We start from the raw sequence: 54587 nt of genomic DNA, 5'->3' as shown, positions 1-54587 counted from the left end.
GTTTGAGCTTTTCCGTATCGCGCAGGATGTTCCAGCCGTGGTCGGAGGTGAGCTGGCCGGGTTCATCCGGCACCAGCGTGCATTGCTGCGGCCGTGCCGCCAGCACTACATCCAGAAATTGCCGATCCGGATAGCCTTCCACATTGAGTTCGGTGCCGGGCCGGGCATCGACGACGGCTTTCAGTGCGGCAACGTCCGCATAGCGCGCATGGCGCTGGTCCGGCCGGGGGTGAATCGTGATGCCATGCGCGCCAGCGTTCAGCGCCAGATGGGCGAAATGGACGACGCTGGGGAAATCCCGCCCGCGCGAATTGCGGATGAGAGCGATCTTGTTGAGGTTGACTGAGAGTTGGGTGGGCATGGACTGATAGCCGGCGGTGTTTACGCGAGCCGGTATTGTCTACCCCTTCGCGCAGGTGGGCTAGAGGGGATTTATCGCCAACTGCGCTGTTTGGGGCATGGGCTGATTGAGGGCGAACTTGCCTGCCATCAGCCCGCCCTGATCGGCGGTTGGATTGCGGTGATGTCGCTTAAGGGGCCGCAGGGGCAGTGCTATAAAACGAGGATGCCCATTACAGAATTTTCGGGGGTGAAAGACGTTCCAGCAGCAAGGAGTCAATCATGAGCCGCAAATCGATCGACTGCAGAGACATGCCGGGCAGCACCTGTTCGGTCGCCATCACTGCAGACAGCAAGGAAGAACTACTGGAGGCCGCGATCGCACACGCGGTGAAGTCGCACGGTTATAGCGATTCACCCGAGCTGCGAATCCAGCTGGCCAAGATGTTCAAGGATGAAACCAGCACACCGCTGCGCAAGGCTGCATGAGAAGCCTGCATTAGTGCGACGGACGAAAAAATGCCCCGCTCTGCGACGAGTGGGGCATTTTTTGTGGCAGCTAAGGCGTCAACGCAGCCAGATCAGGCCTTCAGCGCCCCGAAAATAGCGTCGCGGATCGCATCCATATCACCCACGCCGTTCACCTTCACGTACTTCGGTGCCTTGGCATCGCCCGATGCGGCGAGCTTGCCGTAGTAGCTCACCAGCACTTCGGTCTGCTCGTGATACACAGACAGGCGTTTCTTGACGGTTTCTTCCTTGTCGTCGTCGCGCTGGATCAGGTCTTCACCGGTTTCGTCATCCTTGCCTGCGACCTTCGGTGGGTTGTACTTCACGTGGTAAGTACGGCCCGAGGCCACGTGCACGCGGCGGCCGGCCATGCGGTCGACGATGGCTTCGTCCGGCACGTCGATTTCGACCACGTAGTCGATATCCACGCCGGCTTCGCGCATGGCGTCGGCTTGCACGGTGGTGCGGGGGAAACCGTCGAACAGGAAACCGTTGGCGGCATCCGGTTGCGCGATGCGTTCCTTGACCAGACCGATGATGATGTCGTCACGCACGAGGCCGCCGGCATCCATGATCGCTTTGGCTTCCACGCCGAGCGGGGTGCCAGCCTTGACGGCTGCACGCAGCATGTCGCCGGTGGAAATCTGCGGAATGCCAAATTTTTCTTTGATGTAGTTGGCTTGCGTGCCCTTGCCTGCGCCTGGCGCGCCAAGAAGAATCAATCTCATCGGTTTACTTCCCCTGGTTTTGTAAAAAATTTATTAGTGTTCGCGGGTGGCGAAAATCGCCCGTACGCGCGCCAGATCTTCTGGCGTATCGACTCCGGCGGCGGGTGGTTGCGCTGCAACATGTACGCCAATCGCATAACCATGCCACAGCACGCGCAGTTGCTCCAGCGCCTCGATCGTTTCAATCGGCGAGGTTGCTAGATTGCGGTAGGTGCGTAAAAAACCGGCGCGGTAAGCATAGATGCCGATATGGCGCAGTGCACCCAGTTGTTCCGGCAGATGGGTCTTGTTTTCTGCAAACGCATCGCGTGCGGCCTGATTGATGTTCGGGCGCGCAAACGCATCGCGCGCCCAGGGCATCGGCGCGCGGCTGAAATACAGCGCCCGATTGCGCGCATCCAGCACCACTTTGACCACGTTCGGGTTGAAGAACTCGGCGGCATCGTGAATCGGGTGGGCGGCGGTGGCCATCGGCAGGTTGGCATCGGCGGCCAGTTGCGCAGCGACGGCATCGATCAGTGCCGGGGCGATCAGCGGTTCATCGCCTTGTACGTTGACGATGATGGCGTCGTCATCCAGTCCAAGCAGGTCGACTGCTTCAGCCAGCCGATCAGTGCCAGATGGATGATCGGCGCGGGTCAGCAAGCAGGTGTGGCCAGCGGCAACGACGGCCTCATGGATGCGGGCATCATCACAGGCTACGACCACGCGTGTGGCGTGTGATTGCTGTGCCTGTTCGACCACGCGTACGACCATGGGCTTGCCACCGATATCGGCCAGTGGCTTGTCCGGCAACCGGGTCGATTTGAGCCGGGCCGGGATGATGGCGGTAAAGGATGTCGCCACAGCTGGCTCAGCCCTTTACTTCTTCGGTCGGATCAAGCTCGCGTGCTTCCGATTCGAGCATGACCGGGATACCGTCCTTGATGGCATAGGCGAGGCGGTCGCCACGGCAGATCAGTTCCTGGCGGGCCTTGTCGAGGACCAGCGGACCTTTGCAGACCGGGCAGACAAGGATTTCAAGCAATTTTGCATCCATTTTTCAGCTTCTCTACGAGCCACGCGGCGAGGTCCGGCTGCAGCGTGGCGGTGACGGGCAAGACCCAGATTCTAGCATCCGCAGCCGCCAAATCCGGCAGCGCCGCCAATTTGACGGCGTCTTTCTCGGTAACCAGCAGCGTGCCGGCTGGTAGGTCGGTGGCGCTGAATGCGTGATGGTCGGGGAAAGGGTGTGCTGCGAACGTCAAACCAAGTTCGCTTAGCGTATTGAAGAAGCGCTGTGGATTGCCGATGCCGCAGACGGCGCTGAGCGGCGCGTTGGCAAAATCAGCGGCGTTGCGGGTTTGTTCCGGCGCACCGAGCCGGTAGAAACGGCTGGGTGCAAGCGCCATGCGAAACACTGCGGGATGGTCAGGCAGATCGCCCGTGCCATTGACGATCACCGCATTGACCGACTGCAGGCGTGAGACTGGTTCGCGCAATGGCCCGGCTGGCAGCAGCTTGCAGTTCCCGAAACCGCGTGCGCCATCGACGACGCACAGTTCGATCTCACGCCCGAGCCGGTAATGCTGTAGCCCGTCGTCGCAGAGGATCACATTCACGTCGGGATGGGCTGCGAGCAAAGCGTGCCCCGCAGCCGCCCGGTCGCGGCAGATGAAGACGGGCACACCGGCCGTGCGGGCGAGCAGCAAGGGCTCGTCGCCCGTGATCGCCGGGTCGCCGTCCGGATGGACGGGGATGGGGGTGCCCGCTTGCCCGCCATAACCACGCGAAACGATGCCCGGTCGCCAGTCGTGTTGAGCCAACGCTTGCGCAATCCAGGCGGTGAGCGGGGTTTTGCCGGTGCCGCCGGCCGTGAGATTGCCGATGACGATGACCGGTACGGGCAGTGTTTCGGTACGGCTGATGCCATAGCGGAACAGCAGGCGCCGCAATGCCGCCAGCCAGCCGAATAACCATGCGAGCGGCGTCAGCAACAGGGTGAGGGCGGAGGAGGGGGCGTACCAGCTCTGTTCGATTCGGGACATGGCGCTAAAAATGAAAAACGGGGCCGTAGCCCCGTTTGTGTTGTGGCGGCCTAGCGCCATAAACAAAACCCTGCGTAGCGGTGCTGGCTAGGCGTGCGAAGCGCAGACAGTACCTAGTCGTAAGCGAGCACAACAACGCCAGCAGGGTTTGTTAGTGGTGCTTACTTGCCGCCGGTGGTTTGCGTGGCAAATGTCAGCTTGGCATAACCAGCAAGCCGTGCAGCCTCCATCACGTTGACTACGCTCTGGTGGCTGGCCTGACCGTCGGCATTGATGACAATCATCGGGTCCTGTTCGGTGCCAGCGGCACGGCGCAACTGTACGGCGAAATCATCCGGGCTGCCGAAGGTCACCAGTTGTTCGTTGATGCTGTACTGGCCGCTGGCCGAAATCGCGATCTGGATGGTTTTCGGCGTCGCGACGGTTTTCTCGGCTTCGGCGGTCGGCAGGTTGATCTTGAGTTCGGCGAACCGGGAATACGTGGTGGTCGCCATCAGGAAAATCAGGATCACCAGCAGCACGTCGATCAACGGCACAAAGTTGATCTCGGGTTCTTCGCGGGGGCGGCGTTGGCGGAAATTCATCGCTCTGCTCGCTTAGTGCCGGTCGCCGTGGACGACTTCCACCAGCTTCACCGCCTGCTGTTCCATCTCGACGATGAAACCATCCACCCTGGTGCGGAAGTAGCGGTAGAACAACAGTGCCGGTACGGCCACCATGATGCCGAAGGCGGTGTTATAGAGGGCCACCGAAATGCCATGCGCCAGCACGGCCGGGTTATTGCCACCGGTTGGCGATTGCGCGCCGAAGATTTCGATCATGCCGATCACGGTGCCCAACAGGCCCAACAGCGGCGTGATGGTGGAGATGGTGCCCAGCGCCGACAGATAACGCTCCAGCTCATGGGCGACCGCGCTGCCGGTTTCCTCGATCGATTCCTTCATGATCTCGCGCGAGCTTTTAACATTCTTCAGCCCGGCGGCGAGCACGCGGCCCAGCGGGCTGGTGGCGGCGAGCTTGGAGAGCATTTCCGGCGTGACGCCGTGGCCGCGGTATTCCTGCACCGCACGGGCCAGCAGGCCTTCCGGTAGCACCAAGCCTTTGCGCAGCGTGAGCAGCCGTTCGATGATGATCGTCACGGCGGTGACGGAAGCGACGATAATCAGCCAGATCGGCCAGCCTGCGGCTTCGATGATTCCAAGCATGGAGAAATCCTTGCGGTGGGTATGAATATGAAAACGGCGTAACTGTAGCCGGATTGCCGTGCCCGGAAAAGGTTTGTGATCCCGGTTTGCTCGCTCTTCCGACAGGTGTCAAGCCTTGACAAACGGTACTACAACATCAGTTTGGAGTCGGGTTACAGCCCTGTTTAGGCGTAAACCCGCGTCGGCACTGGGTTTTTTGCCATTACCCACACAATCTGTGGATAAGTTTGTGAACAAGCATGCTGATCACATGGTAAATCAATGCGTGATCAGGCATTGAGACAAGCTGCCTCGAATTTGATCTTTTTATTAAACATATAAAAATCATAGAGTTAAAAATATTTTGTGAACTACAAGATGTGAATTGCCCGGCAAGCCTAATGACAACGCCATTTTGTGGATTAAAACACTGAAACTTACGATGCCCGACCATTTGTCAACCCCTACAAACCGCTCCGTTACGGTGAGCGAACTCAACCGCCAGGTGCGTGATTTGCTGGAGGGTTCCTTCCCCATCCTCTGGGTCGCCGGCGAGATTTCCAACTTCAAGCGCTATGACTCCGGCCACTGCTATTTCAGTCTGAAAGACGCGAATGCACAGGTGCGGTGCGTGATGTTCCGGCACCGCGCTGCCTTACTCGACTTCCAGCCGCGTGAAGGTGCGCAGGTCGAAGTCCGTGCGGTCATATCGCTCTATGAAGCGCGTGGCGACTTCCAACTCACCATCGAAGCCATGCGCCCGGCCGGACTTGGCGCCTTGTTCGAGGCTTTCGAAAAGCTAAAGAAAAAACTCGCTACCGAAGGGCTATTCGATGCGGAACGGAAGCGGTCGATCCCCTCATTTCCGCGTGCAGTCGGCATCGTCACCTCACCCAAAGCAGCTGCTTTGCGCGATGTACTGACGACCTTGCGTCGGCGTATGCCAGGTTTGCCAGTGGTGTTGTATCCATGCGCCGTGCAAGGGGCCGCGGCAGCCGACGAAATCGCTACCGCCATCCGCACCGCAGGTGAGCGCAATGAAGTCGACGTGCTGCTGGTTTGCCGGGGCGGCGGCAGTATCGAAGACCTGTGGTCATTCAATGAAGAAGTCGTGGCGCGGGCGATTGCCGCCAGCCCGATCCCGGTGGTGAGCGGTGTTGGTCATGAAACCGATGTAACGATTGCGGACTTCGTGGCGGACGTGCGTGCCGCCACGCCAACCGCTGCGGCCGAGCTGGTCAGCCCGAATCGCGCCGAGTTATTGCAACGCCTGTCCTTGCTGCAAGCACGCATGGCCCGCGCCCTGCGGCGCGAGCTGGAAGGGCGAATGCTCAAGCTCGACGGCCTCGCCCGCCGCTTGCGCCATCCCGGCGAAGCGTTGGCGCGGCGGCGAGAGCTGCTGCAGCTGGCCGGATCGCGTTTGCAACGAGCGATGCACACGCAGCTGAACAGCCATCGCGAACAGTTGGCTCGCTTCAATCTGCGATTGGCGCATGCTGCGCCGGATTTGCGTTTGGAGCGGCAAAAGCTCACCCGGCAGGCAGAACGGCTTGAAGGCGCGATCCAGCGCACCACCTCGTTACGTGCCCAACAGCTGGCGTTGTTGTCGGCCCGACTGACCGCGCTAAACCCGGAGGCGGTGCTGGCGCGGGGTTACGCGTTGGTCGAACGCCCTGATGGCGAGCTGGTGCAAGCGGCGGCGCAGCTCAAGCGTGGCGATGCGATCCGCGTGCGCTTTGCCGACGATACCGTGGACGCACAAGTGACCGGCCGCGAGGTGCAACAAGCCTCGCTGTTCTGATCGGATGTCGGGACTGGTGTGGGTTTCGGGGGCGCGATCCGGGTGCAATACTGCGCAGAGTTCTTGAATTGCACGGAAGCCCCCCATGACCACTGCCCGCGCCTGGACGCAGCACGCCGTCCGCACCATCGAAGCCGACTTCAACCGCTCGGCCGATACGCATCTGATCCCGCTTGCACTGCCTGGCTTCCCCGGTATCGATATCTATCTAAAGGATGAATCGAGCCATCCGACCGGCAGCCTGAAACATCGCTTGGCGCGCTCGCTGTTTCTCTACTCGCTGGCCAACGGCTGGCTGCATGCCAAGAGCACCGTGATCGAAGCGTCCAGCGGCTCAACGGCGATTTCGGAAGCGTATTTCGCACGTTTGCTGGGTTTGCCGTTCATTGCGGTGATGCCGGCGACCACCAGCCCGGAGAAAATCGCTGCCATCGAATTCCAGGGCGGCCGTTGCCACTTGGTGGCCGATCCGACCACGATCTATAGCGAATCCGAACGCCTGGCGCGTGAGACGAACGGCCACTTCATGGATCAGTTCACCTATGCCGAGCGGGCGACCGATTGGCGGGCCAATAACAATATCGCGGAATCAATCTTTAACCAGATGGTGCTGGAAGCGCACCCCGAGCCGAGTTGGATCGTCACCTCTGCCGGCACGGGCGGCACCAGCGCCACCTTGGGTCGCTACGTGCGCTATCGTCGCCACGACACGCGGATTGCCTGCGTTGATCCGGAGAACTCGGTGTTCTTCGACTTCTATGCGCGGGGTGTCGCGACGACGCTGGATTGTGGTTCACGCATCGAAGGCATCGGCCGGCCACGGGTTGAAGCCTCCTTCCTGCCGAGCGTGATCGATACGATGTTCAAGGTGCCGGATGCCTTGTCGATCGCGGCCATGCGCTGGCTGGCGGACAAGCTGGGGCGCAAGGTCGGTGGCTCGACAGGCAGCAATTTCGTTGGCGTGTTGATGCTGGCATTGCGGATGAAAGCGGCGGGGGAGACGGGCAGTATCGTCACCTTGCTGTGCGATAGCGGCGAGCGTTACACGCATTCCTACTACAACGATGCCTGGCTGGCCGAGCGCGGGCTGGACGTGGCTGCTTGGCTGCCACAAGTGGCTGCTTGCGCTGCGCAAGGAGCCTCGCTCGGGACTGCTGTGGCCGTGGCGGAACGCTAAGAGCCTGGTTTTCTCCCCTCTCCCTCGCGTGCAAGGCTTTGGCCTTGCTCAGCTATTAGTGGGCGAGGGGAGAAAACCTACCAGCAAGAGATAGTGAGTAGCTACGGGTAATCCCGAATGGCATGACACCAGCGTACAAGCGCAAAGTCCATAACCATGAACTCCGCAAACGTCCCCTCCCTGCTGCGCCAACAGGCGTTTTGGTACCGCTCCTATACCTAGGGGCGGCACAGGGACGTATCAAACCCGACAATGCCGCCGATCTGGCGGCATTGTTGTTTGGGCGATTTGCCCAACTCTCCCGGATCGGTGGCCCAATAAAAAGGACCACGATCATGCAAGTCGCAATTCACCCGGCAGTTAACAGCCCCGCAGTTTTCAACGCCAATCTCCTGTGCGCCGAACGCGTCAGCGGCCCGCTCTCCTTGGGGCAGCTTGTCAGTGGCCTGCGTCAGCGACTGTTTTTCCAGGCCCGCCACACCCAATACCTGATGCTCGATTCGGCTGGCAACGATCGTGCCACGCTGGATGCGGTGGCGGATCACCTGGCATTCGGCATCGATCCGTCGCGCGTCGTGCTGTTCGAGCCGTCCCGCGTGGCTGAATTCGCGGCCTTGCGCGATACGCTGGCTGGCTTGTCGAAAGCGCCGACCCCAGCCATGGCGACGACCGTGGCGCTGGCGGCGTTGCGCCCGGCACTGATCTCATCACATGCCGCTACTGCGACCGATGTGGCTGCCGCAAACGCGGTCGTGCGCGAAGTCAACGCCAGAGCGGGGCAGGCGGTGCTGTCCGAGGCTCGCCCGCTGTTCAGCGAATCCGCACCGTTCGCCCCGCCGCGAGTCGCACTGGATGTGCCGTTTTCCACTGACCCAGCCACGCTAGCGGCAGTGATTGACGCTTTGCCTGCCAGCAGCATGCTTGGCCTGCCGGAGCGCACAGTGGAAGGCAACCCGCTGTTCCAGCTGCTCGACGTGTTCGAGCGCGACCTGCCTTTCCTCGACGATCTCAAATCGAAGTTCCGCCGTGGCGGCTTGTCAGAGCGCGTAATCAAGCTGCACCTTGCCGATTGCACTGAACGCGTTCTCGCGCCATTGCGTGAACGGCGCAACGAGCTTCTGGCGGATCAGATGGCTTTGCAGGCGGTATTGGAAGAAGGCATGGAGAAGGCGCGGCGGGCAGCGGCGCAGACGCTGGATCAGCTGCGCGGCGTGTTGGCTTGAGCCGTGGAAGGAAGGCCGGGTAGCACGCTTAAAGCATTGGCTGTCGTTTGCGTGGCGATTGTTGGTAAGTCGCAGCCACGCAACTCGGCCAAAACCTGCGCAATTCGCGCCAGTTCAAACGGCTCGTTCCGCCCGCGTGGCTGGCCGGGCTGATCCAGCCAGCTTGGCGCAATGTCTGGCGCATCGGTTTCCAGTACGATCGCTTCCAGCGGCAATTCTGTTGCCAGCTTGCGGATGCGTTGCGAGCCGGAGTAAGTCATCGCGCCACCGAATCCCAGCTTGAATCCCAATTTGATGAATTCGTCCGCCTGTTGCCGGCTGCCGTTGAAGGCATGGGCGATGCCGCCTTTCACCTGCCATTTGCGCAGGTATTTCAGCACCTGATCCTGGCTGCGGCGGATGTGCACGATCACCGGCAGGTCGAAATCGCGAGCCAGTTTCAGTTGGGCTTCAAATAGCGTGATCTGCCGGTCGGCATCCAGTTCCGGCACGAAGAAATCGAGGCCGATTTCGCCGACAGCGACGGGCTGTTCCCGCGCCAACCAGTCGCTCAGTACGCCGATATGTTCATCGCGATGCTCGGCGATATAAATCGGATGCAGACCGAATGCCAGCGCTGTGCCATAACGTTCACGCATGGCGCGTGTTTTCTCGAACGTCGCGACCGTGATCGCGGGCACGACCATCTGCGTGATGCCGGCCGAACGGGCTCGCGCGACAACGTCATCGCGATCAGTGTCGAATTCGGGGGCGTCGAGATGGCAGTGGCTATCGATGAACATGGCGACGAGAAAGGGGCGAGCAAAAGGGGGCGAAAGCCCACTCAGAATAGCTGAATCTGGCAAGCTGAACGGCTTGTGGCAACATCGCTATCGATCCTGCTGCGGGAACTCCACCGATCTTTTGGGCTCACTAGCCAGCTGCCGCGTCATGACGGCGCGGTGTTTCAATCGGAGTGCGATGTGACTGAATTGTGGACTTGGGGCATTTTCGCCGCTGTGGTGGTGGTCTTGCTGGTATTCGATCTGGGCGTGTTGCATCGTGATACCCGCGAGATCGGTATCAAGGAGAGCCTGAAGCTCTCGGCCTTCTACATCGGCGCGGGCTTGTTGTTCGGTGCCTATGTCTGGTGGATCAAGGGCCCGCAAGCCGGGCTCGATTACTACACCGGCTTCCTGGTGGAAAAATCGTTGTCGATGGATAACGTGTTCATCATTTCGCTGATCTTCACCAGTCTGGCGATTCCGCGCCAATACCAGCATCGGGTGCTGTTCTGGGGGATTCTGGGGGCGATCGTGATGCGGGCCCTAATGATTGGTCTTGGCGCGGTGCTGGTGCATCAATTTGCCTGGATCTTGCTGGTCTTCGGTGCGTTCCTGATCTTTACCGGCGTGAAGATGTTGCTGGCGAAGGATGAAGCGCCTGATCTGGAAGGCAACGCAATGTTTGCGTTCTTCAAGCGTCATTTGCGCCTGACTGACGATCTGCACGGGCAGAACTTCTTTGTGCGCGGTGAGGATGAAGGGCTCAAGCCTGGTCGTTGGGTGACGCCCTTGTTCCTGGCTTTGCTGATGGTCGAAGGTGCCGATCTGGTGTTCGCGGTGGATAGCATTCCGGCTATCTTTGCCATCACGCAAGATCCGTTCATTGTCTACACCTCGAACATCTTCGCCATTCTTGGCTTGCGTGCGCTGTACTTTGCGCTGGCGGCGATGGTGCATCGCTTCCATTACCTGAAATACGCGCTGGCGGTGGTGCTGGTGTTTATCGGTGCGAAGATTGGCTTGGTGTATGTGGGCATCAAAGTGCCGTCGTTGTTGTCGCTGACGGTTACGTTTGGCTTGCTGGCGGCGGGCGTGCTGTATTCGCTGCACAAGACCAAGGCGGATGCGCCGGCTTGATCGAATATCCAATGACGCAAGTAAAAACGGCCCGAAAGGGCCGTTTTTACTTGGCGGCGAGCTTGGTACGTGCCAGCGGCGGGTTCTTGGCGAAATAGCGCTTGATGCCTTGATGCAACGCGCTCGCCAGCTTGTTTTGGTACGCCTCGTCGATCAGTCGGCGTTCTTCGTCCGGGTTCGAGATAAAGGCCGTTTCCACCAGTACCGACGGGATATCCGGTGCCTTGAGCACCGCGAACGACGCCTGTTCGACACTCCCTTTGTGCAAGCGATTGATGCCGCCCAACTCACCCAGCATCGATTTGCCGAGCTTCAGGCTGTCGTTCAGCGTGGCGGTTTGAGTCAGATCCATCAGCACGCGGGCGAGGTGGACGTCCTTGGTATCGATCTTCACACCACCGATCAAATCCGCATCGTTCTGGGTTTTCGCCAGCCATTTGGCTGCGGTGCTGGTCGCGCCGTTTTCCGACAGCGTGAACACCGATGAGCCGCTGGCATCCGGGCGGATAAAGGCATCGGCATGGATCGACACGAACAGATCGCCCTGTACCGCACGCGCTTTTTTCACCCGCACGCCGAGTGGCACGAAGAAATCGGCATCACGGGTGAGCACTACCCGCATGTTCGGCTCGTTTTCCAGCAGCGCCTTCAGCTTCTTGGCGACGGCCAGCACCACCGTTTTCTCATAATTGCCGCCGGGGCCGACCGCACCAGGGTCTTCGCCACCGTGGCCGGGGTCGAGCACCACGGTGATCAGCCGGTCGACCTTGAGCTTGTCGCGGTCAATCTGCAGTTCTTGCGGTTGTTCTGGCTCGGCCGGTTTGGCTTCGGCTACGCGTGGTTCTTGCTTGATCGGCGCTGGCGGGCTTTGCGGGTCGTCGAGAAAGGCGAGCAGCGGGTCGTTCTGTACAGCGGGATAGAGGTCGATCACCAAGCGATGCTTGTACTCGGCGACCGGGGCCAGCGTGAACACCTGCGCTTTGATTTCGGTTTTCAGATCGAGCACCAGGCGCACCACGCCCGGTTTGTTGCGACCGGCGCGCAGCAGCTTGATGTACGGGTCGTCGTCGCCGACTTTCGTCGCCAGGCTTTGCAGCTCGGTATTGAGATCGACGCCATTCAGATCGACGACCAAGCGTTCCGGATTTTTCAGGGCAAACTGGTTGAAGCTCAGCGGCGCGGAGGATTCGATGGTGACGCGGGTATAGGCCGCGGCCGGCCAGACGCGCACGGCGACCACGGTGGGGCTGCCTTCGCCGGCTAGCGCACGCGGCACGACCGACAGCATCAAGGTGGCTGCCGCCGCGCCCAGTAGCGTGCGGCGATCCACATCGATGTTTGGCGCTAGGCGCGAGGGGTCAGGCTGGCGAGACATGCTGCTCCGTGTTCCGTTTGTGCAATCAGCGTAATGCGGCGGCCTTCCGCCTCGGGCGCCAGCCGGATCAACCAGTCCGATCGTGGCAACAGCCCCTCGGCTTTATCCGCCCATTCGATCAGGCAGATGGATTCGGGATTGAAGTAATCCCGAAAGCCGGCATCTTCCCATTCGGATGGATCGCTAAAACGATATAAATCAAAGTGATACAAGTATAAGTTCGAAACTGCATAAGGTTCAACCAGCGTGTAGGTCGGACTTTTCACCCGGCCGCTGAAGCCCAGCCCGCGCAGCAGGCCGCGGGTCAGCGTGGTTTTGCCCGCGCCCAGGTCGCCTTCGAGGAAAATCGTCATCCCCGGCCGGATTGCAAGCGCCAATTCACCGCCAAAGGCGATAGTGGCCGCTTCATCGGCGAGGAAGACGCTCAAAGGCTTATCATTCGGCTTATGCATCAGGAATTTGATCCAAAAATCGATCCAAAAGAACTGGATTCGGCCACGCTGAATCGGGCCGAGGTCGCGGCACGCATCAAGGCGTGGGCGCAGGAGTTGGGTTTTTCCAAGGCCGCCATCACCGGCACCGATCTCAGCCATGCTGAAGCCGGCCTGCAAAGCTGGCTGGACGCCGGTTTTCACGGCGAGATGGATTATATGGCAAGGCACGGCCTCAAACGCGCCCGGCCGGCCGAACTGGTGCCGGGCACGCGATCCATCGTCAGCGTGTTCATGCCCTACCGGCCGCCCGGCGTGGCGAACAGCGAGGCGCTGCTGGCCGATGGCGAAAAGGCGCACATTTCGCGCTACGCGCTCGGTCGCGATTATCACAAGGTGCTGCGCAATCGCCTGCAAACATTGGCCGACAGGGTTGCGGCGCTCATCGGGCCGTTCGGGCATCGGGTGTTTGTCGATTCCGCGCCGGTGCTGGAGGTCGAACTGGCCAAGCAAGCCGGGCTGGGCTGGCGCGGCAAACATACGCTGCTGATCAATCGGGACTACGGTTCGTACTTCTTTCTGGGCGAGCTGTTTACTGATCTTGATCTGCCGCTCGATCCGCCGGAAGAGAACGAACACTGCGGGCGCTGCACCAAATGCCTGGAAATCTGCCCGACGCAGGCCATCGTTGCGCCGTATAAGGTCGATGCGCGGCGCTGTATTTCCTACCTGACCATCGAATTGCATGGCGCGATCCCGATGGAATTCCGCGCCATGATCGGCAACCGCGTGTATGGCTGTGATGATTGCCAGCTCTGCTGCCCATGGAACCGTTTTGCCGTCGATACCGGCGAAGACGATTTCCACGTTCGCCACGGGCTGGATGACGTGACGCTGGCCGAGCTGTTCGCATGGACCGAAGCCGATTTCCGGAGCCGCATGGCGGGTAGCGCCATCTACCGTATCGGTTACAGTCGCTGGCTGCGCAATCTCGCTGTCGGCTTGGGCAACGCCCCATCGACACCAGCGGTACTGGCCGCGCTGGAATCCCGCCGTCACAGTGATGACGAATTAGTGCGCGAACATGTGGCGTGGGCGTTGGCCCAGCACGAGGAGCGAGCAAAGGCATGACCGAGACCACTGATCCGCATCCCAGTATCCAGCCACTTGGCGAGGCCGCGTTGGCCCTGAGCATCGATCCGAGCTTGCCGGCACAACGCCGGTTGTGGGCTGCATGGCATTGGCTGCAGAAGCGACATGGTGATCTGGAGTGGGTACTCGGCATGGGGAATCTCACTGGCCGCTTCGACCCGCTTGCTACGCCGGTTGGCCGGGTCGAAAAAATGCTCGAAACCGCGTGGCTCAAGAGCGAGGGCGCAGAGGCGGAGAAGCGCAAGCAGGTCGAGCTGCCAGTGACCTACGACGGTGAAGATTTGGCAGACGTGGCTACGCATACCGGCCTGGATATACCCGAAGTCATCGCCCGTCACAGCGCGCCCGAATACACCGTATTCTGCCTCGGCTTCTTGCCGGGCTTCGCTTATCTGGGCGGGCTGGATGAAACGCTGGCCTGCCCGCGCCGGGCTACGCCACGCCAGAAAGTGCCGGTCGGCTCCGTCGGCATCGGCGGCTCGCAGACCGGTATCTACCCCTTGGCATCGCCCGGCGGCTGGCAGCTGATCGGCCGCACCGAGATACAACTCTTCCTGCCCGGCGAAAGTCCGCCCGTGTTGCTGGCCCCGGGCGACACCGTGCGATTCGTGCCCCAATCCAAATAGCCCCCAAATGGCCGACATGACGCAACGCGCTTCGCTTTCCATCCTCAAGCCCGGCCCGCTGACCACGGTGCAAGACCTCGGCCGCCCGGGGTTTGCCGGCATCGGCGTTACGCCGGGCGGCGCGTGCGACGCGATCTCGCTGCGACTGGGCAATCTGCTAGTGGGGAATGAGGAAGGTGCTGCCGCGCTGGAAATCACGCTTGGCGGTTTGGTTGTCCGCTTCGAACGGGAGACGACGTTCGCATTGACCGGCGCTTATGCTGCGGCTTCGCTTGGCGAACGCCGGATCGACGGTTGGCGGCGTTATCGGGCCATTGCCGGCGATGTGCTGCGCATCAATTTCGCCGAATATGAGGCGCGGCTGTACTTATGCGTGACCGGCGGCATCGCGGCACCCGAAACGCTCGGCAGCCGCTCGACCTCACTGACGACCGGTATCGGTGGTTTTAAAGGACGTGCGCTACGCAAAGGCGATGCACTGATGATTGGCGAAGGGGATGCGCCAACCGGCGATGCCGCCATCCGCGCACCCGAACGTGGCGGTGTGCTGCGCGTACTCCCCGGCCCGGAATGGGCGCGTTTCGATCGCGAGATTCAGCAGGCGCTATTGACGCGGACATGGCGGATGGCTACTGCCAGCAACCGGATGGGCGCGCGGCTGGAAGGTCCATCTCTTGTCCACGACTTGCCCGAGTTGGCATCGCATGCCGTGCAACTTGGCGTGATCCAGTTGCCGCCCGCTGGCGAGCCGATCCTGCTGCTGGCGGATGCGCAGACTACTGGCGGCTACCCGAAACCGCTGGTCGTCATCCAAGCGGATTTATGGCGCGCCGGGCAATTCCGGCCCGGTGAAAGCGTACGGTTTCGCGAGGTTACGCGGGATGAGGCGTTGGCTGCACTACGGAAGCAGCGCGAGTGGTTGGAGAGTGTGGGTAGGCGTTTGCGCGCCGATTTTGGCGGCTAAATACCAACCGGCGCATTCCAGTGCGCATGGACTTCAATGACGCGGGCCACGCCTTCGTCCAGCGCGGGCGGTTCCAGTTTCGCGTGAACCAGACGAATCGTTTCCTCCGGCACTTGCTCATCGGCCGGTCGGGACTGGTTGCGTGCCAACGCGGTGTCCAATGGTGTATTCAGCCAGATGATGGTCACCGGAATGCCAAAGCGCCTGGCAATCGAAATCGCCCGTTCCCGATGGATTTTGGCTGGTAAGGCCGCATCGAAGAACACCGCCGGAGCGGGGAGCAACGAGCCTTCTTCGCGTATCCACGTCGATTTCCCCGCACCTTGAATGCCGCAGACAACGTAAAGGGTTGCCGGGCTGCCAATGCTTTGCAATTCGGCTTCCAGCGCGGCGTAGGCGCTTTCCCAAGCTGCTTTGCCGCGTTCGGCTGACCAGATGCGGCCAGTTGGCGTGAGCAGGTAATCATCCGGATTGATGTGGCGGGGCATGTTCGCTCAGGCGCCGTGTTGTTCGCCGCACACCGGGCAGCGCGGGTCTTTTTTGTAGCGCAATTCCTTCCAGCGCAACGTTTTCCCATCCAGCAACTGCAATCGTCCAACCAGCGTTTCGCCAAGCCCGATCAGCACCTTGAGCGCCTCGGCCGCCTGGGCGCAGCCGATGATGCCGGTGAGCGGGGCGAAGACGCCGAAGGTGGCGCAAGGGCCGTCGCTGGCATCGCCTTCGTCGGGGAACAGGCAGTGGTAGCAAGGGGTCGCGTTATCACGGCTGTCAAAGGTGGTGAGCTGGCCGTCAAAGCGTACGGCTGCGCCGGAAACCAGCGGCGCGCGCGCGGTCACGCAGGCGCGGTTGACGGCGTGGCGGGTGGGGAAGTTGTCGCTGCAGTCGAGGACGACATCCGCTTGCGGCACCCACTGTGCCAGGAGTGCGTCATCGGCGCGGGCAACGACCGGAATGACTTCAATCAGCGGATTGATGGCCGCCAGTGTGTCTCGGGCTGATTCAGCCTTGGGCACGCCAAGCCGGCTGGCATCGTGGACGATCTGGCGCTGCAGGTTGGAAAGCTCGACCGTGTCGTGATCGACGATGACGAGGCGCCCGACACCCGCTGCGGCCAAGTACAGCGTGGCCGGTGCGCCAAGCCCGCCTGCGCCAATGATCAGCGCGGTGCTGGCAGCGAGTTTCTGCTGGCCTTCGATGCCGATTTCGTCGAGCAGGATATGGCGGCTATAGCGCAGTAGTTCGGCGTCGTTCAATTCGCGGGGGGCGGTGGTCATCGGTAGCAGCAGACGGGGGATGGATCGGTCGATTATAAGGCGCTCTGGCTGCACCGGAAAAAACGAAACCCCGCATGGGCGGGGCTTCGTTTTTAGCTTGGAACGCAGCGCTTACTTGGTCGCCGTTTCCTTGGTCGGTGCCGGCGCTGCCTGCTTTTGCAGCAACAGCTGTTGCACCTTCAGTACGCTGAATGCCTGCTGGAGCTGGTAATCGCTCTTGGATACCAGTTCGCGTGGCGCATTCTCGGCATCCGGATCGCTGGCATTGGTCTTGACCGGCGGCTTCACGACGGGCTTCTCGACCTTCACTTCCGGCTTGCTGGCTTTGTCCTTGCCGGCATTCTTGTCGGTCGGATTGTTGAGGTGATGTTCGAGATCAGCCTCGCGCAGCATGAAGCTGTTGGCTTCGACGCCGTTCACGGTCGCTTCCTGCACTTCGATATCCGGCGTGATGCCCTTGGCCTGGATCGAGCGGCCGCCCGGCGTGAAGTAGCGCGCGGTGGTCAGCTTGAGCGCGGATTTTTCGTCGATCGGCAGGATGGTTTGCACAGAGCCCTTGCCGAAGGTTTGCGTACCGACGATCAGCGCCCGTTTTTGATCCTGCAGCGCACCGGCGACGATTTCGGATGCAGAGGCCGAACCCCCGTTGACCAGCACGACCAGCGGCACGGTCTTTACTTCCTTCGGCGTACTGGCGAAGTAGTCACCCTTGGAGCCCGGGCGCAGGTAGTTTTCCTTGGTGGCGCTGAGCTTGATCTTGGCATCGGCGGTGCGGCCTTCGGTGTAGACGACCAGCGAGTCCTTGGGCAGGAAGGCAGCGGCAACGCCGACAGCACCGTTCAACAGGCCGCCCGGATCGTTACGCAAATCGAGCACGATGCCTTTCAGCGGTGCCTTGTTGTCCTTGTAGAGCTTCTCGATCGCTTGCGCGACGTTCTCGGTGGTGTGTTCCTGGAACTGGGTGACGCGGATGTAGCCGTAGCCCGGTTCAGCCAGCTTGGATTTCACGCTCTGGGTCTTGATGACCGCACGCTTGAGCGGGAACACCAGCGGCTTGCCTTCACCCTTGCGCAGGATGGTGAGCGTGACGGTGGTGCCCGGCTTGCCGCGCATCTTCGACACTGCTTCGTTGAGGGCAATGCCCTGCACCGGCGTGTCATCGATCTTCATGATGAAGTCGCCCGCCTTGATGCCGGCCTTGTAGGCGGGCGTATCTTCGATCGGGGACACGATACGGACGAGGCCGTCTTCCATGTTCACTTCGAGTCCCAGGCCGCCGAACTCACCTTGCGTGCTTTCCTGCAAATCCTTGAAGGAATCGGCATCGAGGTAGGAGCTGTGCGGGTCGAGGCCGGACACCATGCCCTTGATGGCTTCGGTGATCAGTTTCTTGTCTTCGACCGGTTCGACGTAGTTCTGCTTGATGAGCCCGAATACCGTGGTGAAGGCGCGCAGCTCATCCACCGGCAGCGGATTACCACCCGTGTCTTTTTCAGCCACGGCGGTGAAGGAAAGCGAGATGACGACGCCCAAGGCGGCGCCGGCGCTGAGAAGACCGAATTTCTGCAGTTTGTGCTTCATCGTGTATGGGCTGGAGGGGGAGCAGGTTGGGGGAGGATCAGCCGGCCCAGGCGAGTGGGTCGAGCGGGCGGCCGTTTTGTCTAAGTTCAAAATATACACCTGAATCAGCCATACCACCGCTGTTGCCTGTGGTCGCAATCGTGTCGCCTGCTTTGACGGTATCGCCAACGCGCTTGAGCAGGCTCTCGGTCCCCGCGCACAGGCTCAGGTAACCGCCGCCGTGATCGACGATGATCAGGTTGCCGAAACCGCGCAGCCAGTCGGCAAAGACGATGCGGCCGTTGGCGATGGCACGCACCGGCTGGCCAGCGGTGCTCTTGATCATCACGCCTTTCCAGCTGCTGCCCTCGGCGCGTTGGGCGCCAAAGCGGCCAACGATTTCGCCACGTGCCGGTAGCTTGAGCCGGCCCTTGAGGGCAGCAAATGCCTGACCGGCCTGGCTGGCATCGGGTACGTCGTCGTTGATCTTGGGGACTGGCGTGACTGCAAGTGCTGGTGGTGGCTTCTTGCCGGCCGCCTTCGCCTTGGCGGCTGCGAGTTGAGCGTCGCGCGCTTGTTTGGCGGCGAGTTGCTTTTGTTTGGCTGCTTCACGGGCACGGGTGAGTTCTTGCTGCCGCTGTTGCTCGCGAATGATGGCGTTGAGCTTGTCGATCAGCTGGCCGAGGCGTTTCTCATCCGCCGCCAGTTTCTGGATCTGGTTGCGCTGGCCTTCGATCTGGCGGGATAGCTGGCTGACCAGCGTGGCATGCGCTTGTTGTTCACCTTCCAGTTTTGCCCGTTGCTCGGCCTTGGCGCGGGCGAGTGCTTTCAGTTCATCGCTGCGCTCGCGAATGGCGTCGGCGAGCCGGCTTAACTCGTTCAGTTGGCCCTGCAAGCGTTGCGCGAGTTTCTGTTGCGCGGCGACCAGATAGCGGTAGTAGGTGAGCGTGCGGCTGACATCATTCGGGTCTTGCTGGTTGAGCAGCAGCTTCCACGCTTCGAGTTCGCCCGCCTGATAGCGGGTTTTCAGCAGCTGCATCAGCCGGTTCTGACTGGCGCGGATGTGAATGCGCGTCTGCGCGATATCGCCTTCCAGCTTGGCGAGTTCGGCTTCGGAGAGCTGGCGCTTTTGGGTGAGGTCGTTCAGTACCCGGTTGGCATCCGAAATCGCGGTTTCGGAGTCCTTCAGCGCGTCCGCGGCTTCCTTGCGGTTTGATTCGTTGGCAGCGAGTTTCTTCTTCAGACCCTCGATCTGGCCATGTAGATTCTTCAACTCTTCCTGCTTTTCCACCGACTCGGCGCGGGCATTGCCAGTCGCTGCCGGGGCAGCAAATGCCCCGGCAGCACTGAACAGCAGAATGAAGAGAGCCGCCCGCACTTACTCGAAATCAACCAAGGCGTGACCGGTCATTTCGGCCGGTTGCGGCAAACCCATCATCTTGAGCAAGGTCGGGGCGATGTCTTTCAACGAACCCACGCCGCGTGCAGGCAGCTTGGCGGGGCGGCCGACGTAGATGAACGGCACGACGTCGGTGGTGTGTTGCGTGTGCGGCTGGTGCGCGACCGGGTCGTACATCTGCTCGCAGTTGCCGTGATCGGCGGTGATCAGTACTTCGCCGCCGATTTTTTGCATCGCTTCCACGCAACGGCCGACGCAGGTGTCGAGCGTTTCGACGGCTTTGACTGCGGCTTCGAGGATGCCCGTGTGGCCGACCATGTCGCCGTTGGCGTAGTTGCAGATGATGGCGGCGTACTTGCCCGATTCGATGGCGGCGACGATCTTGTCGGTGACTTCGAACGCGCTCATTTCCGGCTTCAGGTCATAAGTGGCGACCTTGGGACTGGGGACGAGGATGCGGTCTTCACCGGGGAATTCCTTTTCTTCACCGCCCGAGAGGAAGTAGGTGACGTGCGGGTATTTCTCGGTCTCGGCGATGCGCAACTGGTTCAGGCCCAGCGAGCTGATGTATTCGCCAAAGCCGTTCTTGACCTTTTCCTTCTGGTACGCGACCGGGAAGGGGTAGCTTTCGGCATACATGGTTGCCGTGCAGAAGGTGCCGAACTGGATCTGGCGCGGGCGGGCGAAGCCATCGAAAGCCGGATCGGTGAGGGCGGTGGCAATTTCGCGGGCGCGGTCGGCGCGGAAGTTCATGAAGATGACGACATCGCCGTTTTCCATCTTTGCCGGTGCACCAATGCTGGTTGCGCCGACGAACTCATCGTTCTCATCGCGGGCATAGGCGGCGGCCAAGCCGGCCAGCGCGGTATCGGCGTGATGCAGGCCTTCGCCTTCGACGATCAGGTTGTAGGCCGGATGCACGCGCTCCCAACGCTTGTCGCGATCCATCACCCAGTAGCGGCCGACGATGCCGACGATGCGGGCGGTCTTGGCTTCAGCACAGACGGTTTCGAGTTTCTGCAGATATTTTTCGGCGCTGCGCGGCGGGGTGTCACGACCATCGAGGAAAGCGTGGACGTGGATGTTTTGTACACCAGCCTTGGCGGCGTCCTGGATCAGTGCGTGGATATGCGCTTCGTGCGCATGGACGCCACCGTCGGAAACAAGGCCCAGCACATGCAGCGTCTTGTTGGTGGTTTTGGCTTTTTCGATCGCAGCGGCAAAGACCGGGTTCTGGCCCAGCTTGCCATCGGCGACGTCGCAATCGATGCGACTGATGTCCTGCTGCAATACACGGCCGGCACCGATATTGAGGTGGCCGACTTCGGAATTGCCGAACTGGCCGTCCGGCAAACCGACGAAATGTTCAGAGGCGTTGATCAATGTCCACGGGTATTGCGCCTGGATGCGATCGAGGTTGGGCTTCTTCGCAGCGGCAATCGCATTGTCTTTTACTTCCTCCCGATAGCCGTAGCCATCAAGGATCAGCAACAGGACGGGTTTGACTTGGGGGCTGGTGGACATATCGGGTTCACTCTCGAATGGGATGCAGGCCGGTTTGTAAGCCGTTGCGGAGGGGTTCCAAAGATGGGTAGTATTCTAACCGATTGAAAAGGGTTGCCCATGGCAATTCCCTGCACTGTTCGATACACAGAGCGGCATCAGCCGCCAAGATAAGAAAATAAGAAAGAGCTTTCGTACCCGGTCGCTATACTTAGAACCTGGGACAGCGGATGCCACTAAAGATTATTCAGAGGAAGACGGTGAACCACCCTGATTTGATGAGCGATGACCATATTCAACAGGCATCGCGGGCCATGAAAGCCATGTCGCACCCATTGCGACTCAAAATTCTTTGCGTACTCGGTGACCAGGAAGTCAGTGTCCAGGATATCGTGGACCAAGTTGGCACGACGCAATCCAATATCTCGCAGCACTTGGCGCTGATGCGCGAAAAGGGGGTGCTGCGTACGCGCAAGGATGCAAATCGCGTTTACTACCGCGTGGGTGACGTTCGCACGCTTGAGGTGATTGCGATGCTGCGCGACGTGTTCTGCGCTTTTTCCCGCTAGGTTAGTTCGTTTCCCCTTGGCTACGCGCACGCGCATTAACGGCGCATTGCCAGTCAAAACAGTATTCGATTGTTTTCTACTTTTCTTTCCGGTTCCTCTCCGTGTGATTCTCCAGCGCTGATCGGATGAGGAATTACGCCTCGTCCGGCATGGCGACGCAATGTCGGAACGAAGTGCGCGAGTCGGGCTATTTCAGGTTCTTGATCACGGCTTCGAGCGCATCGCCTTTCATCCGGCCCAGTTTGGTGGTGACTTTCTTGCCCTGGCCGTCATACACCACCGTGAATGGCAATTTGCCGTCCGGATTGCCTTCGCTTTGCAATAAGGCCAGCGAAGCGGTTTCGTCTGGGAATAGCGGGTAGCTGATCTTGTAGTCACGTGCGAATTGCGTCACGGCTTGAACGTCATCCACTGCAATGCCGATGAATTGCACCTTGCCAGCGTATTTCTTGGAGAGCTGGACGAATTCAGGAATTTCTTCCCGGCATGGCCCACACCAAGTCGCCCAGTAATTGACGACGATTGGTTTGTCGCGAAATTGCGATAACGCCTGCGACTTGCCATCGAGCCCCTTGAGATGGGCATCAAAAAAGCTGGTAGCGGGGCTGGTCGCAGCGAGGGCGGGCAGGGTAGCGATGCCGAAAACAACGGCAATCAGCAGCGAACGCATATTAGTGTCCTGTTTTAGGAATGGTGTTGAGGGTCGCAAGGAAGGTATCTGCATCCTGAAATCCGATCACCCGATTGGCACGTGGTTTGCCATTCGTGTCGAAAAGCAGAATGGCTGGCGGCCCATACAAACCGAATCGTCGTAAGAGTGCGGCATCGTCAGCGGTGTTTTTCGTGACATCCGCACGCAACAGCACGAAGTCTTTCAGCGCCGCTTGTACTCGGCTATCGGTCAGCGTTTCCCGTTCGAACTCGACACAGCTCACGCACCAGTCCGCGTAAAAATCGAGCAACACCGGTTTGCCTGCGGCAGCCAGCCGGCGATCCAGCGCGGCGCTCGAGGTAACGGTTTCGAACGACACGGCATGGTTGTTACCGGAGAGCCACGGTTGCCAAAGCGGCTTGACAACCCAGACCGCCATTCCCAGCAGCACGATGCCAAACACGCCTTTGATGGCCCGCATCGTCTTGCCCGACAGATGCGGCAGGATCGTACTGCCCGCTGCACCGATTGCGATCAGCGGCACGCCAAGGCCGAATGCCATGGCATACAAGGCGCCACCACCCAACCACGGATCGCCTTGTTGGCCGATATAGGCCAGCGCAGCCGCCAATGGCGGTGCGATGCACGGGCCGACAATGGCTGCAGAGAGTGCGCCCATCGCGAAGACCGACGTGAAATGCCCACCGGGCAACCGGTTCGCCCAGTTGTTGAAACTGCTTTGCAGGGCGTTGGGCAATTGCAATTCGAACAGATCGAACATCGACAACGCCATGGCGACAAAGAACAGCGCAAACACCACGATCACCCACGGCTGCTGCAGCCAGACGGAGAGCAGCGTGCCAGTCAGCGCGGCAGCGACACCGACCAAGGTATAGGTCAGCGCCAAGCCTTGGCTATAGGTCAGCGTCAATAACAGGGCTCGGCCACGGCCCGCATGTCCCGATCCAATCACGATGCCGGAAACAATCGGCAGCAAGGGATACATGCAGGCTGTAAATGCGAGGCCGAGCCCGGCCAGAAAAAAAGCGCCGAGCACCACAAGGGGGGAGCCAGAGAAGTAACCGGTCTCGGCGGGGGCGACCGGGGCAGGGGCGGGCGGCGCTGCGGTGCCAAACAACTTCTGCAGCGCGCTATTGCCAGTGCCTGTGCCAGGGTTCTCGAGGCTTAGCACTACCGTTTTCGGCGGATAGCAGACCCCTACTTCAGCGCAGCCCTGGTAGCGCACATTCAGTTTGAAGTCTTCTGGCAATGGTGCGGCGCTCTGCACGGTGACAGCGGTATCGTGTTTGTAGACTTCAACCTTCCCGAAGCTTGGGTCGTCCTTGATCGTGCCCTTGGGGAAAGACGGGGTCAGCTGCCCGGCTGGCTCCACGGTGAAGCTGATTCGCTCGCGATAGAGGTAGTAGCCCTTGGCCACGCGGAACTGGATGTTGAGCGTATTGGCATCGATGCGGGATAGCTCGGCGTGGAATGCTTTATCCGGCGAGAGCAAATCCGGCTCGCCAGCCTGTGCGCCGAAAGCGACGAGCGCGAGGCAGAAAGTAAGTAATAGCCTGATCATGTGGCAACCTCCTTGGTTACCCAGTCGAGATATGCCGGCAGCCCGGCAGTGACCGGAACTGCAATGATTTCCGGTAGGTCATAGGGATGTTGGTCGGCGAGCCAGTTTTGTACTTTTGGATAGCTTGCCAGTGTTGTCTTGATCAGCAGCGGATGTTCGTCAGCCGATTCGATTTGCCCCTGCCAGCGATAGGTTGATTGCACGGGTGGCAGTTGGTTCACGCAAGCGGCAAGCCGTGCCTCAACAAGTCCGCGCGCGAGTCGGGATGCCGTATCGGCATCCGGGCAATTGCAAATTGCAACGACGACCCCAGTTAAACACGATGTTTGCGAATCGTCTTGCGAATGAATTGGAGTTTTCATGCCTTACCTATTACTTGCGCTGCTGGCTTGGCCGGCCGTTGAGATCATCGCCCTGGTCCTGCTCGCCAAGGCCATCGGAACCGGTTGGGTGCTGGCTTGGCTGGCAGTGACGGCAGTGGCCGGCGTGCTGATGTTGCGTCACCACAAATGGGCTGTCGGGATGAGCCTGCTGAACGATGCGCGTTCTGGCCGGCTCTCTGTCGGCAGTCTGTTCTGGGTAGCCCGTTACTATATCGCAGCGCTACTGCTGGTGCTGCCTGGCGTGATCGGCGACGTGGTCGCGCTGATCATGTTACTGCCATGGGGACGCCGTGCTGGCATGCAAGTTCCCACCGACAATACGCTGGAAGGCGAGTTTCGTCGGGTGGATCGGGGTGGGGATGCGGCAGGACGGATCAATCGTTTCGACTGAACACTGATCTTTCAGAGCGCAAGCAATGAATCCGGTGCGGTGCTGCTGCCAGTAATCAGCACAGCCTTGGTGCGCGAGGCAGCGCCAGAAACAAGTGTCACCTGCCGTTTCGGCACCGCAAATCGTTTAGCCAGAAACTCGATCAGGCATTCGTTGGCTTTACCATCCACTGGTGGCGCGGCAAGGCGGATTTTCAACGCCTCGCCGTGCAAACCGGCAATCTCGGTCTTTTTCGCCCCAGGCTGGATATGCAGGCGCAGCAGCCAGCCATCGGGGCGTGCCTCGAACCACGCAGCCATCAGGCGGCGATCCGGATGCTCGCAAGAATGTTCTGCTGAATACCGGTCACAAAAATATTGGCAACAATGATCACCAAGCTGAGGAACATCGGCGTGATATCGATGCTGCCAACAGGCGGGATGATTTTGCGCAAGGGGCGCAGCCACGGATTGGTCAGGGCATTGAACACCGGCATCATCGGGTTGTATGGGGCCACCCAAGACATCAATGCCTGGCCGATCACCGCCCCAAACAGCAAGTAAAGCGACATCTTGATCACTTCAAGCAGGCCCGCCAGCCCGATCGCCAGTAACGACAGCGGTGCGCCCAGCACATAGGGCCAAGGCGAGATGCTGAGCAGCAGCCCGTGCATGCCGCAAGCCCATAGCCACGCCAGCACAAAGCTCGACGTATCGTATTGCCGAAGCGACGGCAGCACGCGTCGTGTCGGCAGAACCATCCAGTTGGTCAGCGCCAGCACGAACTGTCCGAGCTGATTCTTGAACGAAACCTTGTGCGAAATCAGATAAAAACGCGCGAGCAGCGCCAGGACAAAAAACCCGGCCAGGCTCTGGATCAAAAACGCGAGTGCATTGGCGACCATGCGTTGCCTCCTTAGCCTTGTGGCTCGCGGCCTAGTTCATCGCCCAGCTCTTTCGAACGGGCAGCCGCAGCAGCTGCTGCTGCAATGATGGTGGCACGCACCTGACTGTTTTCGAGCGCGTTGATGGCGCGCTCGGTCGTGCCGCCCTTGCTGGTGACTTTGACGCGCAAGGTTGCAGCGTCGTCTTCGCTCGCCATGGCCAGTTTCACCGCGCCAGCAAAGGTCTGGTATGCGAGCTTCTTGGCGACTTCCGGATTGAAGCCCTGCGCACGGGCAGCGGCTTGCAGCGATTCGATGAAATAGAACACATACGCCGGGCCGGAACCTGAAATGGCCGTTACGCCGTCGATATCGCTCTCATCGTCGACCCAGACTGTTTCACCAATCGAATCCAGAATGCGCCCGGCCAGTGCCCGGTCATCGGCTGTGACGCCGGTTGCTGCGTAGGCGCCGGAAATGCCCGCCCGCACCAAGGCTGGCGTGTTTGGCATCACGCGGACAATTCGCTGTGCGCCGCTCAGCCAGCGTGACAGCGTGTCGGCACGTACGCCGGCGGCTATCGTGACGACCAGCGAATCGGCGATCTGCGGCGCAAGGGCCTCTGCGACTGCGCGCAATTGCTGCGGTTTGACCGCAAACACCACGGCGTCGCTTTTCGGTAGCGCGTCTTCCGGTGCACCGGTGCTCACGCCAAACTGCTGTTGTAATTGCGCACGCTTGCCGGCATCCGGTTCGACAATGTGGATTTCGCTGCCGGCAAAGCCTTGGGCGACCATGCCGCCGATCATTGCCGCAGCCATGTTGCCGCCGCCGATAAAGCTGATTTTCATCGTGGTCCTTCGTGCGAATTTGAGGTTGTTCTTGCGCCAAACAGGGCTGTGCCAACGCGGACGATGGTTGCCCCTTCGGCGATGGCGGTTTCCAGATCGGCTGACATGCCCATCGAGAGTGTATCCAGCAGCAGACCATTGTCTGCCAGTTGATGTTGCAGCTGTGCCAGCAACCTGAACTGACTGGCAAGCAGCTCGACATTGTCGGTCGGTTCCGGAATGCACATCAAGCCGCGTAATTGCAATCGCGGCAAACCACGGACGGTTTGCGCCAGTTCGGCCAGTTGTTCTGGCGCCACACCTGATTTGCTCGCCTCGCCGGATACGTTCACTTGCAGGCAGATTTGCAGTGGTGGCAGGTGATTCGGGCGCTGCGCCGAGAGTCGTTCGGCGATTTTCAAGCGGTCAACGGAGTGGGCCCAGGCTGCGTGCTCAGCAACGGCGCGGGTCTTGTTGCTTTGCAACGGGCCGATGAAATGCCATTCCAGTTCGGCCAGATGTGACAGCGCTGCGCTTTTCTCCGTCAACTCCTGGACGTAATTCTCCCCAAAAGCGCGTTGGCCGCAGTGATAGAGCTCGGCAATCGCTTCGCTGGGGAAGGTTTTGCTTACGGCCAATAGTGTTACGCTGTCAGTTGGTCTGTGAGCCATGATGACGGCTGTCTGGACGCGACTGAGCACGCCTTGCCACCTTTCAAAAATCGTTGCCATAATGGCTTAGACCTTTAAATTGGCCAGATGGGTTCGTGTACGGCTTTTCAATCGAGCCCCTTTTACATCGGACTTTGCCAAAGGACAGAATTATAAATGGAAATCTCTGAGCTCTTGGCGTTCGCCGTAAAGAACAAAGCATCGGACTTGCACTTGTCGTCCGGTCTTCCACCCATGATCCGGGTTCACGGCGATGTGCGCCGCATTAATTTGCCACCGATGGAACACAAAGACGTTCATGACATGGTGTACGACATCATGAACGACGGTCAGCGCAAAGTGTATGAAGACACGCTCGAATGTGACTTTTCATTCGAGATTCCGAATCTTTCCCGGTTTCGGGTCAATGCATTCGTGCAACAACGTGGTTCTGGCGCGGTATTCCGGACGATTCCGTCCAAGGTGCTGACGCTGGAAGAACTGAATGCGCCCAAGGTATTCCAGGAAATTGCGCAAAACCCGCGCGGTCTGGTTCTGGTGACCGGGCCGACCGGTTCGGGTAAATCGACCACGCTGGCTGGCATTATCAATTACGTCAATGAAAACGAATATGGTCATATTCTGACCGTTGAAGATCCGATCGAATTCGTTCACCAATCGAAAAAATGTCTGATCAATCAACGGGAAGTCGGGCCGCATACGATGAGTTTCTCCAATGCATTGCGTTCGGCATTGCGGGAGGATCCGGACGTGATTCTCGTCGGCGAAATGCGGGATCTGGAAACGATTCGCCTTGCGTTGACGGCCGCCGAAACCGGTCACTTGGTATTCGGGACGCTGCATACGAGTTCTGCGGCCAAGACCGTTGACCGTATCGTTGACGTGTTTCCGGCGGCGGAAAAAGAAATGGTGCGGTCGATGTTGTCTGAATCATTGCGCGCAGTCATTTCGCAAACGCTGCTCAAGACCAAGGATGGCAATAGCCGGGTGGCGGCGCATGAAATCATGATCGGCATTCCGGCAATTCGGAACCTGATCCGTGAAAACAAGATTGCGCAGATGTATTCGTCCATTCAGACCGGTTCGCAGTTCGGTATGCAGACGCTGGATCAGTGTTTGACGGATCTGGTTCGCCGCAACATCGTTTCCTCGAGCGAGGCGCGTGGTAAAGCGTCCAACGCCGATAACTTCAAGGGTTGATGCGGCCCGTCGCGCGCCCGTCACCGAAACGTTTCAGAGCAGGTCATGGAAAAAGAGCAGGCAGCCAAGTTCATGCAGGATCTCCTCAAGCACATGCGTGCCAAGGGAGCGTCCGATCTTTTCATTACGGCCGAATTTCCACCGGCGATGAAAATCGACGGCAAGGTGACGCCGGTATCCAATCAGGTCCTGTCGGCGCAGCACTCGAAGGAGCTGGCGCGAGCGATCATGAATGACCGGCAGGCGGAGGAGTTCGAAGCCACCAAAGAGTGTAACTTCGCCATCAGCCCCGGCAATCTGGGGCGCTTTCGCGTGAATGCCTTCGTGCAGCAACAGCATGTCGGCATGGTGTTGCGGACGATCAATTCAGAGATTCCTTTGCTTGATGATCTGGGTTTGCCGCAGGTGCTGAAGGACATCGCCATGACCAAGCGTGGTCTGGTGGTGTTTGTCGGCGGTACGGGGTCGGGTAAATCGACCTCGCTGGCGGCGATGATTGGCCACCGCAATGACAATGCCTATGACCACATCATCACCATCGAAGACCCGATCGAATACGTGCACGATCACAAGAAGTCGATCGTTACCCAGCGTGAAGTGGGGGTCGATACCGATTCGTGGATGGCGGCGCTCAAGAACACCCTACGGCAAGCGCCAGACGTCATCCTGATCGGCGAAATCCGTGATCGCGAAACGATGGACTACGCGATTGCCTTCGCCGAAACCGGTCACCTTTGCATGGCGACGCTGCACGCGAACTCATCCAACCAGGCGTTGGATCGCATCATCAACTTCTTCCCGGAGGAGCGGCGGATGCAGCTGTTGATGGACTTGAGCCTCAATCTGAAAGCCTTCGTATCCCAGCGGTTGGTGCCACACCGCACGGGCAAGGGGCGGATCGCTGCGGTGGAGGTGATGCTCAACTCGCCGTTGATTGCCGATCTGATCTTCAAGGGCGAAGTGCATGAGATCAAGGAGATCATGAAGCGCTCGCGTGAGTTGGGCATGCAGACGTTTGACCAGAGCCTGTTCGATCTCTTTGAAGCCGGGAAGATCAGCTACGAAGATGCGTTGCGAAATGCCGACTCGGTGAACGATCTACGCCTGCAGATCAAACTCAATAGTAGCGAAGCACAACAAAAGGACGTCCTTTCAGGTATCGACCATCTGGACATCGTTTAGCGCAGTCGATGAATCGGCATTGCGCCCAAGGCATCGTTAGAAATGCCTGATAAATGGATAGGAATTGGATGACGTCTCCCCCGCTTTGTAGAGCGTTAACGCGCAGCATGATCGCGGCTGGCCTGTGTTATGGCACGCCGTTGTACGCCGCCATGCTAGGGGACATGCAAGTCCGTTCGGCATTGGGCGAGCGTTTCCAGGCGGCAGTCAGCGTTGCTGCGGCCGATGACGAATCGCTGAGTAACGCTTGCTTCCGCCTCGTTCCCCCGCCCGCCGATGACGATGCCGCAATTTTGCGGCGTGCGCGGCTGGTGTATCAGCCGGACGACGAGCGTGGTGGCAAGCTGATCGTTTACGGCGACGAGAAAATCGATGAGCCGTTGTTGCACCTGGGCATTCGGGTGAAATGCCCGGATGAGGAGCGCCGCGATTTTCAGCGCGATTACAGCGTGTTGCTTGATCCCCGTGAGTACGTAGTGCCCGCCAAGGGCGACGTGCGCAATGCGCGTGGCGGTGCGGCAGCGGCGGTTCCACTGCGCAATTTGCCGGCGCTGGGCGGGGTTTGGCGCACGCGTGACGGTGACAATGTCGATTTGATCTCCCGCGCTTATTTCCCGCGTGATAAAGCCACCCGCTCCCGATTTGTCGATGCCTTCTACCTGCTGAATCCAGATTTGCCGCAAGGTCTGCGAGCACGGCTGGAGCCGGATCTCCAACTGGCCTTGCCGGATCGCTCCAGTGTGCAGCCGGCAGCTGCTGAGGGCGCGCTAGCGCCACAGCCGCGCCAGCCACAGCCAGATCGGCTACAGGCATTGCCTGCTTTGCCGCCGCTACGCATCGAGGGTGAGCAGCCCAGTGATCGGCAACTGGCGCGCCAACCGCTCCCAATGGAGAAATCCGCCCCAGCGGGGGAAGACACTTTCCGCTTGCACTTGTCCGGGCCATCGCTTGATCTGGAACGCAAATCCAATCTGACGCCGGAAGAGAGCCTGCGCGTCCGCGAGCACCTGCTTAGTTTGTCATCCGACGATCAGACGGCGCAGCTGCTGCAGCTCAAATACCAGATTTCCGAGTTGGAAAAACAGCTGACGGCGTTGAAGACACGCAGTCCCGACGATGCATCGAATGCAACGCAGCCGGCGATGCAGACCAAACGTCGTCAAGCCGGGGCCAGCGATGGCTGGAGCTGGGCTTGGCTCTTGTTGCCGTTATTGCTGATCGCCGGCGTAGCGGCTTGGGTCTATCGGCGCTGGCGCTTGCGCCGCGAGTACGAAGATGCCGAGTCGTTCTCGTTTGCGACCAATTTCGAAGCGCGACCGGGATTGACCTCGAGTGTGATGGCATCGTCCGGTTTCGGGTCGGGGCCCACCGCGGGCATGCGCGAACTGGCGCAGAATATCGCGCAGGCCGCCAGTGACTTCCACAATGATGATGTCGATGTTGTCTTGCCAAACAACGTCTCGGAAGAAGCCCAGCTGCTGATTGATCACGGTCTGGTCCAGCAGGCGATCAATTTGCTCGATCACGAACTTGGCCAGCATCCGACGGCACTCGTGCTTTGGATGAAGCTGTTTGAAATCTATCGCCAGCAGGCGATGAAACAGCCACTCCAGGAGCGTGCCGTGGCATTCCGTCTGCAATTTGCCAGCGATACCTTATGGCAACAGGTGCAGTCGATCGGCCGGCAGATCGATCCGGATAACCCGCTGTATCGCTCGCTCGATGAGCAGGTCGATAACCTGTTGGAGATCCCGTCGGGGCGGCCGGACAAAGCCGGCTCGGAACAAGACGAGTCTGACCAAAGCGCGCTGGCATTTGCTTCGATGATGCATGAGCAGGCTGGGCTGATGCCGCCGGATTCGGTCTCGCAGACCAGCGTGCGGAGCGTGCCGTCACCGCGTTCGGACTGGAACCTGGAAGAGCAAGGGCCGCCCACCTTGCCGCAAGATGCGCTCGCATTTGATCTGGCCGAAGACGAGCAGGAGGAAAGCAAATCGGCCCGTCCGGACGTTGGCCAGGGCATGGTGGTGGCTGAAGTCTCGGATATCGATCCCAAGCAATTCGTGACGGATGATCCAGAGCTGCAAAAGGTTCCGAACTACCTCGCTGCAGGGAATATCGATGGGGCGTTCCACGTGCTGGAAGAAACGCTCTACCACGGCACCATGGATCAACGCATGGTCGCCATGAAATGGCTGGATAAGTTGGCGCCGATCCGCAATAGCTAAGTGGGCGTTCATCGTCATCCCCAAACAAACAGGGCCGCATATTGCGGCCCTGTTTGTTTGGAGAGGCTGGCTGAGACGGGATTACAAAATCCGCGCCAGATAGTGGCCGGTATGGCTGGCCGGGTTTTTCGCCACCATCTCCGGAGTGCCGGTCGCGATGATCTGCCCGCCGCCCGCCCCCCCTTCCGGACCCAGATCGACCACCCAATCCGCTGTCTTGATTACGTCCAGATTGTGCTCGATCACCACCACGGTATTGCCATGTTCACGCAGGCGGTGCAGCACCGTCAGCAAGAGGTCGATATCGTGGAAGTGCAGACCGGTGGTTGGTTCATCGAGGATGTACAGTGTGCGGCCGGTGTCGCGCTTGGACAGCTCCAGCGCCAGCTTCACCCGCTGTGCTTCGCCGCCAGACAAGGTGGTGGCGCTCTGGCCAAGGCGGATGTAGCCGAGGCCCACGTCCATCAGCGTTTTGAGCTTGCGCGAAACGGTTGGCACGGCACTGAAAAACTCGGCAGCGACTTCCACCGTCATTTCCAGCACTTCGGTGATGTTCTTGCCCTTGTACTGCACGTCCAGCGTTTCGCGGTTGTAGCGTTGGCCGTGGCAGACATCGCATGGCACATACACATCCGGCAGGAAGTGCATTTCCACCTTCAGCACGCCATCGCCCTGGCACGCCTCGCAGCGGCCACCCTTCACATTGAACGAGAACCGCCCCGGGCCGTAACCGCGTTCGCGGCTGGCCGGCACGCCGGCGAACAACTCGCGGATCGGCGTAAACAGACCGGTATAGGTGGCCGGATTGGAGCGCGGCGTGCGGCCGATTGGCGATTGATCGACGTTGATGACCTTGTCGAAATGATCCAGCCCGTTCACTTCATGGAACGGTGCCGGTTCGGCCGATGCGCCGTTCAACTCCTTGGCAGCCAGCGTGTAAAGCGTGTCGTTGATCAGCGTCGATTTACCGGAGCCGGATACGCCGGTGATGCACACCAGCAGACCGACCGGCAGCGCCAGATCGACGAACTTGAGATTGTTACCGTGAGCGCCCTTGAGCGTGAGCCACTTTTCCGGGTTTGGCGCGAGTGGGTCGCTCGGTCGCTCGATCTTGCGCACGCCGGACAGGAACTGGCCGGTGATCGAGCGCGGCTCCTTCATGATGTCGTCCGGATGGCCGGCCGCGATGACCTCACCACCGTGGACGCCGGCACCGGGGCCGATGTCGATCAGGTAGTCGGCGGCGCGGATCGCATCTTCGTCGTGCTCGACCACGATCACGCTGTTATCCAGATCGCGCAGCCGCATCAGCGTGCCGAGCAGCCGGTCGTTATCGCGCTGGTGCAGGCCGATGCTGGGTTCGTCCAGCACATACATCACACCGGTCAGACCGGAGCCGATCTGCGATGCCAGACGGATACGCTGTGCTTCGCCGCCAGATAGCGTATCGGCACTGCGTTCCAGGCTCAGGTAATCCAGCCCGACGTTGACCAGAAAGCCCAGGCGCTCGCGGATTTCCTTGACGATCTTTTCAGCAATCTGCCCCTTCGCACCTTCCAGTTGCAGCGATTGGAAAAAGGCGGCGGTATCGCGCAGCGCCATTTGCGAGATCGCGTGTAGCGTTTCCGGCCCGACACGCACATTGCGCGCCTCCAGCCGCAGACGTGCGCCGTTGCAGCTCGGGCAGCACTGGTTGTTCTGGTACTTGGCGAGTTCCTCGCGCACCGTGACCGAATCGGTCTCCAGGTAACGGCGTTCGAGGTTGGGAATGATGCCTTCGAAGGCGTGCACGCGTTCGAACTTGCTGCCGCGCTCGTTCATGTAGGTGAACGAAATCTGGTCGCGGCCCGAGCCATGCAGCACGACTTGCTGCACGTTCTCCGGCAGCTCGTTCCACAGCGTGTTGACGTCGAAACCGTAGTACTCCGCGAGGCTGGTCAGCATCTGGAAGTAGAACTGGTTGCGTTTATCCCAGCCCTTGATCGCACCGGCCGCCAGACTCAAATCCGGGTGCGCGACCACGCGCTTCGGATCGAAGAAAGTGATCTGGCCGAGACCATCGCACTTCGGGCATGCGCCCATCGGGTTGTTGAACGAGAACAGACGTGGTTCCAGCTCTGGCAGGCTGTAGCTGCAGACCGGGCAGGCGAACTTGGCCGAGAACCAGTATTCCTTGCCGGTATCCATTTCGACCGCAATGGCGCGGCCGTCGGCGTGGCGCAATGCGGTTTCAAACGACTCAGCCAGCCGCTGCTTGAGATCGGCACGCACTTTCAGGCGGTCGATCACGACCTCGATGGTGTGTTTCTTGTTCTTGTCGAGCTTGGGGATGGCATCCATCTCGAACACTTCGCCATCGACACGCACGCGCACAAAGCCTTGCGCACGCAATTCGTCGAACAGGTCTAGGTTCTCGCCCTTTTTGCCGACGATGACCGGGGCCAGGATCATCAGCTTGGTTTCTTCCGGCAGCGCCAATACGTGATCGACCATCTGGCTGACGGTTTGCGATTCCAGAGGCAAATTGTGGTCGGGGCAGTAGGGCGTGCCGACACGGGCGAACAGCAGGCGCAGGTAATCGTGGATTTCAGTCACGGTACCGACGGTCGAACGCGGGTTGTGGCTGGTGGCTTTCTGTTCGATCGAGATGGCCGGGGAGAGACCCTCAATCAAGTCGACATCGGGTTTTTCCATCAACTGCAGGAACTGGCGTGCATAGGCCGACAGCGATTCAACATAGCGGCGCTGGCCTTCGGCATACAGCGTATCGAACGCGAGCGAACTCTTGCCCGAGCCGGACAAACCGGTAATGACCACCAATTTGCCGCGAGGGATATCGAGATTGATGTTCTTCAGATTGTGCGTGCGCGCACCGCGGATGCGGATCAGCGGAATGTCTTGCGATTCGACCGGGGTGTAAGGCGCCGGAGTGTAAGACGATTTGTCAGCCATGTGGGGCGGTTCTGCGTTGCTGAGGGCAATCCGCTAATATAACGGACTTTGCGCCCGGCTTCGAACTGCTCTTCAGGCCCGAACATATGAATCCAATCGAACTTCGCGCTTCCCTCGGCCTTGCCGGCCTTTATGCCTTGCGCATGCTGGGCATGTTCCTGATCCTGCCGGTGTTTGCCGTCTATGCCGGACATCTGCCGGGCGGCGACAACCACACCATGGTCGGCTTGGCATTCGGCGCATACGGCCTCACGCAGGCGCTGTTGCAACTGCCGTTTGGCATGTGGAGCGACCGTGTCGGGCGCAAGAAAGTCATCTATATCGGTCTGGCCTTGTTTGCGCTGGGCAGCATCATGTGTGCGGCGGCGGATCACATCGTCTGGCTGGTGGTTGGCCGGGCCGTGCAGGGCGCAGGGGCGATCTCGGCGGCGGTGACTGCCTTGCTGGCGGATTTGACCCGTGAGGAAAACCGGACCAAGGCGATGGCCATGATCGGCGGCAGTATCGCGACGACGTTTGCGGCTTCCCTTGTCATTGCTCCCAAGCTGGCCGGCTGGATCGGTTTGCCGGGCATCTTCCTGCTGACGGCGGTGCTGGCTGTTGCCGCTATCGTTGGCGTGCGGCAGGTCATCCCGAATCCAACCGTGACCCGTCACCATTCGGATGCCGAAGCGGATACCCGTCGCCTGCCGGCCGTGCTCAAGCACCGGCAATTGCTGCGGCTGAACTATGGCGTGTTTGCCTTGCATGCGGCGCAGATGGCGATGTTCACGGTGATGCCACTGCTGCTCAAGGACATTGGCGGGCTGGATGTCAGTCGGCATTGGTGGGTTTATCTGCCGGTGGTATTCGTTGGCTTCGTGCTGATGGTGCCGGCGGTGATCGTCGGTGAGAAACAGCGCAAGTTGAAACAGATCTTCCTGATGGCAATCGGCTTGATGTTCATCGCTCAGCTGGGCATGACGTTGTGGATGCCCAATCTGGCTGCGATCGTGCTTTGGCTGGCGGTGTATTTCACGGCATTCAACATTCTCGAAGCCACCCAGCCGAGCCTGATTTCCAAGATTGCCCCATCCGATGCCAAAGGCACGGCGATGGGTGTCTACAGCACTTGCCAAGCGCTCAGCATGTTCGCCGGTTCGGCGCTGGCTGGTTGGCTCTACCAGCACTTCCACAGCCCGATGCCGGTCTTTGCCTTGTGCGCGGTGATGGTCGGTATCTGGTTGGTGGTCGCCTGGGGCATGCAGCCGCCGCTGCCCGTCAAGACCCGCATGTTCCATATCGGCGACCAATGGGCCGGCGATGCGGTGGCGCTGTCTGTTAAACTGGCAGCCATTGACGGCGTGAAAGAAGCCGTCGTTCTGATTGATGAACGCGTGGCGCTGCTCAAAGTCCTGCAGGACGGATGGGATGAAGCGACCGCGCAACAACTGATTGCGGAGACCCAGTAATGGCTTCTTTGAACAAGGTGCTGCTGATCGGCAACCTCGGGCGTGACCCGGAAACCCGTTTTCTGCCTTCCGGCGGCGCTGTTTGTAATTTCAGCATTGCCACGACCGAAAACTGGAAAGACAAGCAAACGGGCCAGAAGCAAGAAAAAACCGAATGGCACAACATCAGCATGTATGGCAAGTTGGCCGAAATCGCTGGTGAATACCTGAAAAAAGGCAGCTCGGTTTACATCGAAGGTCGCCTGCAAACGCGCAAGTGGCAAGACAAGCAAACCGGTGCCGATCGCTACACCACCGAAATCGTTGCCGACCAGATGCAAATGCTGGGCGGCCGTGGTGGCGGTAGCGCCCCAATGGGCGGCGGCGGTGATGAGTTCAACCAGGAATACAGCCCGGCACCGTCCCCCGCGCCGCGTCAGCAACAAGCTGCGCCAGCACCGAAGCCTGCCGCACCGGCGCGCAGCTTCGATGATTTCGAGGACGACATCCCGTTCTGATCGTCATTTGACCAGAACCGAAAAGACCACCTTCCGGTGGTCTTTTTGTTTCTATGCCGTCCAGATCAACACATGACCTAGGCATTAACCCCAAGCGGCAGCGAAACAGCCGCGGGCTATGCTGGAAAGACAACGATAAGGGAGAACTATCATGCAAGACCGTCGTGAAATCCGCCCAACCGGTTATGTCGAGGATGACTTTGCACTGCGCATCGTTTCCGACGTCGTACTCAAACTGTGGGATTCGGTCGATGAGCTCACCCGTTTGCGGCCGGCACATACCACGCACTATCACGTCACCATCTTCGGTTCCGCACGTATCCAGGAAAACATGCCGTCTTATGAGGCGGTGAAGCAATTGGCCTCACAACTGGCCGCCATGGGCTGCCGGATTGTCACAGGTGGCGGGCCGGGCCTGATGCAGGCTGCCAATGAGGGCGCCCGGCAAGGCGCGCCGGATAATCCGGAGGCTTCGGTCGGTATCCGCATCGATCTCGATTTCGAACAGAATGTGAACGACTACGTTGGCCGTACTTTTGAGCACAAGACGTTCTTCTCCCGTCTGCATCACTTCGTGCAGCGCTCGAATGCCTTCATCGTCACGCCGGGCGGCATTGGTACACTGCTGGAACTGGCAATGGTCTGGCAGTTGCTACAAGTGCATAAGCTCTATGGCACGCCACTGATTCTGGTTGGCGACATGTGGCACGAGTTGGTCGATTGGGCGCAACGTTCGATGGTGTCCAGCGGTGCAGGTTTGGCGAGCCCCGTGGATATGGAAATCCCGGCGGTTGTCGATACGATCGAAGACGCGGTACAACTGATTCGAGAGCATCACGCCAAGTGGCTGGCAGAGGGCGTGTCGCAGGTCGGTGAATGAGCGTCTCCGTTGGAATTTAAGCGACAACTGCAGGAGCGGCGATTGAGTTTTGGTCAGGGTTCGGGTGAAATCGTATGCCTTTTGAATATTAGCCAGGCAGAGAGCAGGCATGCGATGCCCTAAGTGTGGCCAGACGAATGACGATACCGCGCTGACGTGCGCGGCGTGTCATGCCGCCCTGCAAGCACAACAGCCAGCCGTGGCCGTTGAGGCGACTGCGTCGGCCGTTGCTGCTGGTGCAACAAGTCAGCCGGCCGCGGCGGCGAGTGCTCAGCCAGCAGCACCAGATCAGCCGCGCAAGCGCAAACGAGAGGTTCGGGATAATTCCGGGCTGATTGCGGCGATCGATGCCGCCGAGAAAGCCTTGGACGAAGCGTGGTCGAAGCGCAATGTGGCATGGCCTGATCCGCGCTCGATCATGCCGGACTTCCGCCGCACCGCATCGCCAGCACAGGCGGATAGTCGTGCCAAATGGATCGCGACCGGTTTTGCGCTGGCCGTGTTGCTGCTGTTGATTGGCTACGGTGTGCTTCGTTATCAGACAAAGGCCGCTGACAAGTTGGCGGCTTCGGCTCCGCAGGCTGTTCAGCTCGCCGCTGCCGCGCCAAGCGATCCACCAGCGCCAGCGCCCACCGTGGCACCGACGCTGCTCCCCACCGCAGCGCCCACTGCCAATCCAGTTCCGGTTGTGGCCTCGGCCGTGCCGGCATCGGCAGCTGTGGCAACGCCAACCAGTCCCAAGCACAAGCCAACCCCTAAGCCCCGTCCGACTGCCAAGCCTGTGGCGACTACGCCGGTATCCGCAGTAGTCGCACCAACGACAGCACCTGTGCACCCCGCACCAACGCAAGCCCCTGCGCCTAGCTTCGCCGAGCGTTACGCGGCTTGCGGTAAGTTGGAAGGCTTCTTCAATCGTGAAGGCTGCAAGACCAAGCTGTGCTTCGATCATGCTGGCCAGCCCGAGTGCCAGAACGTCGCACCGCAGCAGCGGCAGCGCTGATTGCGATACAAGAAGAGACATAAGACGATGACCAAATCCTGCCGTGAGTGCGGCGCAGACCTGGACGACGCGGTGCACTATTGCGGTACATGTGGTGCAAGGGCGATCAGTAGCACGGTGCTTGCCAGACTGTGGGCGCAACGTGCACTGGTACGACTGCAATGGGTGCCGACCAAAGTGTGGCTCGGTTCGGCGGCAGCGCTGGCGCTGATTGTATTTGCCACCACATTTTGGCTTTGGCTCCGCCCGCCTGCATCGGTCAAACGCTTTACACCACTGGTTGAGGCTTATGTGCGAGCCATGCCGGCTGAAACGACCGCGCCTTGGCTCTGCGATCATCAGATCGCCTATGCGCCAGTGGTCGAAGTAGGGGCGTTCGATGCGCGGCGGCAGCTCCTGGAAAAGCTGGGCGTGATTGGCGTGTATGAAAAGCCGTTGCTGAAGACGGTGGGTGATGGCGCAAACACGCAGACGCGCCTCGTTTTCAAGGCGACTGAAGCTGGGCAGGCCGCGATTCACGAGGGCAAGCTCTGCGCTGCAACGGGTTTCCGGCTTGCTGGTATTACGCTGGGTGATCACACAGAAAAGCTCGGCAACGTGACTGCCATGAAAATCACCGCCCAATTGGCGTGGCAAGACCCATTACCTTGGACGCAAGATCGGGATACGCAGAAAGTCTTTCCTGCATTGCAGGCCGTTCGCGAGGTGCCGCTGTACATGGCCCGAACCGAGCGGGTCTGGCGGGTGATGACGGATGCGGAATCTGCCGCGGCCCAATGACAAAACGGCCTGCCGCAATGGCAGGCCGTTTTTTTTGAAGCTGATTTCGCTGGTACTGCGTAATCAGTTGAGTGCCAATCGTGTACCGGGTGCCAGACCACGGTTACCCAGATTGTTGATCCGCTTCAACTCTGCAACCGATAAGCGATGACGCTTGGCGATTGATGCCAGCGTGTCGCCCCGTTTGACGACGACAAACTCGCGCTGATCGGCCTTGGCGCTGGCACTTGCTGCCACCTTGCCGCGTACAGGCGCTTCAACAGCGGCGACCTTCAACACTTGGCCGGCATGGATGGCGTTGCCGCGCAGGCCGTTCAAATCACGCAGGGTAGCCACGGTGACGCCATAGCGCTTGGCGACGTTGAACACGGTATCGCCGCGAGCAACCTTATGCTCACGCACATTGCTGGCGACGCGACGTGGCGCATCGTTGGCACCCGTGTCGATCGGATCGGCTTGCTTGTTGGCTTGCAGTGCGACCAGTGTCTGGCGTTCGGAAACGTCGAGGCCGGCCATCATCGGAACCAGAATGGTCTGGCCGCGTGCTGTGCGCTCCCGGTTGCCGATGTCGTTGATGTCTTTGAGTTCGGCGGCGGAAATGCCGAAGTTGACTGCTAGTTTGTCGAACGCTTCGCCCGGCTTGGTGACATAGGGCTGCCAGTTCAGCAGCGGCTTGTCGAAGGCGGCGAGGTTCTTCTGGAAGGTATCGACCTTTTCGGCTGGCAACACCAGTTTGCGCTCGTCCTTGTAGGCGATCACTGGGCGGATGAAGCCCGGGTTCAAGCGCAGCAACTCGTCGACCGGGATTTCGGCCAGTTCGGCAGCGACCTTCACATCCATGTGACGGCCGGGCTGGATCGTGGCGAAGTAGGGGGTGTTGGGCAGACTGGACAGCTGGATGCCATAGGCTTGCGGATTGGCGATCAGATTGCGGATCGCCAGCAGCTTGGGCACATAGTTGCGGGTTTCGTCCGGCATGCGCAGGCTGGCGAAGTCGGTGGGCAGGCCAGCGGCTTGATTCTTGGCCACGGCGCGGGCGACAGCGTTCTCGCCCCAGTTGTAGCTGGCGAGCGCCAATTGCCAATCACCGAACTGGTCATGCAATTGCTGCAGATAGTCGAGTGCGGCCTGCGTAGCGGCGACGACATCGCGGCGGCCGTCATACCACCAAGTGCGCTCAAGGCCGTAACGCTTGCCAGTGTCCGGAATGAATTGCCACATGCCGGCGGCACGGGCAGGGGATTCGGCTTTCGGGTTGTAGGCGGATTCGATCGCCGGCAGCAGTGCCAGCTCCATCGGCATGCCGCGCTTCTCGACCTGCTCGGCCACGAAGAACATGTAGCGACGGCCGCGATCAACGATGCGGTTGAGGTACTCCGGCCGGGCCGCGTAATAGTTTTCCCACTTTTCCACGAGACCATTGTCGACGTCCGGAATCGTGAAGCCAGCACGCACGCGCGACCACAAATCGGTGTATGCCGGCACTTGGGTGGCGTCGCCAAACAAGCTGTCGATGGTGGTGCGGGTATCGTCGCCGACGGTCGCAAACTGCGGATTGCGCAGCTGGAAATCAAGGCGGGAGACGGGGGTGGAGTCGGCAAAAGCGCCGGTTGCAATCAGACTGGCAATCAAGCCGGCGATAAGGGAGCGCTGCATGAGCCCACGCCTGTTGGATTTTGAATCTATTGATGTTGCAGCCCCATGACGAATGTGTCAACCAAAACAAGTGCTTACCTCGCTTGCAAGTGCCTTATTTGTAGTGGTTTTTCCATTGCCGGATTGCAGCAAAAACGGTAGTTGGGTCGGCGTTGGCAGCACCTTGTTGCAGGGCACTGGATATCACTTCCGGGCTGCTGCTGCGCAGGTAGGGATTGGTGGCTTTTTCCAGCCCGATGCTTGAGGGCAAGGTCGGCAGGTTTTGCTGGCGTTTTGCTGTATCGAGCGTAATCCGCTGGGTGAGCGCCGCATTGCCCGGTTCGACTGCATGGGCAAATCGCAGGTTGGCGAGCGTGTATTCATGGGTGCAACATACTTTGGTGTCGTTGGGTAGCGCGGCAAGCTTGGTCAGCGATGCCGCCATTTGCGCCGGCGTACCTTCAAACAGGCGCCCACAGCCGCCAGCGAACAAGGTGTCGCCACAGAACAAGAGCCCTGCGCCGTAGTAGCACAGGTGATCGAGCGTATGCCCCGGTGTAGCGATGACCTTGAACGATTCGCTGAATATTTCGACCGAGTCGCCGTCGCGCAATGGTCGGTTGACGAGGGGCACGCTGGTCGGCCCATACACGGCTAGATCGGGTTGCTGCGCCAGCAAACTGGCCAATCCACCGACGTGGTCGTTGTGATGATGGGTGATCAGGATGGCGTCCAGCGTGAACTGCCTTGCTGCCAGCCAGTCGATCAAAGGTCCGGCATCGCCGGGGTCGACGGCCACCACGCGGCGGTCGCGCTCGATAATCCAGATATAATTGTCTTCGAAAATCGGCAGAGGGATGACATTCAGCATGGCTTTGCCTCAAGAAGCAGGAAATCCATTTGACCACTTTGCAGCTTGGTTCGCCACGCCGCTAGGGCAGTACGTCGCCAGCGAAGAGGCTGGCTGGTATGACCGCACGGTGGCAGACATCTTCGGTTATAAGGCGGTGCAGCTTGAACTACCGCAGCTCGATGCCTTGCGTGCCAACCGCATGCCCTGGCGTACGATCTTTGGCCGCAGTGCCGGTTGCAGTTTGCGGTGTGATCCGGCGGCCTTGCCGGTCTCCGAGCAGTCGCTTGATTTACTCGTCCTGCCGCATGTACTTGATTTCAGCGCAGATCCGCATGCGGTCCTGCGGGAGGCGGAACGAGTGCTGGCGCCGCAAGGACGGCTGCTGGTGACCGGCTTCAACCCGTGGAGCCTATGGGGTGTGCGCAAGTTCAAGCGTACCGAGCAGACGCCGTGGCAGGGCAATTTCGTGGCGTTGCCGCGCTTGAAGGACTGGCTCTCGCTGTTAGGGTTGGAAACCATGCGTGGTGAATACCTCTGCTATCGCCCACCGGTGCAGCGCGAACGCGTGCTGGCGCGCACCAGCTTCATGGAGGCGGCCGGTGATCGCTGGTGGCCGGCGGCCGGCGGGGTGTATTGCCTTGATGTGATCAAGCGCGTGCGCGGCATGCACATCATCGAGCCGCAATGGCGGCGGGTGAAGGCGACCGCCGCGAGCCCGGCAACGGCGATCGAGCGGATGAAATCCCAAGCCGGGCAGGATCGCTGCAAATAATCCGGTTATCGGGCGGCGAGGGGCGGGGCGGCTGGTGCAGGCTGGTCGCAATGCTTGGCGGTATCGCGCATGTCCTGTAGCAGCTTCTGCGCTTCATCACGGCTTTTCACCGGAATCCTCGCATCGTGCCCGCTACCCAGATTGCCGCCGCCATACGTCAGATGCAATTCCGAATCGGTGAGTTCGATGTATTGCACCACGGTGAGATTCAGGTAGCGTTCGGACTTCGCGTCGCCCGGCAGCTTCCACGGGCAAAATGGCCCAGCTTGCGAAAGTGCCGGTATCAACAGCAGAACGGGTAATAGCAATAGGCGCATCGTCGTCTCCAGGCGCGTTTCAATGGGTGCGTTTTAATCAAAAGGCAAGAATGAGTACAGTCGAGATTTACACCGATGGCGCCTGCAAGGGCAACCCCGGCCCGGGCGGTTGGGGTGCTTTGTTGCGCTACGGTGGTCAGGAAAAAGAACTCTTTGGTGGCGAGCCGGATACCACCAACAATCGCATGGAATTGATGGCCGTGATTGCCGGCCTGGAAATCCTCAAGCGGCCGTGTGACGTCCGCGTGTACCTCGACTCGCAATATGTGAAGAACGGGATTCAGACCTGGATTCACGGTTGGAAGAAAAACGGCTGGAAAACCGCCGACAAGAAACCGGTCAAGAATGCCGATCTGTGGCAACGGCTGGATGCCGCCACGCAGCAACACCAGATCGAATGGCAATGGGTCAAGGGCCATGCCGGCCATGAAGGCAACGAGCGCGCTGATGCGCTGGCCAATCGTGGTGTTGAAGTCGGTTTGAAGAAGGGAAACTAAATAATGCGTCAAATCATTCTGGATACTGAAACCACTGGCCTGCGCACTGAGGACGGCAATCGCATCCTCGAAATCGCCGCGGTCGAGATGATCAACCGCAAGCTGTCGCCGCCAGATCGCCACCTGCATCGCTATATCAATCCCGAGCGCAATTCCGAAGAGGGCGCGCTCAACGTGCACGGCCTGACGACGGAGTTCCTCTCCGATAAGCCCAAGTTTGCCGATATCGCCGACGACTTCCTGCGTTTTATCGAAGGCTCGGAACTCATCATCCACAACGCGCCATTTGACGTCGGCTTTCTCAATATGGAATTGGGCAAGCTGGGGCGCGGCAAGATCACCGATTACGTATCCGGCATCATCGATACGCTACGCGAAGCCAAGGAGTTATTCCCTGGCAAGCGCAATAGCCTGGATGCCTTGTGCGATCGCTACGAAATCGACCGCAGCAACCGGGTACTGCACGGCGCGCTGATCGACTGCGAACTGCTCGCTGAAGTCTATCTGTCGATGACGCGCGGGCAGGACAGCCTGCTGATCGACTTTGCCGGCGAAGCCGATGATTCGAACGACGTTGGCGGCATCCCGCGCCGGACGCGCAAGCCATTGATTGTCGCAGCACTATCTGATGAGGAACGCGCTGTGCACGATGCGTATCTCAACGACCTCGATAAAGCTGTCAAAGGGCAATGCCTGTGGCGGACGATGACGGCGGAACCGACCGCATGAGTCATCTCGCACTGCTGCCGGCGGCCGGCAGCGGCAGCCGCATGGGGTCCGCGACACCAAAGCAATATCTGGATCTGCTCGGCAAACCGCTCGTTTGGCACACCTTGGCGGCACTGCATGCCGTGCCGGAACTGGATCGCGTCGTCATTGTTATTTCGCCTGACGATGAATGGTGGGATGGCTATGACTGGTCCTCCTTTGACCGCCTGACTGTATTGCGCTGTGGCGGCGCCAGCCGGGCAGAAACGGTGTTGAACGGCCTGCAAACCTTGGCGATGGATCATCCAGCCAGCGACTGGATTCTTGTTCACGATGCGGCTCGCCCTTGCCTTGATCCCGCGCTGGTCTCGGCCATGATTGCCGAGCTGGTGCAGCACCCAGTGGGCGGCATCCTCGCCGTGCCCGTGGCCGATACCTTGAAAATGTCTGGCCCGGATCGCGCCATTGACCACACCCATCCGCGTGATGGCTTGTGGCAGGCGCAAACGCCGCAGATGTTCCGCCTCGCCGATCTGGCCGGCGCGTTGGAAGCCGGCATGGGCCCGGATATCACCGACGAAGCGAGCGCGCTGGAAAAGCTTGGCCTGCAGCCAAAACTGGTCATGGGCAGCCCGTGGAATCTCAAAGTCACCTACCCGCAGGATTTGCAGCTCGCCGCCTTGATCCTGCAAGGGCGTACCAAGGAAGCAAAATCATGAATCTGCCGTTTCGCGTTGGCCAAGGCTGGGATGTGCATCGACTGGTTGAAGAGCGCAAGTTGATCCTCGGCGGGGTCGAAATTCCATTCGAGAAGGGCTTGCTGGGGCATTCGGACGCAGACGCGCTATTGCATGCGATTACCGACGCGGTATTGGGTGCGGCGGGGTTGGGCGATATTGGCCGGCATTTCCCCGATACCGCTGCCGAATTCAAAGGCGCGGATAGCCGCGTCTTGCTACGCGAAGCAGTGCGACGCGTGAACGAAGCAGGCTGGCGGGTGGGCAATGTCGATGCCAGCATCCTGATCCAGCGGCCCAAGATGGCACCGCACATCCCCCAAATGGCTGCGAATATCGCCGCTGATCTTGGCGTGGAGACGGCGCAGGTCAACGTCAAAGCCAAGACCTACGAGAAACTCGGGCCGGTCGGCGCATCCGAATCGGTGGAAGCGCAAGCCATTGCCCTGCTGCTGCCGCGCTAATCCCACGCTAATCTAAAGACGTCTTTCATCCCGGTTGCGGAGATATCCATGCGGCGATGGTTTGCGATCTTGATTTTGTTCTCGACGGTGGCCTTGGCTGACCGCATCGATGTCTTGCCACTCAAGCACAAGCTGGCGGAGGAACTCGCCCCGGCCTTGCAGCAAGCCTTCCCGGAGGCGGTCATCCAGGCATTCAAGGGGCAAATGATCGTCCGCGCCCCAGATGACGCCACTTTCAAACGCATCGTTGCGCTGGCCGCGCAGCTTGATACGCGTACGCAATCGCTGATCGTTACCGTTGAGCAGCGCGAAGCGGCGACATCCAGCAGCAGCGATATCGATGCCAATGGACGAGCAGTGATTTCCAATCGGGGCGTCGATGGCGAGCTGGCGATTTCCGCCGATGCCAGAGAGAGCCAACGTAGCAGCAATGCCAGTCAGCAGGTAACAACCATTGACGGCGGGCGGGCGATGATCTCGCTCGGCCAAAGTCGGTTCTACCCGACGCTGTCGGTCGCATTTCGCCCCGGCTACGCCATCGTCACGCGTGGCGGTGTTTGGCAGTCGGCCGAAACCGGCTTCTGGGTCGAGCCGCAGCTGCTCGGTGACCTGGTCCGCTTGCGGCTTTATCCGCGTAGCAGCAGTTTCAATCGGAATGGCAGCATCAACGAGCGCAGTGTTTATAGCGAAGTGAGCGGCCGGGTGGGGGAGTGGCTACCGGTGGGACAGAGTAACCAGTCGGCGAGCACCAGTAGTGATGGCACGTTGTCGTCATCGCGCAGCAATGGCAGCCAGTCTTATACGGTGTGGGTGAAAGTCGATCCGCAGCCGGGGCAGTAGGCGTGGCGGTTGCCTGACAATTTGAACGAATTTGAATGGCCTCAGAGGAACATATGGCGGGAATGAGTTATATCGTGATGGGCGTATCGGCAAGTGGCAAAAGCTCGGTTGGGCTGGCGCTGGCCCAGGCGATCGGTGCCAAGTTCATCGATGGTGACGATCTGCATCCCCGCGCCAACATCCTCAAAATGGCCGAGGGCCACCCACTGGATGACGATGACCGCGCGCCGTGGCTCACTCGCATCAACGACGCAGTGTTTGCCATTGCCCGCAAACACGAAACCGGCGTGGTGGTCTGCTCGGCGCTCAAGCGTAAATATCGTGACCAGATTCGCGCTGGCAACGACCATCTTGCCTTTATCTATCTCGATGGCAGCTACGAGGCGATCCTGGAGCGTATCCGTGCCCGCCAGGGGCATTACCAGAAAGAAAACATGCTCAAGAGCCAGTTCGATGCGCTGGAAGTGCCGGGTGCTGATGAGCCGGATGTACTGCGTGTGAGCGCCAATGACAGCTTTGAGCGCGTGGTGGCAAATGTAATCGCCGCCGTCCGGCGCAATGAGGCGGCTCACCCACAAGCCTGATCCAATCGTTTGAACGGCTGCAGAACCGCAGAATGAAAAAAGCCCGCTTGGAATCGCGGGCTTTCTTGTATCGAACGTCGGTTTATTGCCGGCTGGTACGCCACAGCAGATGTGCACCCAACACAATCATCGGCAGGCTCAGCCACTGCCCCATCGACAGATTCAGCGCCAACAGGCCGAGGAAGTTATCCGGCTCGCGGGCAAACTCCGCAACGAAGCGGAAAGTGCCGTAGCCCAGCAAGAACAGTGCGGAGATTTGCCCGGTCTTGCGCGGCTTGGCCGAAAACACCCACAGCATCAGGAACAGCACCACGCCTTCGAGAAAGGCTTGGTACAGCTGCGACGGGTGACGCGGCAGCATGCCGAATTGCAGGAACCACTCTTGCCACTGCGGGTTGGTGCCAGCTGCGGCGGCATCGGCCTCGTTGGCGGTGGGAAAGCCCATCGCCCACCAGCTCGATGGCGTCGTTACCCGACCCCATAGCTCGCCGTTGATAAAGTTGCCGAGTCGGCCAAAGGCCAAGCCAATCGGCACCAGCGGTGCGATGAAGTCAGTAATTTCGAAAAACCGGCGTTGGGTGCGCTTGCCAAACAGCCACATGGCCGCCAAAACACCAAGAAAACCGCCATGAAACGCCATGCCGCCTTGCCAGACCTTGAAAATATCGAGCGGGTGGCTGAAATAAAAATCCGGCTTATAGAACAGTACATAGCCCAGCCGTCCGCCCAAGATGACTCCGAGCACGCCGTAAAAAAGCAGGTCGTCCATCTCCTCAACCCGCCAGCCAGCTGGGTTTCCTGCCTTGATGCGGGCGCGGCCCAGCAGCATGAAAATCACGAAGCCGACAAGGTACATCAGCCCATACCAGTGCACGGCCAAGGGGCCGATGGATACGGCAATCGGGTTGAAATGTGGGTGAACGAGCATGTGGCGGGGCTTTTTCGTTAAAATCGCAGGATTATACCTAGGCTCTGTCGATGTAGGTTTTGTGGATCGCGTTTGACCGGATTGGGGCCTATTGCTAGGCGAAAGACGCGCCGCGTAATGGATTACGCAAGTGGCTTTCAACAACGCAAGAGGCCCCAATCCGGTCAAATCCTTCGGACGATGCCGACTTTTGAGGTCACTCCGCGTTATAAGTCGCTGACATAACTCGTTATGCGGCGCGCCTTATGCCTTGATTGACCTCAAAATTCGGTATCGCGCGACCGCAAAACCTACATCAACAGAGCCTGACCTTTCGCCGGTAATGCCGGCTGCCTTGCAAGGAATCCCGCCATGCCCGTATATCGTTCCCATACTTCCACCCACGGCCGCAACATGGCCGGCGCTCGCGCTCTGTGGCGCGCTACCGGCATGAAGGATGGCGATTTCGACAAGCCCATCATCGCCATCGCCAACTCCTTCACCCAGTTCGTACCGGGCCACGTGCACCTGCACAACCTCGGCCAATTGGTGGCTCGTGAGATTGAAAAGGCCGGCGGTATCGCCAAGGAATTCAACACCATCGCCGTGGATGACGGTATCGCCATGGGCCACGGCGGCATGCTCTACAGCCTGCCCAGCCGCGAACTGATTGCCGATTCGGTCGAATACATGGTCAATGCCCACACGGCCGATGCGCTGGTGTGTATCTCCAACTGCGACAAGATCACTCCCGGCATGCTGATGGCAGCGTTGCGCCTCAATATCCCGGTGATCTTCGTGTCCGGCGGCCCGATGGAGGCCGGCAAGGTCAACTGGCGCGGTGAAGAGCGCTCTCTTGACCTGGTCGATGCCATGGTCGAAGCGGCCAATCCCAACGTGAGCGATGAAGAAGTTGCTGCTGTTGAGCGCTCGGCCTGCCCGACCTGTGGTTCCTGCTCCGGCATGTTCACTGCCAACTCGATGAACTGCCTGACTGAAGCGCTCGGCTTGTCGCTGCCGGGCAATGGCTCGATGCTCGCCACGCACGGTGATCGCAAGCAGCTATTCCTGCAAGCTGGCCGCACCATCGTCGAAATCGCCAAGCGTTACTATGAGCAGGATGACGAAAGCGTGCTGCCGCGCAATATCGCCACCTTCGAAGCCTTCGAAAACGCCATGAGCCTCGACGTTGCTATGGGCGGCTCGACCAATACCGTGCTGCACTTGCTCGCCGCCGCATCCGAAGCCGGCATCGACTTCAAGATGGCCGACATCGACCGCATCAGCCGCCGCGTGCCATGCCTATCCAAAGTCGCACCCGCCACGCAGAAATACCACATGGAAGACGTGCACCGCGCAGGTGGCGTGATCGGCATCCTGGCTGAGCTGGATCGCGCGGGCTTGATTCACCGCGAAGCCAGGACTGTTCACTCGCCAACGCTGGCTGATGCATTCAAGCAATGGGATATCGTCGTCGCCGCTCCAGATAGCCCGGCACATACCTTCTTCCGCGCTGCACCGGGTGGCATTCCGACTACGATCGCTTTCTCGCAATCGATGCGCTATCCCGACCTTGATCTTGACCGGGCCGAAGGCTGCATTCGCAATAAAGAACACGCTTATTCGCAAGATGGCGGCTTGGCTGTGCTCTACGGCAACATCGCCGAGCGTGGCTGCATTGTGAAAACCGCCGGCGTGGACGAATCCATCCTCAAATTCACCGGCCGCGCACGAATTTTTGAAAGCCAGGATGACGCCGTTGCGGGCATCCTCGCTGACCAGATTGTCGCTGGTGACATCGTGATCATTCGCTACGAAGGTCCAAAGGGTGGTCCCGGTATGCAGGAAATGCTCTATCCGACCAGCTATCTGAAATCAAAGGGCCTCGGCAAAGCCTGCGCGTTGCTCACGGATGGCCGTTTCTCTGGTGGTACATCTGGCCTCTCCATTGGTCACTGCTCGCCGGAAGCTGCTGAAGGTGGCGCGATTGGCTTGGTAGAAGAGGGCGATATTGTCGAAATCGACATTCCGAACCGCACCATCGAGCTGCAAGTGACGATGGAAGAACTCGCCCATCGCCGCAGCAAAATGGAAGCGCGGGGCAAGCAAGCCTGGAAGCCTGTTAGCCGTGAGCGTTACGTCAGCCCAGCATTGCGGGCCTACGCGGCAATGACGACCAGTGCTGATACCGGCGCGGTGCGTGATGTGAGCCAAGTCGAGCACAAATAAGCGGATAGCTGGCTTATCCGTACCAATAACAAAGCCGGCCAAGTGCCGGCTTTTTTGCGAGGTTGCCATGACCAAACCCGAAACCGCCGCGATCATGCAGGCCATGCTGGATATCGTGAAACAGATCCCTTATGGACAAGTTTTATCGTATGGGGAGGTCGCTCGTTTGGCCGGCTATCCACGCCATATTCGGCTGGTAAGTCGGGCGCTGAATCTGGCCGGGAAGGATGTGCCTTGGCATCGGGTGGTGAATGCGAAGGGGCAGGTTAGTGCGCGGGGGCTGGATGGGGGGGATGAGTTGCAGCGGGTGTTGTTGGAGGCGGAGGGGCGAAAGGTATGAAAAAAGCCCCGCGTCGCGGGGCTTTTAGGTGGTAAATGTCGTTTGTTATTGAACTGTTATGTATGCGTTATAAGGAGAGGCTGGCAAGTGGCAGCTTGTTCCTGTTCCTGTATCGATCGCAGCTGGTGCTAACCGGAAAACGCTTTCCGCTACGGTTTGCGTTCCTTGCACCAGCGCAGTGGCTCTGAGTCGGCTTACGATCCACAAGGCGTTCGATTTTAGATATGTGTACGTAAACGAAGCGCGGCCGCTGCTATCGGTTGTAACGGTTGCCGGAACGGTACCCGCTGCAGAATTTGGCGGAACCAGTGTTGTGCGTGTAGGCGTAAAGGCAGTTTTAGTAATGGAGATTGGGGTAACTACAGTGGTGCTGTCGGTGTTGAAGTTATTTAGTAAGGCGGTGTCTGTAAATAGGCTGTCGTTGACGCGTTGGAGGGGGCCGGATATCTCGCCCGGATCTGCAACCAGATTTTCGTTGGTGTCTTCATTGCGGAAGGTCATCCATGTAAAGCATGGTGAGCCGATTGAAAAATCGACGGGCCATACAGACAAGCTAACTTGAGTATTGGCAACAGGATTGCCGCTAGAGTCCGCAACGATTACCGACATTGGCAGGAGGTATGCGGTGTTATCGGAGGTTGCGGAGATGGTGCTTGACTGACCAATTGCAACAGATCCCGCGGTCCCCCCGATAACAATGCTCGCGGGCGTGCTATTCAACGCGCCAGCAGTTGGGCGCAAGACAGTTGCTGTGATCTTGATTGGCTGCCCTTGTGTAGTTGATAGCGATCCAGCGTTAAATGTCGCGACAGCTTGCCCTAAAGGGTTGGAGCCAGTGACTACCACTTGAGGTGAGATGTTCTCACCACCTCCCGGTTGGCCTGTCATGGAGAATGACACTGCGGCCCCAGCTACGCCTTGGCCGTTTGAGTCGGTTACCGAGACAGTTAACGTGGACGTATTGGTTTGGCTTCCGCTACTTGGGGCGACAACGGCCGGAAGTGCTTGGATCACAACGCTAGTTGCCTGATCTGCGGTTGAGCTAAGAATGACGTTGGTTTTACTGGATAGCGCGGGTGCATTAGTGTCAAACACCGTAATGGCTGCTTGACCAGCTGTGCTGGATTGGAAGGAGGCTGAAGCTACACCGCCTACTGGAGTGACCACGATCGAGGTTGAGTTGTTTGACCACTTACCTACAGTTGCAACGAAAGTAACGCTTGTAGTTGTTGGCGGCGCACTAACGGTAATGGTAAGTGGCGTATTTAGTGTCAGTGCTGTGGGCGTAGTGGCTGGTGACGTAATTTGCAGTCCGTTTCCATTGCCCGTAACTGTAAGTGCGAGTGTGCGGGTGGAGCCGAGAGCTGCCGCTGAAAGGGTGACGGTACCTGCACCTTGACCAGTAACGGTTACTGATGCTTTGCCGCCATTTGCTGTAGTTGCCGATGCGGTGCTGAGTGAGGCGGTGCCTGTGCCTGATGCAGAAAGAGCGACGGTAGCTCCATCGACGGTGTTGCTGGCGCCATCGGTTACCACGATATCAACGCCTGTGGAGGCTCCTGACGCCAAGCTGGTTCCGTTTTGTGCAGTAACGGTTAATGTCGTGCCAGTGACTAGGACGGAAGAAGTAGCCGTAGCCGAACCACTTGTAAAGGTGATGACCTGAGTTCGGTTGCTTTTATCTTGACCGGGGTTGTATGTCACGGTCGCTTTGCCAGAAGAGTTGGTCACCAATGTGGAACCGCCCAAAATCCCGCTGGATGCGCTGACGGTAATGACCGCATTGGCTAGGGCGCCGTTATTTGCATCAAGAGCTGTAACAGTGAGTGTCGCAAAATCGACTCCCCCCGTTTTTATGCTGGTTTTGTCTGCGAGAACACTAATAGTGCTCACGACAGGGCCAGAGGCCACCGCTACGCCAGACGCCGTTCCAGAGCTCGCGCCGCCATTACACGCGCCCAAGATAATGCATGTTGCCAATGCGGCCAAGTAACCCAAGCCTCTTAGCAAACCGCTTTGTTTGATGCGATTCACGGTCTAATTCCTTTTTTCAATAACGGGGAGTACACAGTTCGCCAGCTCAAGCAGCGCCAACACAGATATGACCATAGCAAACTACATGCGCAGATTAAACTTCATGCGCGAGTCGCTGACAATCGGCTGAAGCGAATTTGGGTTGGGTTGTCGCGTAATTGCCCAAATATCGAATGATTTAAGAATTAGGATTGAAAAATCCAGAACGGAAAAAGCCCCAAGCACGTATGCTTGGGGCTTTTAAAATTTGATGGTGGCCAGTCGCGGAATCGAACCACGGACACGCGGATTTTCAATCCGCTGCTCTACCAACTGAGCTAACTGGCCAACGAGAGAGGCGCATTAAACACTATGCTTTTTCTTCTGTCAAATGGTGGGGCCGCCAAAGTCGACAACTGACTGTTTTGTCTGTGTTTGTTCAGCTGTCTGGTTTGTCACCAGTAGGCGTTTGGGGTTGCGCTTTTTTGCATCTAACTGGGTAATCGAAGAGGGTTCTTAGTTTGTATGCCGCGAGCGATGAGTTGTTTGGAGTAGGTCGTTGCCGCGGGCGTCGTTATCAAATTATGTCTTCGTGACTGGTGTTGCCGGCCTTGGCTGGTTCTCTGCTTCCTTGATGATCGTGGTTTTGATTTTTTGGGTGTTGCTAAGTTGTGAGGGAGGTTTGGTTCGGGATGGTTACGGTTCGCAGCGGGCGGCAAAGCTTAGTTTGCTGGTCTTCAAATTGAATCGATGCTGGGCGTGAGTGTGGAAAAACCTGTTTTCCATCATGGGGATGTGTAATTTGTGGGGCGTTTTCTTGCTTCAGGGTTTGACAGGTTTGAGGATGCTATCCATAATGCGCAGCTCATCCGGTGGGGTGGCCGAGTGGTTAATGGCAGCAGACTGTAAATCTGCCCTCTCTGAGTACGCTGGTTCGAATCCAGCCCCCACCACCAGATTGCTGCTTCGCGGTGTGAAGTCTGCGTGCTGCTAGTGAAGCTAAGTTCCTGCGGGTGTAGCTCAATGGTAGAGCAGAAGCCTTCCAAGCTTATGACGAGGGTTCGATTCCCTTCACCCGCTCAAAAAAAAGTTGCGCCGATGTAGCTCAGGGGTAGAGCACTCCCTTGGTAAGGGAGAGGCCATGGGTTCAATTCCCATCATCGGCTCCATTTCTTCTGTCTCATATTTCAGAAATTCTAGATAAGGAAATACGAAGATGGCTAAGGGTAAGTTTGAACGTACGAAGCCGCACGTGAACGTGGGCACGATTGGTCACGTTGACCACGGCAAGACCACGCTGACCGCAGCGATCACCACCATTCTGTCGAAGAAGTTCGGTGGCGAAGCGAAGGGTTACGACCAGATCGATAGCGCGCCGGAAGAAAAGGCGCGCGGTATTACCATTAACACCGCTCACGTTGAATACGAAACCGATGCGCGCCACTATGCGCACGTCGACTGCCCGGGTCACGCTGACTATGTGAAGAACATGATCACTGGCGCGGCGCAGATGGACGGTGCTGTGTTGGTTGTGTCGGCCGCTGACGGCCCGATGCCGCAAACGCGCGAGCACATCCTGTTGTCCCGCCAGGTTGGCGTGCCATACATCATCGTCTTCATGAACAAGGCTGACTTGGTGGATGACGCTGAGTTGCTGGAACTGGTCGAAATGGAAGTGCGCGAGCTGCTCTCCAAGTACGACTTTCCAGGTGACGATACCCCGATCATTACTGGTTCTGCCCGTCTGGCTCTCGAAGGTGATCAGTCCGAATACGGCGAGCCGGCGATCTTCCGTCTGGCGGACGCACTGGATTCCTACATCCCGACGCCGGAACGTGCCATCGATGGCGCCTTCCTGATGCCGGTGGAGGACGTGTTCTCCATCTCGGGTCGCGGTACTGTGGTGACCGGTCGTGTTGAGCGCGGCATCGTCAAGGTTGGTGAAGAAATCGAAATCGTCGGTATCGTGCCGACGGTCAAGACCACCTGCACGGGTGTGGAAATGTTCCGCAAGCTGCTCGACCAAGGTCAGGCTGGCGACAACATTGGCGCGCTGCTGCGCGGTACCAAGCGTGAAGATGTTCAGCGCGGTCAAGTTCTGGCCAAGCCGGGCTCGATCACCCCGCACACCAAGTTCTCGGGTTCGGTGTACGTGTTGTCCAAGGAAGAGGGTGGTCGTCATACGCCGTTCTTCAATGGCTACCGTCCGCAGTTCTACTTCCGTACCACCGACGTGACCGGTGCGGTTGAATTGCCGGCTGGTACTGAAATGGTGATGCCAGGCGACAACGTGGAAGTGGTGGTGTCGCTGATTGCTCCGATCGCGATGGAGCAAGGTCTGCGTTTCGCGATTCGTGAAGGCGGTCGTACCGTCGGCGCGGGTGTCGTGGCTAAGATCATCGAGTAA

The 54587-nt window shown here is 59.3% G+C and carries 56 protein-coding genes and 4 tRNA genes (1 of these 60 running past the window's edge); 31 read left to right on the top strand and 29 right to left on the bottom strand.

The genetic code is table 11. From position 1 onward, the window contains the following. Positions 1 to 361, bottom strand: partial view of a pyridoxine 5'-phosphate synthase gene (locus BR41_RS18510; protein ID WP_035059973.1) — the beginning only. Its footprint begins 377 nt before the window's first position; 361 of the gene's 738 nt are visible here — the first part of the coding sequence; the start codon lies at positions 359 to 361; the stop codon falls past the left edge of the window. Between the two features lie 260 nt (positions 362 to 621). On the opposite strand from BR41_RS18510, the gene BR41_RS18505 reads away from it, so the two are divergent. Next, a complete protein-coding gene (locus BR41_RS18505; RefSeq protein WP_035059971.1) occupies positions 622 to 828 on the top strand; it encodes a DUF1059 domain-containing protein in 207 nt (68 codons plus the stop codon). 92 nt (positions 829 to 920) lie between these two features. Here the strand turns inward: BR41_RS18505 and adk are convergent, their stop codons facing one another. The 6 genes from adk to BR41_RS18475 form a co-directional block, all read right to left on the bottom strand. Beyond that, a complete protein-coding gene (adk, locus tag BR41_RS18500; protein WP_035059969.1) occupies positions 921 to 1577 on the bottom strand; it encodes an adenylate kinase in 657 nt (218 codons plus the stop codon). Positions 1578 to 1610: 33 nt separating this feature from the next. Further along, positions 1611 to 2423 carry a 3-deoxy-manno-octulosonate cytidylyltransferase gene (gene kdsB / locus BR41_RS18495; protein ID WP_035059967.1) on the bottom strand — a complete coding sequence of 271 codons (813 nt, stop codon included), beginning with the start codon at positions 2421 to 2423 and terminating at the stop codon, positions 1611 to 1613. A 7-nt stretch (positions 2424 to 2430) separates the two neighbouring features. Beyond that, the gene (locus BR41_RS18490; protein WP_035059966.1) at positions 2431 to 2616 is read right to left on the bottom strand and encodes a Trm112 family protein; all 186 of its coding nucleotides are present in this window, start codon (positions 2614 to 2616) and stop codon (positions 2431 to 2433) included. After that, the gene (gene lpxK, locus BR41_RS18485) at positions 2597 to 3604 is read right to left on the bottom strand and encodes a tetraacyldisaccharide 4'-kinase (RefSeq protein WP_035059965.1); all 1008 of its coding nucleotides are present in this window, start codon (positions 3602 to 3604) and stop codon (positions 2597 to 2599) included. Before lpxK ends, BR41_RS18490 begins: the two co-directional genes overlap by 20 nt. Before the next feature lie 161 nt (positions 3605 to 3765). Further along, the gene (locus BR41_RS18480; RefSeq protein ID WP_035059963.1) at positions 3766 to 4188 is read right to left on the bottom strand and encodes an ExbD/TolR family protein; all 423 of its coding nucleotides are present in this window, start codon (positions 4186 to 4188) and stop codon (positions 3766 to 3768) included. A gap of 12 nt (positions 4189 to 4200) precedes the next feature. Beyond that, positions 4201 to 4809, bottom strand: a complete 609-nt coding sequence (locus BR41_RS18475; protein ID WP_035059961.1) for a MotA/TolQ/ExbB proton channel family protein — start codon at positions 4807 to 4809, stop codon at positions 4201 to 4203. A 421-nt stretch (positions 4810 to 5230) separates the two neighbouring features. Between BR41_RS18475 and xseA the strand changes: the two genes are divergently transcribed. The 3 genes from xseA (at position 5231) to BR41_RS18460 (ending at position 8989) form a co-directional block, all read left to right on the top strand. Next, entirely contained in the window at positions 5231 to 6589 is a 1359-nt protein-coding gene (gene xseA / locus BR41_RS18470; RefSeq protein WP_051711341.1) for an exodeoxyribonuclease VII large subunit, read from the top strand. A gap of 85 nt (positions 6590 to 6674) precedes the next feature. Beyond that, positions 6675 to 7766, top strand: coding sequence for a PLP-dependent cysteine synthase family protein (locus tag BR41_RS18465; RefSeq protein WP_035059960.1), 1092 nt, complete (start codon positions 6675 to 6677; stop codon positions 7764 to 7766). Between the two features lie 335 nt (positions 7767 to 8101). Continuing rightward, positions 8102 to 8989: a hypothetical protein gene (locus tag BR41_RS18460; protein ID WP_035059958.1), complete on the top strand. Its 888-nt coding sequence runs from the start codon at positions 8102 to 8104 to the stop codon at positions 8987 to 8989. On the opposite strand, the gene BR41_RS18455 is transcribed toward BR41_RS18460, so the two are convergent. Next, positions 8965 to 9771 carry a TatD family hydrolase gene (locus BR41_RS18455; RefSeq protein WP_035059956.1) on the bottom strand — a complete coding sequence of 269 codons (807 nt, stop codon included), beginning with the start codon at positions 9769 to 9771 and terminating at the stop codon, positions 8965 to 8967. The genes BR41_RS18460 and BR41_RS18455 overlap by 25 nt on opposite strands. A 180-nt stretch (positions 9772 to 9951) precedes the next feature. Here BR41_RS18455 and BR41_RS18450 point away from each other — a divergent pair, with 180 nt between their 5' ends. After that, a complete protein-coding gene (locus BR41_RS18450) occupies positions 9952 to 10890 on the top strand; it encodes a TerC family protein (RefSeq protein WP_245615984.1) in 939 nt (312 codons plus the stop codon). A gap of 46 nt (positions 10891 to 10936) precedes the next feature. Here the strand turns inward: BR41_RS18450 and BR41_RS18445 are convergent, their stop codons facing one another. Together BR41_RS18445 and tsaE are read right to left on the bottom strand one after the other, a co-directional pair. Then, the gene (locus BR41_RS18445; protein ID WP_035059954.1) at positions 10937 to 12265 is read right to left on the bottom strand and encodes an N-acetylmuramoyl-L-alanine amidase; all 1329 of its coding nucleotides are present in this window, start codon (positions 12263 to 12265) and stop codon (positions 10937 to 10939) included. Then, the gene (gene tsaE, locus BR41_RS18440; protein ID WP_308417278.1) at positions 12235 to 12858 is read right to left on the bottom strand and encodes a tRNA (adenosine(37)-N6)-threonylcarbamoyltransferase complex ATPase subunit type 1 TsaE; all 624 of its coding nucleotides are present in this window, start codon (positions 12856 to 12858) and stop codon (positions 12235 to 12237) included. Before tsaE ends, BR41_RS18445 begins: the two co-directional genes overlap by 31 nt. On the opposite strand from tsaE, the gene queG reads away from it, so the two are divergent. The 3 genes from queG to BR41_RS18425 are packed head-to-tail and all read left to right on the top strand — an operon-like array spanning position 12814 to position 15438. Beyond that, positions 12814 to 13827 (top strand): tRNA epoxyqueuosine(34) reductase QueG, encoded by a 1014-nt coding sequence (queG, locus tag BR41_RS18435; RefSeq protein ID WP_245615982.1) that lies wholly within the window; start codon positions 12814 to 12816, stop codon positions 13825 to 13827. The two genes, tsaE and queG, sit on opposite strands and share 45 nt — an antisense overlap. Continuing rightward, positions 13824 to 14474 (top strand): 5-oxoprolinase subunit PxpB, encoded by a 651-nt coding sequence (gene pxpB / locus BR41_RS18430; protein WP_035059950.1) that lies wholly within the window; start codon positions 13824 to 13826, stop codon positions 14472 to 14474. Before queG ends, pxpB begins: the two co-directional genes overlap by 4 nt. Before the next feature lie 7 nt (positions 14475 to 14481). Beyond that, the gene (locus BR41_RS18425) at positions 14482 to 15438 is read left to right on the top strand and encodes a 5-oxoprolinase subunit C family protein (protein ID WP_035059948.1); all 957 of its coding nucleotides are present in this window, start codon (positions 14482 to 14484) and stop codon (positions 15436 to 15438) included. Here BR41_RS18425 and BR41_RS18420 read toward each other — a convergent pair. The 5 genes from BR41_RS18420 to gpmI form a co-directional block, all read right to left on the bottom strand. Next, positions 15435 to 15926 carry an AAA family ATPase gene (locus BR41_RS18420; protein ID WP_035059946.1) on the bottom strand — a complete coding sequence of 164 codons (492 nt, stop codon included), beginning with the start codon at positions 15924 to 15926 and terminating at the stop codon, positions 15435 to 15437. The genes BR41_RS18425 and BR41_RS18420 overlap by 4 nt on opposite strands. A 6-nt stretch (positions 15927 to 15932) precedes the next feature. Further along, complete coding sequence (locus BR41_RS18415) at positions 15933 to 16712, bottom strand: HesA/MoeB/ThiF family protein (RefSeq protein WP_211251805.1); 780 nt, start codon at positions 16710 to 16712, stop codon at positions 15933 to 15935. Between the two features lie 111 nt (positions 16713 to 16823). After that, positions 16824 to 18293, bottom strand: a complete 1470-nt coding sequence (locus tag BR41_RS18410; protein WP_051711340.1) for a S41 family peptidase — start codon at positions 18291 to 18293, stop codon at positions 16824 to 16826. A 37-nt stretch (positions 18294 to 18330) separates the two neighbouring features. After that, positions 18331 to 19650 carry a murein hydrolase activator EnvC family protein gene (locus tag BR41_RS18405; RefSeq protein WP_051711339.1) on the bottom strand — a complete coding sequence of 440 codons (1320 nt, stop codon included), beginning with the start codon at positions 19648 to 19650 and terminating at the stop codon, positions 18331 to 18333. Then, positions 19651 to 21195 carry a 2,3-bisphosphoglycerate-independent phosphoglycerate mutase gene (gene gpmI / locus BR41_RS18400; protein ID WP_035059944.1) on the bottom strand — a complete coding sequence of 515 codons (1545 nt, stop codon included), beginning with the start codon at positions 21193 to 21195 and terminating at the stop codon, positions 19651 to 19653. Between the two features lie 239 nt (positions 21196 to 21434). On the opposite strand from gpmI, the gene BR41_RS18395 reads away from it, so the two are divergent. Beyond that, positions 21435 to 21743, top strand: a complete 309-nt coding sequence (locus BR41_RS18395; protein WP_245615980.1) for an ArsR/SmtB family transcription factor — start codon at positions 21435 to 21437, stop codon at positions 21741 to 21743. A 187-nt stretch (positions 21744 to 21930) separates the two neighbouring features. Here the strand turns inward: BR41_RS18395 and BR41_RS18390 are convergent, their stop codons facing one another. Genes BR41_RS18390 through cutA form a run of 3 tightly spaced genes read right to left on the bottom strand, consistent with a single transcriptional unit; the run spans position 21931 to position 24339 of the window. Continuing rightward, positions 21931 to 22413, bottom strand: coding sequence for a TlpA family protein disulfide reductase (locus BR41_RS18390; protein ID WP_051711336.1), 483 nt, complete (start codon positions 22411 to 22413; stop codon positions 21931 to 21933). A 1-nt stretch (position 22414) separates the two neighbouring features. After that, positions 22415 to 23977: a protein-disulfide reductase DsbD gene (dsbD, locus tag BR41_RS18385; protein WP_051711334.1), complete on the bottom strand. Its 1563-nt coding sequence runs from the start codon at positions 23975 to 23977 to the stop codon at positions 22415 to 22417. Beyond that, the gene (cutA, locus tag BR41_RS18380; protein WP_051711332.1) at positions 23974 to 24339 is read right to left on the bottom strand and encodes a divalent-cation tolerance protein CutA; all 366 of its coding nucleotides are present in this window, start codon (positions 24337 to 24339) and stop codon (positions 23974 to 23976) included. The genes dsbD and cutA overlap by 4 nt, the downstream gene beginning before the upstream one ends. On the opposite strand from cutA, the gene BR41_RS18375 reads away from it, so the two are divergent. Further along, on the top strand, positions 24338 to 24751 hold the full coding sequence (locus BR41_RS18375; RefSeq protein WP_051711330.1) for an FxsA family protein: 414 nt from the start codon (positions 24338 to 24340) through the stop codon (positions 24749 to 24751). The genes cutA and BR41_RS18375 overlap by 2 nt on opposite strands. Before the next feature lie 11 nt (positions 24752 to 24762). Here BR41_RS18375 and BR41_RS18370 read toward each other — a convergent pair whose 3' ends face one another. From BR41_RS18370 to BR41_RS18355, 4 genes are read right to left on the bottom strand one after another with little or no spacing between them, the layout of a single operon-like run. Beyond that, positions 24763 to 25050: a DUF167 domain-containing protein gene (locus BR41_RS18370; protein WP_035059939.1), complete on the bottom strand. Its 288-nt coding sequence runs from the start codon at positions 25048 to 25050 to the stop codon at positions 24763 to 24765. Beyond that, the gene (locus tag BR41_RS18365; RefSeq protein ID WP_035059938.1) at positions 25050 to 25634 is read right to left on the bottom strand and encodes a YggT family protein; all 585 of its coding nucleotides are present in this window, start codon (positions 25632 to 25634) and stop codon (positions 25050 to 25052) included. Before BR41_RS18365 ends, BR41_RS18370 begins: the two co-directional genes overlap by 1 nt. 11 nt (positions 25635 to 25645) lie before the next feature. After that, positions 25646 to 26464, bottom strand: a complete 819-nt coding sequence (gene proC / locus BR41_RS18360; RefSeq protein ID WP_035059937.1) for a pyrroline-5-carboxylate reductase — start codon at positions 26462 to 26464, stop codon at positions 25646 to 25648. Next, positions 26461 to 27174: a YggS family pyridoxal phosphate-dependent enzyme gene (locus tag BR41_RS18355; RefSeq protein WP_051711328.1), complete on the bottom strand. Its 714-nt coding sequence runs from the start codon at positions 27172 to 27174 to the stop codon at positions 26461 to 26463. The genes proC and BR41_RS18355 overlap by 4 nt, the downstream gene beginning before the upstream one ends. A gap of 96 nt (positions 27175 to 27270) precedes the next feature. Here BR41_RS18355 and BR41_RS18350 point away from each other — a divergent pair, with 96 nt between their 5' ends. From BR41_RS18350 to BR41_RS18340, 3 genes are all read left to right on the top strand, one after another. After that, a complete protein-coding gene (locus BR41_RS18350) occupies positions 27271 to 28314 on the top strand; it encodes a type IV pilus twitching motility protein PilT (RefSeq protein ID WP_035059935.1) in 1044 nt (347 codons plus the stop codon). Between the two features lie 45 nt (positions 28315 to 28359). After that, complete coding sequence (locus BR41_RS18345) at positions 28360 to 29496, top strand: PilT/PilU family type 4a pilus ATPase (protein ID WP_035059933.1); 1137 nt, start codon at positions 28360 to 28362, stop codon at positions 29494 to 29496. Between the two features lie 107 nt (positions 29497 to 29603). Beyond that, positions 29604 to 31724 (top strand): type IV pilus assembly protein FimV, encoded by a 2121-nt coding sequence (locus BR41_RS18340; protein WP_035059931.1) that lies wholly within the window; start codon positions 29604 to 29606, stop codon positions 31722 to 31724. An 81-nt stretch (positions 31725 to 31805) separates the two neighbouring features. Here BR41_RS18340 and uvrA read toward each other — a convergent pair whose 3' ends face one another. Further along, complete coding sequence (uvrA, locus tag BR41_RS18335) at positions 31806 to 34676, bottom strand: excinuclease ABC subunit UvrA (protein WP_084187395.1); 2871 nt, start codon at positions 34674 to 34676, stop codon at positions 31806 to 31808. 86 nt (positions 34677 to 34762) lie between these two features. Between uvrA and BR41_RS18330 the strand changes: the two genes are divergently transcribed. From BR41_RS18330 to BR41_RS18310, 5 genes are all read left to right on the top strand, one after another. Continuing rightward, on the top strand, positions 34763 to 36127 hold the full coding sequence (locus tag BR41_RS18330) for an MFS transporter (protein ID WP_035059924.1): 1365 nt from the start codon (positions 34763 to 34765) through the stop codon (positions 36125 to 36127). Next, the gene (gene ssb, locus BR41_RS18325) at positions 36127 to 36624 is read left to right on the top strand and encodes a single-stranded DNA-binding protein (RefSeq protein WP_035059922.1); all 498 of its coding nucleotides are present in this window, start codon (positions 36127 to 36129) and stop codon (positions 36622 to 36624) included. The genes BR41_RS18330 and ssb overlap by 1 nt, the downstream gene beginning before the upstream one ends. A 151-nt stretch (positions 36625 to 36775) precedes the next feature. Then, on the top strand, positions 36776 to 37504 hold the full coding sequence (locus BR41_RS18320; RefSeq protein ID WP_051711326.1) for an LOG family protein: 729 nt from the start codon (positions 36776 to 36778) through the stop codon (positions 37502 to 37504). 109 nt (positions 37505 to 37613) lie between these two features. Next, on the top strand, positions 37614 to 38504 hold the full coding sequence (locus BR41_RS18315) for a hypothetical protein (RefSeq protein WP_035059920.1): 891 nt from the start codon (positions 37614 to 37616) through the stop codon (positions 38502 to 38504). Positions 38505 to 38531: 27 nt separating this feature from the next. Further along, a complete protein-coding gene (locus BR41_RS18310) occupies positions 38532 to 39284 on the top strand; it encodes a hypothetical protein (RefSeq protein ID WP_156970787.1) in 753 nt (250 codons plus the stop codon). A 63-nt stretch (positions 39285 to 39347) separates the two neighbouring features. Here BR41_RS18310 and BR41_RS18305 read toward each other — a convergent pair whose 3' ends face one another. Both BR41_RS18305 and gloB read right to left on the bottom strand, forming a co-directional pair. Beyond that, positions 39348 to 40940 (bottom strand): lytic transglycosylase, encoded by a 1593-nt coding sequence (locus BR41_RS18305; RefSeq protein ID WP_051711324.1) that lies wholly within the window; start codon positions 40938 to 40940, stop codon positions 39348 to 39350. Between the two features lie 94 nt (positions 40941 to 41034). Further along, a complete protein-coding gene (gloB, locus tag BR41_RS18300; protein ID WP_035059916.1) occupies positions 41035 to 41790 on the bottom strand; it encodes a hydroxyacylglutathione hydrolase in 756 nt (251 codons plus the stop codon). On the opposite strand from gloB, the gene BR41_RS18295 reads away from it, so the two are divergent. Beyond that, on the top strand, positions 41789 to 42544 hold the full coding sequence (locus tag BR41_RS18295) for a class I SAM-dependent methyltransferase (protein ID WP_035059914.1): 756 nt from the start codon (positions 41789 to 41791) through the stop codon (positions 42542 to 42544). The two genes, gloB and BR41_RS18295, sit on opposite strands and share 2 nt — an antisense overlap. A gap of 5 nt (positions 42545 to 42549) precedes the next feature. On the opposite strand, the gene BR41_RS18290 is transcribed toward BR41_RS18295, so the two are convergent. Further along, positions 42550 to 42861: a hypothetical protein gene (locus BR41_RS18290; RefSeq protein WP_035059912.1), complete on the bottom strand. Its 312-nt coding sequence runs from the start codon at positions 42859 to 42861 to the stop codon at positions 42550 to 42552. 50 nt (positions 42862 to 42911) lie between these two features. Between BR41_RS18290 and rnhA the strand changes: the two genes are divergently transcribed. The 6 genes from rnhA to BR41_RS18260 are packed head-to-tail and all read left to right on the top strand — an operon-like array spanning position 42912 to position 46691. Then, positions 42912 to 43358 carry a ribonuclease HI gene (gene rnhA / locus BR41_RS18285; RefSeq protein WP_035059910.1) on the top strand — a complete coding sequence of 149 codons (447 nt, stop codon included), beginning with the start codon at positions 42912 to 42914 and terminating at the stop codon, positions 43356 to 43358. A 3-nt stretch (positions 43359 to 43361) separates the two neighbouring features. Continuing rightward, positions 43362 to 44087: a DNA polymerase III subunit epsilon gene (dnaQ, locus tag BR41_RS18280; protein ID WP_035059909.1), complete on the top strand. Its 726-nt coding sequence runs from the start codon at positions 43362 to 43364 to the stop codon at positions 44085 to 44087. After that, positions 44084 to 44785, top strand: coding sequence for a 2-C-methyl-D-erythritol 4-phosphate cytidylyltransferase (gene ispD, locus BR41_RS18275; RefSeq protein ID WP_035059908.1), 702 nt, complete (start codon positions 44084 to 44086; stop codon positions 44783 to 44785). Before dnaQ ends, ispD begins: the two co-directional genes overlap by 4 nt. Next, positions 44782 to 45267 carry a 2-C-methyl-D-erythritol 2,4-cyclodiphosphate synthase gene (gene ispF / locus BR41_RS18270; RefSeq protein ID WP_035059906.1) on the top strand — a complete coding sequence of 162 codons (486 nt, stop codon included), beginning with the start codon at positions 44782 to 44784 and terminating at the stop codon, positions 45265 to 45267. Before ispD ends, ispF begins: the two co-directional genes overlap by 4 nt. Before the next feature lie 48 nt (positions 45268 to 45315). Further along, entirely contained in the window at positions 45316 to 46107 is a 792-nt protein-coding gene (locus BR41_RS18265; protein ID WP_035059904.1) for a hypothetical protein, read from the top strand. A gap of 35 nt (positions 46108 to 46142) precedes the next feature. Further along, positions 46143 to 46691, top strand: a complete 549-nt coding sequence (locus BR41_RS18260) for a gluconokinase (protein WP_245615977.1) — start codon at positions 46143 to 46145, stop codon at positions 46689 to 46691. An 82-nt stretch (positions 46692 to 46773) separates the two neighbouring features. Here the strand turns inward: BR41_RS18260 and lgt are convergent, their stop codons facing one another. Continuing rightward, on the bottom strand, positions 46774 to 47619 hold the full coding sequence (lgt, locus tag BR41_RS18255; RefSeq protein WP_035059900.1) for a prolipoprotein diacylglyceryl transferase: 846 nt from the start codon (positions 47617 to 47619) through the stop codon (positions 46774 to 46776). A 351-nt stretch (positions 47620 to 47970) separates the two neighbouring features. Between lgt and ilvD the strand changes: the two genes are divergently transcribed. Beyond that, positions 47971 to 49827, top strand: coding sequence for a dihydroxy-acid dehydratase (ilvD, locus tag BR41_RS18250; RefSeq protein ID WP_035059898.1), 1857 nt, complete (start codon positions 47971 to 47973; stop codon positions 49825 to 49827). Between the two features lie 67 nt (positions 49828 to 49894). Then, positions 49895 to 50167, top strand: a complete 273-nt coding sequence (locus BR41_RS18245) for an MGMT family protein (RefSeq protein WP_211251804.1) — start codon at positions 49895 to 49897, stop codon at positions 50165 to 50167. A 45-nt stretch (positions 50168 to 50212) separates the two neighbouring features. Here BR41_RS18245 and BR41_RS24315 read toward each other — a convergent pair whose 3' ends face one another. Both BR41_RS24315 and BR41_RS18240 read right to left on the bottom strand, forming a co-directional pair. Further along, on the bottom strand, positions 50213 to 52201 hold the full coding sequence (locus tag BR41_RS24315; RefSeq protein ID WP_156970786.1) for a beta strand repeat-containing protein: 1989 nt from the start codon (positions 52199 to 52201) through the stop codon (positions 50213 to 50215). Positions 52202 to 52452: 251 nt separating this feature from the next. Further along, positions 52453 to 52528 (bottom strand) — tRNA-Phe (locus BR41_RS18240). A 523-nt stretch (positions 52529 to 53051) separates the two neighbouring features. Here BR41_RS18240 and BR41_RS18235 point away from each other — a divergent pair. The 4 genes from BR41_RS18235 (at position 53052) to tuf (ending at position 54587) form a co-directional block, all read left to right on the top strand. Further along, positions 53052 to 53136 (top strand) — tRNA-Tyr (locus BR41_RS18235). A gap of 53 nt (positions 53137 to 53189) precedes the next feature. Further along, positions 53190 to 53260, top strand: a tRNA-Gly gene (locus tag BR41_RS18230). 14 nt (positions 53261 to 53274) lie between these two features. Continuing rightward, positions 53275 to 53349, top strand: a tRNA-Thr gene (locus BR41_RS18225). Between the two features lie 47 nt (positions 53350 to 53396). Beyond that, positions 53397 to 54587, top strand: a complete 1191-nt coding sequence (gene tuf, locus BR41_RS18220) for an elongation factor Tu (RefSeq protein WP_035059896.1) — start codon at positions 53397 to 53399, stop codon at positions 54585 to 54587.

Source organism: Andreprevotia chitinilytica DSM 18519 (genome assembly GCF_000711875.1).
GTDB lineage: Bacteria > Pseudomonadota > Gammaproteobacteria > Burkholderiales > Chitinibacteraceae > Andreprevotia > Andreprevotia chitinilytica.
The sequence above is the reverse complement of the archived record's forward strand: the minus strand, read 5'-3'. Positions and strand labels throughout refer to the sequence as shown.

What these genes read in the sequence shown, in the direction of transcription:
- BR41_RS18505 (WP_035059971.1), top strand. Translation starts at nt 622, where the DNA reads ATGAGCCGCAAATCGATCGACTGCAGAGACATGCCGGGCAGCACCTGT.
- adk (WP_035059969.1), bottom strand. Translation starts at nt 1,577, where the DNA reads ATGAGATTGATTCTTCTTGGCGCGCCAGGCGCAGGCAAGGGCACGCAA.
- BR41_RS18490 (WP_035059966.1), bottom strand. Translation starts at nt 2,616, where the DNA reads ATGGATGCAAAATTGCTTGAAATCCTTGTCTGCCCGGTCTGCAAAGGT.
- lpxK (WP_035059965.1), bottom strand. Translation starts at nt 3,604, where the DNA reads ATGTCCCGAATCGAACAGAGCTGGTACGCCCCCTCCTCCGCCCTCACC.
- BR41_RS18480 (WP_035059963.1), bottom strand. Translation starts at nt 4,188, where the DNA reads ATGAATTTCCGCCAACGCCGCCCCCGCGAAGAACCCGAGATCAACTTT.
- BR41_RS18475 (WP_035059961.1), bottom strand. Translation starts at nt 4,809, where the DNA reads ATGCTTGGAATCATCGAAGCCGCAGGCTGGCCGATCTGGCTGATTATC.
- xseA (WP_051711341.1), top strand. Translation starts at nt 5,231, where the DNA reads ATGCCCGACCATTTGTCAACCCCTACAAACCGCTCCGTTACGGTGAGC.
- BR41_RS18465 (WP_035059960.1), top strand. Translation starts at nt 6,675, where the DNA reads ATGACCACTGCCCGCGCCTGGACGCAGCACGCCGTCCGCACCATCGAA.
- BR41_RS18460 (WP_035059958.1), top strand. Translation starts at nt 8,102, where the DNA reads ATGCAAGTCGCAATTCACCCGGCAGTTAACAGCCCCGCAGTTTTCAAC.
- BR41_RS18455 (WP_035059956.1), bottom strand. Translation starts at nt 9,771, where the DNA reads ATGTTCATCGATAGCCACTGCCATCTCGACGCCCCCGAATTCGACACT.
- BR41_RS18445 (WP_035059954.1), bottom strand. Translation starts at nt 12,265, where the DNA reads ATGTCTCGCCAGCCTGACCCCTCGCGCCTAGCGCCAAACATCGATGTG.
- tsaE (WP_308417278.1), bottom strand. Translation starts at nt 12,858, where the DNA reads ATGGCTGAGATCGGTGCCGGTGATGGCGGCCTTGGAAAAACCCAACTC.
- pxpB (WP_035059950.1), top strand. Translation starts at nt 13,824, where the DNA reads ATGACCGAGACCACTGATCCGCATCCCAGTATCCAGCCACTTGGCGAG.
- BR41_RS18425 (WP_035059948.1), top strand. Translation starts at nt 14,482, where the DNA reads ATGGCCGACATGACGCAACGCGCTTCGCTTTCCATCCTCAAGCCCGGC.
- BR41_RS18420 (WP_035059946.1), bottom strand. Translation starts at nt 15,926, where the DNA reads ATGCCCCGCCACATCAATCCGGATGATTACCTGCTCACGCCAACTGGC.
- BR41_RS18415 (WP_211251805.1), bottom strand. Translation starts at nt 16,712, where the DNA reads ATGACCACCGCCCCCCGCGAATTGAACGACGCCGAACTACTGCGCTAT.
- BR41_RS18410 (WP_051711340.1), bottom strand. Translation starts at nt 18,293, where the DNA reads ATGAAGCACAAACTGCAGAAATTCGGTCTTCTCAGCGCCGGCGCCGCC.
- gpmI (WP_035059944.1), bottom strand. Translation starts at nt 21,195, where the DNA reads ATGTCCACCAGCCCCCAAGTCAAACCCGTCCTGTTGCTGATCCTTGAT.
- BR41_RS18390 (WP_051711336.1), bottom strand. Translation starts at nt 22,413, where the DNA reads ATGCGTTCGCTGCTGATTGCCGTTGTTTTCGGCATCGCTACCCTGCCC.
- dsbD (WP_051711334.1), bottom strand. Translation starts at nt 23,977, where the DNA reads ATGATCAGGCTATTACTTACTTTCTGCCTCGCGCTCGTCGCTTTCGGC.
- BR41_RS18375 (WP_051711330.1), top strand. Translation starts at nt 24,338, where the DNA reads ATGCCTTACCTATTACTTGCGCTGCTGGCTTGGCCGGCCGTTGAGATC.
- cutA (WP_051711332.1), bottom strand. Translation starts at nt 24,339, where the DNA reads ATGAAAACTCCAATTCATTCGCAAGACGATTCGCAAACATCGTGTTTA.
- BR41_RS18370 (WP_035059939.1), bottom strand. Translation starts at nt 25,050, where the DNA reads ATGGCTGCGTGGTTCGAGGCACGCCCCGATGGCTGGCTGCTGCGCCTG.
- BR41_RS18365 (WP_035059938.1), bottom strand. Translation starts at nt 25,634, where the DNA reads ATGGTCGCCAATGCACTCGCGTTTTTGATCCAGAGCCTGGCCGGGTTT.
- proC (WP_035059937.1), bottom strand. Translation starts at nt 26,464, where the DNA reads ATGAAAATCAGCTTTATCGGCGGCGGCAACATGGCTGCGGCAATGATC.
- BR41_RS18355 (WP_051711328.1), bottom strand. Translation starts at nt 27,174, where the DNA reads ATGGCAACGATTTTTGAAAGGTGGCAAGGCGTGCTCAGTCGCGTCCAG.
- BR41_RS18350 (WP_035059935.1), top strand. Translation starts at nt 27,271, where the DNA reads ATGGAAATCTCTGAGCTCTTGGCGTTCGCCGTAAAGAACAAAGCATCG.
- BR41_RS18345 (WP_035059933.1), top strand. Translation starts at nt 28,360, where the DNA reads ATGGAAAAAGAGCAGGCAGCCAAGTTCATGCAGGATCTCCTCAAGCAC.
- BR41_RS18340 (WP_035059931.1), top strand. Translation starts at nt 29,604, where the DNA reads ATGATCGCGGCTGGCCTGTGTTATGGCACGCCGTTGTACGCCGCCATG.
- uvrA (WP_084187395.1), bottom strand. Translation starts at nt 34,676, where the DNA reads ATGGCTGACAAATCGTCTTACACTCCGGCGCCTTACACCCCGGTCGAA.
- BR41_RS18330 (WP_035059924.1), top strand. Translation starts at nt 34,763, where the DNA reads ATGAATCCAATCGAACTTCGCGCTTCCCTCGGCCTTGCCGGCCTTTAT.
- ssb (WP_035059922.1), top strand. Translation starts at nt 36,127, where the DNA reads ATGGCTTCTTTGAACAAGGTGCTGCTGATCGGCAACCTCGGGCGTGAC.
- BR41_RS18320 (WP_051711326.1), top strand. Translation starts at nt 36,776, where the DNA reads ATGCAAGACCGTCGTGAAATCCGCCCAACCGGTTATGTCGAGGATGAC.
- BR41_RS18315 (WP_035059920.1), top strand. Translation starts at nt 37,614, where the DNA reads ATGCGATGCCCTAAGTGTGGCCAGACGAATGACGATACCGCGCTGACG.
- BR41_RS18310 (WP_156970787.1), top strand. Translation starts at nt 38,532, where the DNA reads ATGACCAAATCCTGCCGTGAGTGCGGCGCAGACCTGGACGACGCGGTG.
- BR41_RS18305 (WP_051711324.1), bottom strand. Translation starts at nt 40,940, where the DNA reads ATGCAGCGCTCCCTTATCGCCGGCTTGATTGCCAGTCTGATTGCAACC.
- BR41_RS18295 (WP_035059914.1), top strand. Translation starts at nt 41,789, where the DNA reads ATGGCTTTGCCTCAAGAAGCAGGAAATCCATTTGACCACTTTGCAGCT.
- gloB (WP_035059916.1), bottom strand. Translation starts at nt 41,790, where the DNA reads ATGCTGAATGTCATCCCTCTGCCGATTTTCGAAGACAATTATATCTGG.
- BR41_RS18290 (WP_035059912.1), bottom strand. Translation starts at nt 42,861, where the DNA reads ATGCGCCTATTGCTATTACCCGTTCTGCTGTTGATACCGGCACTTTCG.
- rnhA (WP_035059910.1), top strand. Translation starts at nt 42,912, where the DNA reads ATGAGTACAGTCGAGATTTACACCGATGGCGCCTGCAAGGGCAACCCC.
- dnaQ (WP_035059909.1), top strand. Translation starts at nt 43,362, where the DNA reads ATGCGTCAAATCATTCTGGATACTGAAACCACTGGCCTGCGCACTGAG.
- ispD (WP_035059908.1), top strand. Translation starts at nt 44,084, where the DNA reads ATGAGTCATCTCGCACTGCTGCCGGCGGCCGGCAGCGGCAGCCGCATG.
- ispF (WP_035059906.1), top strand. Translation starts at nt 44,782, where the DNA reads ATGAATCTGCCGTTTCGCGTTGGCCAAGGCTGGGATGTGCATCGACTG.
- BR41_RS18265 (WP_035059904.1), top strand. Translation starts at nt 45,316, where the DNA reads ATGCGGCGATGGTTTGCGATCTTGATTTTGTTCTCGACGGTGGCCTTG.
- BR41_RS18260 (WP_245615977.1), top strand. Translation starts at nt 46,143, where the DNA reads ATGGCCTCAGAGGAACATATGGCGGGAATGAGTTATATCGTGATGGGC.
- lgt (WP_035059900.1), bottom strand. Translation starts at nt 47,619, where the DNA reads ATGCTCGTTCACCCACATTTCAACCCGATTGCCGTATCCATCGGCCCC.
- ilvD (WP_035059898.1), top strand. Translation starts at nt 47,971, where the DNA reads ATGCCCGTATATCGTTCCCATACTTCCACCCACGGCCGCAACATGGCC.
- BR41_RS18245 (WP_211251804.1), top strand. Translation starts at nt 49,895, where the DNA reads ATGACCAAACCCGAAACCGCCGCGATCATGCAGGCCATGCTGGATATC.
- tuf (WP_035059896.1), top strand. Translation starts at nt 53,397, where the DNA reads ATGGCTAAGGGTAAGTTTGAACGTACGAAGCCGCACGTGAACGTGGGC.